This window comes from Cytobacillus sp. FSL R5-0569 (assembly GCF_038007265.1).
Classification (GTDB): domain Bacteria; phylum Bacillota; class Bacilli; order Bacillales; family Cytobacillaceae; genus Cytobacillus; species Cytobacillus kochii.
In genome coordinates this window covers 3,976,662-4,034,332 of record NZ_JBBOWW010000001.1, presented here as the reverse complement: position 1 = coordinate 4,034,332, position 57,671 = coordinate 3,976,662, and the positions used below count along the sequence as shown (strand labels likewise).

Below are 57,671 nucleotides of genomic sequence, written 5' to 3'. Positions count from 1 at the left end.
ATTTATTAGAAATTCGGGGACTCGGTATTATTAATGTCATGACTTTATTTGGTGCAGGTGCCATTCGCCGATTTAAAAAGATTTCTCTTGTGATGGACTTAGAAATATGGGATGCTCAAAAACAGTATGATCGTTTAGGTTTAGAAGAAGAAAAGATGAAAATTATTGATACGGAGTTAATTAAAATGACCATTCCTGTCCGCCCAGGTCGAAACTTAGCGGTCATTATCGAGGTAGCGGCAATGAATTTTAGATTAAAGCGTATGGGTGTAAATGCAGCAGAGCAATTTACAAATCGTTTAACGGATGTAATTGAAGATGGCGATCATGAAGATCGTTGAGATTTATTAATACATAATTAAAGGAGATATGACTATGTTGTTAACAGTGGCGCCAATTGATCCGGTTGCCTTTAGTTTAGGGCCATTGTCTGTTAGATGGTATGGCTTAATCATCGGTATCGGCATTGCACTCGGTCTTATTTTGGCGATGAGAGAGTCAGAGAAAAGGGGACTAGGTAAGGATTTATTTGCTGATTTATTGTTATGGGCTATTCCGATTTCGATTATTTGTGCAAGGATTTATTATGTAATCTTTGAATGGGACTACTATTCTCAGTATCCAGGTGAAATCATTAAAATTTGGAACGGAGGCATCGCCATTCACGGTGCATTAATCGGAGCAGTTGTCACTGCGATTATTTTTGCAAAGAAGCGTGGTGTATCCTTTTGGCAATTAGCGGATATTGCTGCACCTAGTATTATTCTCGGTCAAGCCATTGGACGTTGGGGGAATTTCGTCAACCAAGAGGCGCATGGTAGTGAAGTAAGTCGACAATTCTTAGAAAACATGCATCTACCAGAATTCATTATTAACGGGATGTATATTAATGGGGCTTATTATCATCCGACATTTTTATATGAGTCAGTTTGGAATTTCGCTGGATTTGCACTGCTACTACTACTAAGACGTGCTAATTTAAAAAGAGGGGAATTATTCCTTAGCTACGTGATTTGGTACTCTATCGGTAGATACTTTATCGAGGGAATGAGAACCGATAGCTTAATGGTGACTGAAATGTTAAGAGCAGCGCAAATGCTATCGATCATATTAATAGTTGGGGCTATCGTAATTATTATATATAGAAGAGTAAGTGGGAATGCAAAAGAGAGGTATTTAGATCCTCCACAGAAACAAGCAAAAGCAAAGTAAGGGTCAGCAGAGGGGGAGTACCAGGTGATACATTCTGTTAAAGCAGGATTAAAGGTTGGTTTTAAGACGACTTGGACATTGGGGAAAATTATCTTTCCTGTTACGTTAATTGTGGCGTTATTGCAACATACGCCAGTTTTACCATGGGTGATTGAATTAATCGCACCGATTATGGGAATATTTGGTCTATCGGGGGATGCGGCCATTCCTTTAGTTTTAGGAAACTTCTTGAATGTTTATGCTGGTATTGGTGCGATTCTCACGTTGGATTTAACCGTTAAAGAAGTATTTATATTAGCAGTCATGCTGTCGTTTTCTCATAACTTACTGATTGAAACAAGTGTAGCCATGAAAGTAGGCGTTAAACTATGGATTGTGCTCGCTGTTCGGCTCGGTTTAGCCTTTCTATCGGGGATTATTATTAATCTCGTTTGGAATGGCGGTTCAGAGATGGCAGAGTATGGTTTTGTTGGAGCAAGCGAAGAAACGATTGAAGGCATATGGCCAATTGTATGGAATGCAGTAGAAAAAGCAGGTCTTGGTATTTTTCAATTAGCGATCATTGTAATTCCATTAATGGTAATCGTACAGATTATGAAAGACCGTAAATGGCTTGCAGTATTTTCTAAATGGATGGCTCCATTAACAAGAAAGCTAGGGATGAGAGAAAATACATCGACAACTTTAGCATCAGGATTATTGTTTGGCTTAGCATTTGGAGCCGGTGTGATGATTCAAGCAGTAGAAGAGGATGGCGTTAGTCAAAAAGATGTCACTTTAGCGTTTATTTTCTTAGTAGCTTGTCATGCGGTTGTTGAGGATACTCTTATCTTTATACCTTTAGGAATACCTGTGTTACCCCTTCTTCTTATTCGCGTCGTAGTCGCTGTGATTTTAACAATGATTGTCGGGATGATTTGGAGGAAGCTTGAAGCAACACCGAGAAAGGAAGCGTATTATGGCTAAAATTGATACAATATTATTCGATTTAGATGGAACGTTAATAGATACGAATGAACTAATTATCTCTTCATTTTTGCATACATTAAATCATTATTATCCAGATAGCTATCAGCGTCAGGATGTACTACCTTTTATGGGTCCAACATTAGTCGAGACATTTACATCAATTGATAGTGACCGTGCGGATGAGATGGTTCATATGTATCGTACATTTAATAAAGAAAACCATGATGTATTAGTGAAAGAGTTTTCAGGCGTGTATGAGACGGTCCGCACACTAAAGGAATCGGGTTATAAATTGGGCATCGTAACAACAAAGATGCTAGACGTTGTTGAAAAGGGTTTACGCTTAACAAAGCTGGATGAATTTTTTGAAGTGATTGTTGCCCTTGATCATGTAGAAAAGCCGAAACCGGATGCTGAGCCTGTTTTAAAAGCATTATCACTATTGGACTCAGAACCACATGAAGCCATCATGATTGGTGATAATCATCATGATATTATAGGTGGCAGAAATGCAGGGACGGTGACAGCAGGTGTTGCTTGGTCAAGTAAAGGAAGGGATCATCTTCTTCAATTCGATCCTGACTATATGTTAGAGACAATGCCGGATTTATTAACAATCTTAGAGGAATTGAACAGATGAGGAGAACCGAACGCTATCCTGTTGAAGGAGCGAACTCCCTTTGGCATGTGTATAAAACGGTCCCTTTTTTGAAAGTAGTAAAGAACTTTGTTGTGATTCAGCTGGCACGCTATACCCCGTTCTTAGGGATGAAAAGCTGGCTTTATCGTACCTTTTTACGGATGAAAATCGGTGAACAGACGTCATTTGCGCTTATGGTAATGCTCGATGTCATGTTCCCAGAGAAAATCAGTGTGGGGCGCAATAGTGTGATTGGATACAATACTACTATTTTAGCCCATGAATATTTGATTAAAGAATATCGCCTGGGAACTGTAGAAATCGGTAACGAAGTCATGATTGGTGCCAACTGCACGATACTTCCAGGAATAGTAATCGGAGATGGTGCGATTGTTTCCGCTGGTACACTTGTACATAAAGACGTACCCGCTGGTGCTTTCGTCGGTGGTAACCCAATGCAAATCATATTTACAAAAGAAGAAATGGAACAACGGTCATAAGCATCTGCTAACTTCGCTTTCGAAAAGAAAGTGGGATAGCGGATGTTTTTTTGTTACGGATGATGGTAACAAGAAAAAAGACTACAGTACGTAAAAAGATTTTTACGGAGAGATTCAGCACCAAGGTGCCATGCTATCACATGACATGAAGATTCACCAGTTTCGTGAGGTCGATCGAAGCTAAGAGCAACGCAAAAGGGAAATTCCTACTGACCGTTTAAATTATCGTAAATAAGGATCTGATTCCCTCGTCCCCCTTTTTAGCAATGAAACGAGCTTTTGCACTCCTCCTGTTTTATTTTCTCATACCTGCCCCTCTAAAGATAAGGACGTCGAACAAAAGTAGAACCAGAACCCTCCATTATCGTAAACGCCCTGAAGTTGAGATATGCCAACAGGCGGAATCTTTACATCCCCCATTAGAATATTTTAGATTACACCCCTTTGTTGTGGATTTCTTTCATTTTTCTCAAAATTAAGTGTTTAGGGTTGACGTTTAAAGGTGAGAAGCGTACACTACTAAGTAACTTCAATTTATTAGCATGGTAGCGAACTAAAGTAAAAATGAGGTGAACGGGTTGAGTCGGTTATTTATGTTTGAAAAGCCTTTAGGCATGAGGGATACATTGCCTAATCTATATATGATGAAAGAAGAAGTACGGGTGACAATGGCCAATGAAATGAAACGCTGGGGCTATCAATTTATTGAAACTCCTACGTTGGAATATTACGAGACAGTTGGTACAGCTTCAGCTATTCTCGATACACAATTGTTTAAACTGCTGGATCATGAGGGACATACACTTGTACTAAGACCAGATATGACAGCCCCTATTGCTCGTGTGGCTGCGTCTAAGTTATTAAAGGAAAAGTTGCCACAGCGTTTAGCTTATTCAGCTAATGTGTTTCGGGCACAACAGCGAGAAGGTGGACGACCGGCAGAATTTGAGCAAATCGGTGTCGAATGTATTGGTGATCCAACAGTTAGTGCGGATGGAGAGTGCTTAGGATTAATATCCTCCGCTCTAATGAAAACAGGATTGGAGCAGTTCCAGATTTCCGTTGGTCATATTGCCTTTGTAAGGAGTTTTTTCCAAGAGATACTCGGTACAGATGAAAGAGTGGAGCAATTGATGCGATTCCTCTATGAGAAAAATTATGTTGGTTATCGTGTACATGTAGATCAGCTATCATTGTCATCTATTGATAAACAAAGGTTAAAACAGTTTCTAAAATTAAGAGGCGGACCAGAAGTCATTAAGGAAGCAGAAGACTTATTAGAGTGCAACGCAGGCGTTGAAGCGTTAAATGAATTGAAAACCTTATGGGGAATTATAGCTGACTATCAACAGGATGCCCTCATAAAATTAGACCTAACATTAGTCAGTCATATGAGTTATTACACAGGTATTGTTTATGAAGTGTATGCAGGTAATGTTGGTTTTCCAATTGGCAGCGGTGGGCGGTATGATTTATTACTAGAAAAGTTTGGGAAAGCCAAAAGTGCAACTGGCTTTGCCATTCGATTAGATCATTTACTTGAATCGTTAGACAAACCATTTGAACAACCACCTCTTGCCTGTATTGTGTTTAGTTTAGAAAGAAGAAAAGAAGCTTTTATGTTAGCTGAACAGCAACGACTTGAAGGGAAGAAAGTCGTTTTGCAAGATATTAATGGCGTAGAAGATATTGATGCCTGTTCAGCACTTTATGAAGATATCACTTATTTAGTTGGTAAACAGAAGGAGGGATCGCGATGAAGGATTGGTTAACAGTTGCGATGCCAAAAGGAAGAATTTTTACTGAGGCAGTGGAGATGTTGAGAATGGCTGGCTTCGAGTTGCCACCTGAATTCGATGATTCGCGGAAATTAATTATCGATGTACCTGAAGAGTGTTTCCGCTTTATTTTAGCTAAACCGATGGATGTGCCCACATATGTGGAATATGGTGTTGCCGATCTTGGAATAGCCGGGAAAGATGTCATGCTTGAAGAAGAACGTGATGTATATGAATTGCTTGATCTACAGATTAGTGCTTGCTATTTAGCAGTTGCTGGCTTGCCTCATACGCAAATGAATGATGTCGCACCGAAAATCGCTACGAAATACCCGAATGTAGCAGCAGCGTATTTCCGTGAACAAGGCGAGCAAGTCGAGATTATTAAATTGAACGGTTCGATTGAATTGGCACCGCTTATTGGTTTAGCTGATCGGATTGTTGACATTGTTTCTACAGGAAGAACCTTAAAAGAAAATGGATTAATAGAATATGAAGACATCGTCAATATTACATCAAGGCTCATCGTCAATCCGGTTAGTTACCGCATGAAAGACGCACGTATAAGTGATGTGGTTGAGAGACTGACAGAAGTGATCGAGCAGGAAAAGGTGGTTAAGTAAAGGTGGACATATTAAAAGTAACAAACGACCTTTCTATTAAGCGTTCCATAGACGGTGGTACAGAAGAACAAAGGCAAACAGTAAAGGAAATCATAGCAGCTGTACGTCAAGAAGGTGATCAAGCGGTCATTCGTTATACACAAAAATTTGATGGGATTCTATTAGATGATTATCAAGTGAAAGCAGCAGAAATAGACCAAGCTTATAAAGAATTATCTAAAGAAACCATTTCAATTATAAAAGAAGCAGCAGAAAATATAAGAAACTATCATATGAAGCAATTGCAAAATTCATGGATGACGACTGAAGTCGATGGCACCTTGCTCGGACAAAAAATAACGCCGCTTGATTCTGTTGGTGTATACGTGCCTGGTGGGAAAGCTGCTTATCCATCTTCTGTGTTAATGAATGTTTTGCCGGCAAAAGTAGCAGGAGTAGAAAGAATTGTGATGGTTTCTCCTGTAGAGCGCAAAACAGGAAAAATACCAGCTGCTGTCCTTGTTGCAGCGAATATTGCCGGGGTAACAGATATATATAAAGTAGGTGGAGCTCAAGCGGTAGCTGCACTTGCCTATGGTACAGAGACAATCGCACCAGTGGATAAAATAACAGGCCCAGGTAATATTTACGTCGCATTGGCGAAGAGAGAAGTGTATGGTGAGGTCGATATCGATATGATTGCTGGACCAAGTGAAATTGCTATTCTTGCTGATGACTCAGCAATTCCAACTGAAGTAGCAGCAGACTTATTATCACAAGCAGAACATGATGAAATGGCTTGTAGCATCCTTGTGACGAATAGCGAACAACTCGCTAACGAAGTTGCCATCGAGGTGGAAGAACAGTTAGCTACTCTACCAAAATACGATATTGCCAGCCAATCGATTCAACAATTTGGTCGTATTTATGTGACAGAGACGATAGAAGAATCGATAGCAGTGATTAATACAATTGCTCCTGAACATTTGGAGGTTTTAACAGTCAATCCATTATCACTTTTAGGAGCTATCCGCCATGCGGGTGCAATATTCTTAGGTAGATATAGCCCTGAGCCTGTTGGTGATTATTTTGCTGGTCCTAATCATGTCTTACCAACTAACGGCACAGCAAGATTTTCAAGCCCGTTGAATGTGGATGATTTTCGAAAAAAATCGAGCATTATTTACTACAGTGAAAGTAGATTTACAGCAAATGCGGAAAAAATCGCTTCATTTGCAAGACTAGAAGGTTTAGAAGCTCATGCAAGATCGATTGAAAAAAGACTCCAAAGTGAAAGGAAAGAAGGGAAATGACAAGAACGGCTGAGTTGCAAAGAAAGACTAATGAAACAGAAATTCAACTATCACTCAATATTGATGGAGAAGGAACAAGTGATTTGGAGACAGGTGTTCCTTTTATGACACATATGCTTGATTTATTTGCTAAGCATGGGCAATTCGATTTAACGATTGATGCAAAAGGCGATGTCGAAATTGATGATCACCACACGACAGAGGATATAGGGATTTGTCTCGGGCAGGCATTGCGAGAGAGTCTTGGTGAAAAAAGAGGAATTAAAAGGTACGGCAATGCCTTTGTTCCGATGGATGAAGCGCTAGCACAAGTGGTTGTCGACTTAAGTAATCGACCACATTTGGAAATGCGTGCTATCTTTCCTAATCAAAAGGTAGGTACATTTGATACCGAACTAGTGCATGAATTCTTATGGAAATTCGCACTTGAGGCGAGAATGAATCTTCATGTGATCGTTCACTATGGTCAGAATACCCATCATATGATTGAAGCAGTCTTTAAGGCACTAGGTCGAGCCTTAGATGAAGCAACAACGATTGATCCAAGAATAAAAGGCATTCCTTCCACGAAAGGGATGTTATAAATGATTGCGATCATTGATTATGGAATGGGAAATTTATTCAGTGTCAGTAAAGCACTGGAAAGGTTAGGCGAACCTTATCTTATTACAAATAAAAAGGATGAGATTCTTTTAGCCGATGGTGTGATTGTCCCTGGAGTTGGAGCAATTAGTGATGCCATGCGACTTTTAAATGAGACGGGTATAGCAGATGTCCTCAGAGACTATGCAGCTAGTGGTAAACCAATATTAGGCATTTGCCTAGGGATGCAATTACTGTTTGAAGCAAGTGAAGAAAACGGTGGATGCCGTGGATTGGGATTGCTTCCTGGAACGGTTGTGAAAATACCTGGTGTAACAAATCAAGGTGAAATGTATAAAGTCCCGCATATGGGCTGGAACTTATTACAGTTACGACGACAATCACCGATTTTAAAGGATGTCGAAGAGGGGTTTGCATATTTTGTTCATTCTTATTATGTAACAACAAAGACAGATGAAATTATTTTGGCCGATAGCTTATATGATGTTTGTGTCCCAGCAGTTGTAGGAAAAAATAATGTCTTTGGTACTCAATTTCATCCGGAAAAAAGCAGTATGACTGGCATGAAAATCTTAGAAAACTTTACAGTGCTTGTATCAGAAGGGGTGAGTTTAAAATGAGTCTGACCATCTATCCTGCGATTGATATGCGGGGCGGGAAATGTGTTCGTTTATTACGAGGCGACTATGATAAGGAAACGGTATACGGGGACTCTCCTTTTGATATGGCAAAAACCTTTGTAGAAGATGGGGCTAGCTGGGTGCATATGGTGGACCTCGACGGAGCAAAAGCCGGTAAACCGGAGAACGATCGTTATGTCATTCAAGCAGCAAAGCAGTTAAATGCAAATATCCAAATTGGTGGCGGTATTCGGACCGAGGAAGATATACATTTTTATCTAGATGCTGGGGTCTCAAGAGTAATTATCGGCAGTGTAGCCATTTCAAACCCTAAATTTGCTATTGAAATGATTAAGAAGTATAAAGAGCGTATTGTTATTGGTTTAGATGCTAAAGACGGTTTTGTTGCAACAAATGGCTGGTTGAATACATCACAAGCAACCGCAGTTGAGGTAGGCAAACAATTCGCTGACGTCGGTTGCGAAACGTTTATTTTTACAGATATTGCTACAGATGGTACGTTATCTGGGCCGAATATTATAGCAACTGTCCAATTAGCACAAGCGACAGGAAAAGAGGTCATCGCTTCTGGTGGAGTCAGTTCTCTTGCTGATTTAAAATTAATTAACCAAGCAGGTATTCCTGGAGCTATTGTAGGTAAAGCCATCTATGAGGGGCGTTTTACTGTGAAGGAAGCATTGGAAGGGGGGACTTTTCGTGCTTACTAAACGAATTATTCCTTGTCTCGATGTAAAAGAAGGAAGGGTCGTAAAGGGTATCCAATTTGTTCAATTAAGAGATGCAGGTGACCCGGTGGAATTAGCACGTTTTTATGACGAGCAAGGAGCAGATGAACTTGTATTTCTTGATATCTCTGCTTCACATGAGGGAAGAAAAACAATGGTTGATGTTGTTCAAGCAGTAGCGGCAGAACTAGCCATCCCTTTTACAGTTGGTGGTGGTATTCATACACTTGATGATATGAAGAAGATTCTTCGAGCGGGTGCAGATAAAGTCTCATTAAATACGGCAGCTGTCAATCGGCCAGAGTTAATTACAGAAGGTGCTGATTTTTTTGGGGCACAATGTATGGTTGTCGCTGTCGATGCTAAGTACGATCAAGATTGCGGTACATGGGTTGTTTATACACATGGTGGAAGAGTAAAAACAGAGTGGAAAGTGCTTGATTGGGTTAAAGAAGCTGTGCGAAGAGGTGCTGGTGAAATTCTTCTCACAAGCATGGACTGTGATGGTGAAAAGAAAGGCTTTGATATTGCCTTAACAAAAGCTGTAAGTACGGCAGTAACTGTTCCTGTCATTGCTTCAGGAGGTGCAGGGGGAGCTAGTCATTTTTCTGATATATTCCTTGAAGGTAAGGCAGATGCAGCCCTCGCTGCTTCTATTTTTCATTATAAAGAAACTTCCGTCGCAGAAGTGAAGGCATATATAAAAGATAAGGGAGTGTATGTAAGATGATTGATCAAGTGCAATTTAATGATCAAGGCCTTGTGCCAGCAATTATCCAAGATAGTGAAACGAAAGAAGTCTTAACGCTTGCGTACATGAATAAAGAATCTTTAGCAAAGACGATTGAAACAGGGGAAACTTGGTTTTTCAGCCGTTCACGTAAAGAACTTTGGCATAAAGGTGAAACCAGTGGTCACACGCAAAAGGTCGTAGAAATGAAGTGGGATTGTGATCAGGATGCCATTTTAGTACAGGTCTTACCAAATGGTGTTGCCTGCCATAAAGGAGAAGTTAGCTGCTTTCATGAAACGATTTATACGGGGGAAGAGCAAGCTGAAATTGCAGATTATCAAATTCTAAAACGGTTGGAAGAAGTTATTGCTGAGCGCGAGCAGGCACGTCCTGAAGGAGCTTATACGACCTATTTATTCGAGAGTGGTGTCGACAAAATATTGAAGAAAGTCGGTGAAGAATCTGCAGAAGTAATCATTGCAGCTAAAAATCGTGATCGTGAAGAACTTAAATGGGAATCTGCGGATTTACTTTACCATTTAATGGTGCTTTTACGTGAACAAGAACTGCCTTTTGCCGAAGTATTAAACGTCTTGAATAAAAGGCATGAAGAGAAGAAGCCAGTTTCATAAATGATAGAATGGGACGATTTCTGTGAATAGAAATCGTCTTTTTTGAGTGCGCCTGGTGTTGGGGGTTTTTAAGATGAGTTTAATCGGGCAAGAAGGACGGTCAAATACTATTTCTCCACTTTTAAATTAGCAAAATATACCTCAATTATATGCACATACAAAACTTATTCTGTCTCGTATTATCTTCTCGTTCAATTTATATGAATGCTAATTAAAGAGTGATGTTCGAGAAATCCGTGCGCTTTACTAGCATGTTACACTTTCTTAATAAAAAAATCATAAAATAGTCACATTTTTGAAAGTGTTGATTTTTTAAGCTGAGTTAGATAATCATGCTATCATTAGTTTTTTCCTTATCTTGTCACCCCCTTCTCGAGCGATTAGTCGTATGTTATACTCAATTAGTTAATATATTTTATGGAGGATTCCATGCGTAAAGACTCTAAAGCAAGAGACAATAAAGGAAAAATTTTATCATTTATCCCTACGGGTGAGTATTATTTTTCAAAAGGCATTAAAGCTTACCACCGCAGGGATTTTCATAGAGCGAAGAAGTACCTCCAACGTGCGATGCATTTAGAGCCAGGCGAACCGATGATTGTTTGTCAGTTGGCAGTGGTGCATGCCGAAATGGGAGAATATCAAGATTCTAATCAGCTACTCCGATTAATATTAGAGGAATTAGATGAAGAGATGATTGAATGCCACTATTTTTTAGCTAATAACTATGCACATTTAGGCTTTTTCAAAGACGCATACCATCATGCTACATTATATATAGAACTAGATCCAGAAGGCGAGTTTGTTGAAGATACAGAAGAGTTGTTGGAGCTCCTTACGTTAGAGGATGACGATCTAAACGAACATCTATATGAGCAGGACGACTTAATGGTCAAACAAGAACAAGCAAGGGAGTTACTTGAGACCGGTTATTTTCCAAAAGCTGTGGAACTGCTCAATGGTGTCATTGAAGAGTACCCAGAATATTGGTCGGCTTATAATAATCTAGCCCTAGCTTATTTTTATCTAGGCGAAACAGATAAAGCCTCGGATGTGTTGAAACAAGTATTTAAAGACAATCCGGGGAATTTGCATGCCCTTTGTAATAAGCTTGTTTTTGCTTTTTACGAAAACGACTTTAAAGAGGTGCGAGCGCTAAAGGATGCTTTATTAAAAGTACATCCAATCTCTGTTGAGCATCAATTTAAATTAGGGGCAACGTTAGCACTTATAGGGGAATATGATAAAGCATATGCATGGCTCGGTCGTCTCTATAAACTAGGGTTTAATGGGGACGCGTCTTTTTACTACTGGCTCGCATACGCTGCCTATCATACTGGTAAAGAGTCAGTGGCTCAAGTGGCGTGGAGAAGGGCTGTTGAATTAAATCCGGAAAAAGAAGGATTGGAGCCTTGGAGCGATACCTCAAAAAGTGCTCAAGGATTCGAGGATCATGTTTCTTCTATTCAACAAAGGCTAGAAAGTGACTATCCAGAAGAACGACTGTTTGCCTTGTTTTTAACAGCAGTTTCAGGTAAAAAAGAACAATTACTAGAATCTGACCGTTTAAAAGGAAATAGGAAGTTCTCTGCGTTAGAGAGGGATTATTTAGCTTATCTAAAATTTGGTGAGGCATCTCAAGATACCTCTACAGCGCATGATATAGCTGGATTGCTTTATGAAAATTACTCACCTGTTGGGGCAAAAGAAGCAAGTTTGTATTTAATGTGGTTTTCTGCGTATTTACAGTTAACCCAAGCTGGCGTGACGATTAAAAATCCTCATGCATATGCCGGTGCAATCACTTACTCTTGGCATAAGCTAAGAAATGAGACTGTATCACAAGCAACAATTGCAAAAAATTTCGGAATCTCTACCTCAACTTTAAGAAAATATTTGCGATTATTGAATGAATACCTTCGTTGAGCAAAAACTTGGACGTTTTCCTATAAATTTTATAGGATAAAACCAAGAAGGTCATAATAGAACAGAAGGCTTCAAGACAAAGGAGTGGGAATGATGGCTGAAGAAAAAATTTACGATGTCATTATTGCAGGAGCAGGTCCAGCAGGAATGACCGCGGCAGTATATACATCTCGTGCAAATTTATCAACATTAATGCTTGAACGCGGGGTACCAGGCGGACAAATGGCGAATACAGAAGAAGTGGAAAACTATCCAGGGTTTGATCATATTCTTGGACCTGAACTTTCTACAAAAATGTTCGATCATGCGAAAAAATTTGGTGCAGAATATGCATATGGAGATATTAAAGAAATCATCGATGGCAAGGAATATAAAACAATCATTGCTGGATCTAAAGAATACAAAGCACGTGCGGTTATTATTACAACAGGTGCAGAATATAAAAAACTAGGTATTCCTGGTGAAAAAGAGCTAGGCGGCCGCGGTGTTTCTTATTGTGCGGTTTGTGATGGTGCGTTCTTTAAAGAAAGAGAACTAGTAGTTATTGGTGGAGGCGACTCTGCTGTTGAAGAAGGTGTTTACTTAACACGATTTGCAAGTAAAGTAACCATCATTCACCGTCGTGATAAATTACGTGCACAACAAATCTTACAACAACGTGCCTTTGATAATGATAAAATTGATTTCATTTGGAACCATACAGTGAAAGAAGTCAACGATAAGGACGGAAAAGTAGGCAGTGTCACGATTGTATCTACAGAAACAGGTGAAGAAAAAGAATTCAAAGCGGATGGCGTGTTCGTTTACATTGGAATGAATCCACTATCGAAACCATTTGCAAGCCTTGGTATTACGAATGAAGAAGGCTATATCGTAACCAATGACCAAATGGAAACGAATGTCCCTGGTATCTTCGCTGCTGGAGATATTCGTGAAAAAACATTGCGTCAAATCGTTACCGCAACAGGCGATGGTAGCATTGCCGCTCAAGCTGCTCAGCATTATATTGAAGAGCTTGAAGAAAGTCTAAAAACAGCTACAAATTAATGAACAAGGGCATCATAATCCAACTTTATTCATCATTTACAAAAAGTCATTTCGTTTTAACTCTACTGTAACCTGGGTGAAACAAATTTCGGTTATGATAATAATAGAAATTGACCCCCTTTTAAAGATATATTCCTTTTACAGCACAGGTAGCTCCTGTGCTCTTTTTTTGGTTTTTGAGCAAATGAGGAAAAGGTTCATTCAGAATGAGAAAAAGAAGTGAGAGCGAAGCAAAGTGGGTTAGCGAGTCATTCATAATGAAAATCACGAATGAGAGCGAAGCAAAAGAGAATTGCGCATCACTCAGAATGAGAAAAAGAAGTGAGAGCGAAGCAAAGTGGGTTAGCGAGTCACTCAGAATGAAAATCACGAGTGAGAGCGAAGCAAAAGAGAATTGCGCGTCACTCAGAATGAGAAAAAGAAGTGAGAGCGAAGCAAAGTGGGTTAGCGAGTCACTCAGAATGGAAATCACGAATGAGAGCGAAGCAAAAGAGATTTGTGCGTCACTCAGAATGAAAATCACGAATGAGAGCGAAGCAAAAGAGATTTGCACATCACTCAGAATGAGAAAAAGAAGTGAGAGAGAAGCAAAGTGGGTTAGCGAGTCATTCAGAATGAAAATCACGAATGAGAGCGAAGCAAAAGTGAATTGCGAGTCCCTCAGAATGAAAATCACGAGTGAGAGCGAAGCAAAAGAGATTTGCGCATCACTCAACATAAGAAAAAGAAGTGAGAGAGAAGCAAAGTGGGTTAGCGAGTCACTCAGAATGAAAATCACGAATGAGAGCGAAGCAAAAGAAATTGCGCGTCACTCAGAATGAGAAAAAGAAGTGAGAGGGGAGCAAAGTGGGTTAGCGCTTCATTCAGAATGGAAATCACGAATGAGAGCGGAGTAAAAGAGAATTGCGCATCACTCAGAATGAGAAAAAGAAGTAAGAGCGAAGCAAAGTAGGTTAGCGAGTCACTCAGAATGAAAATCACGAATGAGGGCGAAGCAAAAGTGAATTGCGCATAACTCAGAATGAAAATCACGAATGAGAGCGGAGTAAAAGAGAATTGCGCATCATTCAGAATGAAAATCACGAATGAGAGCGAAGCAAAAGAGATTTGCACATCACTCAGAATAAGAAATAGAAGTGAGAGCAAAGCAAAAGAGGTTTGCGCGTCACTCAGAATGAGAAAAAGAAGTGAGAGCGAAGCAAAAGAGGTTTGCACGTCACTCAGAATGAGAAAAAGAGATGAGAGCGAAGCAAAATTCTTTTTTCCGCAGATCGAATGTAGCACACCGGTTGGATATTATAATAATGGATATACACTTACTATAAAGAAGGCTAGGCAATTTGCTTAGGGAGAAGTATCATGTTCAACCTGTATCGTTGTAGCGCTATGACAAAAATAGTATAATATAATGATAAATACTATGCTTTCATTCATTAGAGTATTTAGGTTAATCTGTTCTCTAATAATGAGTGGCACGAAGTAAGAGGTGAATAGGATGCAGCGGGTCACAAACTGCGTATTATTAAAAGATGATCAAGTATTGTTGCTACAAAAGCCACGCCGTGGATGGTGGGTTGCACCGGGCGGAAAGATGGAGCCAGGTGAATCGGTGCGTGACTCTTGTATCAGAGAATATAGAGAAGAAACGGGGATTTACTTAAGGAATCCAAACATAAAAGGGATTTTTACTTTCATTATGAAGGATGGAGATCAAGTACTTTCTGAATGGATGATGTTTACCTTTTTTGCTACAGATGCGGACGGATTAAATGTAGATGAGTCAGAAGAAGGAAAATTGCGATGGGTCGAAGTGGACAAAGTGAAGGATTTACCAATGGCTGCAGGAGATCATCATATTCTTGAATATATGATTAATGGCAATCGCATGATTTACGGTACATTTACTTATACACCTGACTTTGAATTAATTAGTTACCGCTTAGATCCAAGCTAAAAATGAATACAGGGGGAAGCGAGAAATGAGTTCGGTAGCAGCAAAAGAAACACAAATGGTCATTATTACAGGGATGTCTGGCGCAGGTAAAACAGTGGCGATTCAAAGCTTCGAAGATTTAGGCTTTTTTTGTGTAGATAATTTACCACCGACCTTATTACCGAAATTTCTTGAACTGATGAAGGATTCAGGGAATAAGATGAATAAGGTTGCGCTTGTGATGGATTTACGTGGCCGTGAGTTTTTTGAGCATCTTTTCAAGGCGTTAGATGATTTAGCAGATACGTCATGGGTCACACCAGAAATTCTTTTTCTTGATGCGGATGATGCAACCCTTGTAAGTAGATATAAAGAAACGCGTCGCTCTCATCCATTAGCGCCATCAGGTTTGCCAATGGAAGGCATCAAGTTGGAAAGAGAATTATTAGATGATCTAAAGGGTCGAGCGCAGATTATCTATAAGACATCTAATATGAAGCCGCGTGAATTAAGAGAAAAGATACTCCACGAGTTTTCTGTTAATAAACAATCCATTTTCACTGTAAATGTGATGTCATTTGGTTTTAAACATGGATTACCAATTGATGCCGATCTTGTATTTGATGTTCGCTTCTTGCCAAATCCGCATTATATTGAGCATATGCGTCCGAAAACAGGCTTGGATGAAGAAGTGTCTAACTATGTTTTGAAATGGAACGAAACAAATAAATTTTTAGAAAAGGTCACGGATTTACTAGCATTTATGCTCCCGCATTATAAGCGTGAAGGAAAATCACAACTTGTTATCGCGATTGGATGTACGGGTGGACAGCATCGATCAGTAGCACTAACCGAGTATATCGCTAACCATTTTAAGGAAGACTACAACACTCGCATCACTCACCGTGACATTGAGAGGAGAAGGCAAACAACATGAATAGAAAGCCGAGGGTCGTCATCATTGGCGGTGGAACAGGGTTGCCAGTTTTATTAAGAGGATTAAAAAAATATCCCCTTGATTTAACAGCCATTGTCACAGTTGCTGATGATGGTGGTAGCTCTGGTAGGTTGAGAGAAGAATTAAATATCCCACCTCCAGGAGATATTCGAAATGTTTTGGCAGCGTTATCAGATGTGGAACCCCTTGTAGAAGAAATGTTCCAGCATCGTTTTAAAACGTCCAATGAATTATCGGGTCATTCTTTAGGTAATCTGATTCTAGCAGCGATGACTTCTATTACTGGTGACTTTGTTCATGCGATTCAAGAGATGAGTAAAGTATTAAATGTTAATGGGAGAGTCTTACCTGCAGCTGAAAAGAGTGTTGTATTACATGCAGAAATGGAAGATGGCAGTATTGTATCAGGAGAATCCAAAATCCCTTACTCTGGCAAGAAGATTAAGAAAGTATTTTTGACTCCTGAGAAGGTAAGTCCGCTTTCGGAAACGATTGAAGCTATTCGAGAGGCTGATCTCATTATCATTGGTCCTGGTAGCCTGTACACAAGCATACTTCCTAATCTACTTGTACCGTCTGTAGGTAAGGAAGTGTGCCGTTCTCATGCAAAAAAACTGTATATCTGTAATTTAATGACGCAGGCAGGGGAAACTTTGGACTATCGTGCGAGTGACCACGTACAGGCAATATTTGATCATATGGCTGAGCCATGTTTAGATTTGATTCTTGTCAATCATGAAGAAATTCCAGAAGATATTCAAGAGCGTTATGAAGAGGAACGAGCGAAGCCTGTCTATTATGACCGTGATCGATTAGTCGAACAAGGCTTGGAAGTGCTACAGGGTGAGATTGTTAGCCTTGAAAAAGGGGCAATTCGTCATAACACGAATGAAGTCGCTAAAAAGATTTATCAATTAATTGTAAATGATATAATGAAAAACTAGTATTTGTCTGGTTAGGGGGGAGAAGGTATGTCTTTTGCTTCGGAAACAAAAAAAGAATTAACGAACTTGGAGACAAAGGATTGTTGCGGAAAGGCAGAATTATCCGCTTTGATTCGTATGAACGGATCTCTCTCTTTTTCAAATAAAATGTTAATTGTAGATATTCAAACGGAGAATGCAGCGATTGCCAGAAGAATCTATACGCTGATCAAAAGGAATTATGATGTGCAAGTTGAGCTGCTTGTTCGAAAGAAAATGAGACTTAAGAAAAATAACGTGTATATTGTTAGACTAATGGAGCAAGCACAAAAGATTCTTGATGATCTGCATATTATTAGTGCTGGCTTTCAATTTATCCATGATATCTCAATGGATTTAATTAAAAAGAAATGCTGCAAACGTGCATATCTAAGAGGGGCTTTTTTAGCAGGGGGATCTGTCAATAACCCTGAAACCTCTTCCTATCATTTAGAAATTGCTTCAATGTATAAGGAGCATAATGACGCCTTGTCGAAATTAATGAATACTTTTGGGTTGAATAGTAAAACATTGGAAAGAAAGAAAGGTTTTATTACCTACTTAAAAGAGGCGGAAAAAATTACAGAATTCCTTAATATTATTGGGGCTCATAGCGCGCTTTTACGATTTGAAGATATCCGCATTGTTAGAGATATGCGAAATTCAGTTAATCGCTTGGTCAATTGTGAAACAGCCAATTTAAATAAAACAATTGGTGCTGCCTTAAGACAAGTTGAAAACATAAGATATATTGAGAGTACCGTTGGACTAAAGGTGTTACCAGAGAAATTACGCGAAATTGCTGAATTGCGTGTTACGTATCAAGATGTGACTTTAAAGGAACTTGGAGAAATGGTCTCTGGTGGCACGATAAGCAAATCGGGTATCAATCATCGCCTAAGAAAAATTGATGAAATTGCAGAAAAAATTAAAACAGGGCAATGGAAGGAATCTTAAAGTTTTTTGGAGGTTAGGACATGGTAGAAAGACAAGTGGAAGTCAAAATTAAATCAGGCTTACAGGCGCGCCCTGCTGCAAAGTTAGTGCAGGAAGCCAATCGCTTCACAGCAGATCTCTTTATCGAAAAAGGCGGAAAAAAAGTAAATGCCAAAAGTATCATGGGATTAATGAGCCTATCTCTAAGTGCTGGTTCCACCGTAACCCTCCTCGCTGAAGGCAGCGATGAAACCGAAGCCTTAAATAAACTGACTGCACTCCTACAAGAGGACATTGTTTCATAATCTGTATAATACACGAATAACCTGCGCACCCCCATTGCTAGATGCTTCTACCAATGGGGGTGCGTTTCATTGTCCTCAACCAACTTGCATCGATATGATAGGGGCAAGTGGTTTGGTTGAGATGGAAAAACACAAAGAAGCCGGAGCAAAGAGGAATTGTGCAGCTAACTAGATAGAAAATCACAAAAGAAGACCGAACAGATCAATTTTTCCTCATATCGGTTACGATTGCCACTCAAAACTAATGCGAAATTGCCACTCTACAAATCACCCTATTTCTACTTTTTTTATCTCACCGTTTTTCGTTCACCTCCCAGTCGATCTAACAACTATTAATTCATAGCAAACAAAAAGCCATCAGCAAATGAAATGCTGATGGCTTTTGTTATTTGTGATGCTTATTTTTTCTCTTCTGGTGTATTGTTTGTAATGATTTTGTCGATAAGACCATATTCTAGTGCTCTTTCTGCAGTCATGAAGTTATCACGATCTGTGTCTTTAGAAATAACATCTAAAGGTTGACCAGTGCGTTCAGCTAGAATTTGGTTCAATTTTTCACGTAAGAATAGGATGCGTTTAGCAGCAATCTCGATTTCAGTTGCTTGCCCTTGAGCGCCACCTAGTGGTTGGTGAATCATGACTTCACTGTTTGGAAGCGCAAAACGTTTCCCTTTTTCACCAGCTGCTAGTAAGAATGCACCCATGGATGCAGCCATACCAGTACAGATTGTTGAAACATTTGGTTTGATGTATTGCATCGTATCATAGATAGCCATACCAGCAGTGATACTTCCACCTGGGCTATTAATATAAAGCGTGATGTCCTTTTCAGGATTATCTGCTTCTAAGAATAATAGCTGAGCCACGATTGAGTTTGCCACATTATCGTCAATCGCACTGCCTAACATGATAATGCGATCTTTTAATAGGCGAGAGTAAATGTCATAAGCGCGTTCCCCTCGGTTTGTTTGTTCGATTACTGTAGGGATTAAGTTCATTTCCAATTCCTCCTTTAAAGGTCAAAAAAGTTTTGGAAAGGTATTTTATACCTCGCCATTGGTAAATGTATGTAGTTTCATCATACATGGTTGGTCAATTAAGGTCAAACGAATCGCTTGATTATTTCAAGAGAATTATTCGACATTTTTTTCTAAGGTGATTTCCTCGTATCCATGATACCCACAAATTTTTGCTTTTAAACAACGAATGCTTGCATATAAAGGGTTTTTCCCATATAATTAATATTCGTAACACCAAGAAAAACGTGTTCCTACATAATAAAAAATGCCCTCGTGGTGCAACGGATAGCACGTAAGATTCCGGTTCTTAAAATGGGGGTTCGATTCCCTCCGAGGGCGCTACATGTTTAAAATATAAGAAATGATGGGAGATTTTTAATTTTAGTTCGACTTTTGTCCGACGAAGTTAAAAATCTCCTATTTTATTTACCCTAATCGGAAGTTCATAAATCGATTATCCCTTAATTATTCTTAATATTCCTACATATAGATTATCGCTAATGCTTAAAAGAAGGTTAGTTTTAATATTTGAGGTGAAAAAAAGATAATTGAAGGAAAGGAAAGTTTAAGAGTCATTACAATATGTTTTCTAGAAGTCACCAATCTCAGGAGCAATTCTCAAAGTTAAAGAATGAAGTTATACATAAGCTAACTACCAGAAAAAAGATGGTCAAAAGGGAAAGAGCCCCATGGCATGTTTATCTAAATAAAATACAATCATGTAATAACTAATTATTTAAGCTACGATGAAAAAGTGTGCAATAGCCTTATACTAAATCCTTAATTTTCCATTGGTTCTACCGGTTTTTCAATGTATTTTTGGAAGCCATAATTCAAAAGAGCAAGGAAATAGTAAAGGATAAGTATTCCAGTTCGTGTGAATTTTTTGAGTTTAAAGTGCCCAATCTTTTCGAAAAGAGGAGTTAAGAGATAGGCAAAAATAACATCCATAATTAAATTAATAGTAGCATATAAGGGGAATTTGCCATAAGTAAAGTGAAACACCCATAAATTTATCGTGAAGAATGGTCCTAAAATAAATGCTAATGCATCAAATAATATAAATTTATAACCACCTTTTACTTTCCACCAATTAAATATTGGACTTAACATTTCGACAATGAGTAAAAGAAGTGAGCAAAATAATGTCACTGGTAAAAATCTTTTAAACGAATTTTTAGGTAGAAAAATAATAACGATTGCCCATAATACAATTGCATTAAATATTCTAAAAAAATTAGCAAGCATTCACTTCACCTCTATTTTCCTTTAGATTATGTGGGTGTTAACTAATTTATACAGGTTTAGTGTTTTGAACGAAATTATCGAAAACAAATAAATAGAGCCTAAAAGGCCCTAATTATCTAAATCATATAAACCTGGTGCATGTTCATTTGGCATATCCGGCATTGTTGGCACGGGAAACCCTTTAGGTGGTTCAGTCACTGAAAGGTCCCCACCATTTCTACTAGGTGTTGTTCCAGTGAATACTTCCCCAATAAGTGTATCATCTAAACGGAAATTAAATTGAGCGTTGTGAAAGCCCATATCAACATATTTCTTACATTCAGGATATTTATTCAAGTCGTAGTTAGGAACAGGGAAGACTTTTCCCCAATCAACTCCTAATGTTTCTAATGCCTTTGCAAAAGCATTTTGATGCGCATTATCTCTAACCATAAGAAAAGCTACTGTTTCTCTTAGAGTTTTATTACTGCTCATCTCATAAATTCTTGATTTTTGAAGTACACCAGTTGATTCTAAAGAAACATTATTGATTAAATTTGCTACTAAGTTACCGTGGTCATAAACCCAGGAACCATTCCAAGGGTTACCTCCTGCATCAACTGGTAAGGATGCTTTAGCACCTATAATGAAATGATGGGGATTTGCGCCATCTTGAATAACATCATCTAACGGAGCATTATCAAATGCTTGGTTACCTGGGCTAGAACCACCAGCACCATTTAAAAGTTGATTTATTGTCGATTGTACTAATTCTATATGACTAAGCTCTTCTATAAATACCCCTCTTAATAGGTCTCGATATTTTTTTGCTTTTCCTCTGAAGTTGGCACTTTGAAATGAATATTGCATCATTGTACGTATTTCTCCAAATTGTCCACCTAGCGCTTCTTGAAGCACCTTGGCTGCATGTGGATCTGGTTTATCAGGAACAATCATATTAATTAAATCTTCTTTGTAAAAATACATGAATGTATTCCTCCGTTTTTGAGTTGTAAATTCTAATAATAAATCTATTTTGTGTTAAAAAAATCGTTTTATCCATTTATCCATTTAAAAAGCGCATCTGCGGAGAAATCTTTCTTTGTGAAATTAAGGATTTAGCCCACATTTTTTAAAAAACTAACCAAAAAAAACACAAAATGTGAACAAAAAAGAAGAGTCATGCATTGACTCTTCTTTAAATGAAATTCCGATGAAACTACTCTTATTATGCGATTTTATCATGCAGAAAGGATGAGTAAAGAAAAGAACAGCGAGCGTGAGGGATGCACTCTTTGAAGAGATCATTGGTTGGCAAACCAATGTAACCATTATATTTTATGTGCAATCATTTTAATGCTGGATTAAATAATGATGTTTCATCAAAAAGGTTAAAAAATTCATTTATAAATCTATAAGAACGCTGAAGAGAAACATTACAACAAAGATATTTATGTACATGGCTGCTATAACTATGCCATAATGAATTTTTTTAAAAAGGAATAATGAAGTTGGGGCTAGTAATCCCCCGAAAATGAGCATGCCGAATATTTCATTTGAATAGAAGAAAATAATCACCTACAGACAATTTTCTACTTAGTGTATTTAATTGATAAATTTTTATACGAAGGTTAACGAAATATGTTTAATTCAGTAAGCTTGGACAGTCTATAGGCTAGCTCGTATGAATTGCCTTCATAAAGGTGAAATGAGAGTGAATCATTGAGGTATTCCACTTTTTGTTGGAATTCCTCTAAACAGCCTATTTGTGCTGACCAATGGAGATCAGGAATAGAGACAATATATTTTTCTTCTGGAGTTTTAATTATGTATACATTTGAGTGTCTTTCTCCTAATAAATGCATTTTTTCTTGAAGATATTTCATCTATTCTACACCTCAACTTCTCCATTTATTAAAAGTATTATATAAATGAAATGGAGACAAAGAAAGCAATATCTATTAGAAACACTGAAAAGGAGACTAAAGGCTCTAGGGAAAAAGTCTACAATAATGGAAATCGTTAACTTCTTCAAATGAATAAATAAAAGAAGAGCCGATGGGCTCTATAAACCTTGATTAACTTCTCATTTGTATGGATCAATATACTGCCACTTTTGAAATAAGTAAATGAGTGAAGCACAAATAATACAAGTGATAAAAATGATGATATGGATAGAATCATCCATTTTATAAATCCCGAAATATTCATAAAGGTTCATGATACCAAAAGAAAAGACTGCATCGCTAATTGTATTAATTGTTATATAAATCCAAAAGTTACCAAATGTAAAGTATAGAAATATAGTAGGTAAGACTATGTATAAGCCGTAGACAAAAGGAGTTGTATTAGTTAATGGGAAAATGGTTTGCACAACTTCAACTAGATGATATCTTTGATATAGTTGAAATACTATTGTTAAAAGCAGGGCACTTACTAATCCACCGGGAATGAAGGACTTTACCCTTTTAGTATCTAAAAAAAGGAGAAAGAACCAAGGTAGAATCAACATAGTCCACAAGAAAATATGGGTAAACATTCAACTATACCTCCAATAAGTAGATAATTATACTCTTACCGATAACACCTTAGTCTATGCATAAAAAGTCGGGAATCGCGGGAACCCTTAAATGAGTTGAGATGAGAAAAATTCTCGAATAATTTGTTCTGCAAACAATAAAAATAGGTTTCTAAATTTTATAATTAAAATTTAAAAAGAGGTGATTGTATGAGAGAAAAATTATTAAGTATTCAACTTCCTGATAGATATGAAGAAAATTTGTTTGAATATATTCCTACACTAGATGGTGTTCCAGAGTTAATTGATTACTTAAACCTCGGATACTCCAAAAACCAATACAAAAAAATGACATCATTAGTCGCAATTGAAAGTATGAAATTCAATTTAATTGAAGCAAAAAAAGATAATGCTCTTTCAAAGGAGGAAGTGGAAAAAGGAAATAAATTGATTGTAGAAGCGATTGAAAGATATAACTCAATATAAAGCACAAAATAATCTTAATAAGATAAGTACTAGAAAACAAAAAACAATCATACAGCCATTTAGCGCCGGAAAGTTATAGTAAAGCTGAAACTGTTCCTTTTCAGCTGTCTTTAGCAATTCTCATGTATACATCTTCATAAAAACTAGAACTAGCATATCTCAAGTTAGATGTGTTTTTTTTTGTTGGGGTAATTCCGTCAAACATCTCACTAAAAAACGCAAGGAGCCGCAAAAAAATAACCGAAAATGGTCCGTTTGTTTTCTTTTTTCGACAAATTCTTCGCTTTTTTGTACCGAAGTACCTAAAAATATTACCCCAATTTACAAGTAATAACTTCACAACCTATCATTAAATTATAAAAATAATAAATTTTCAAAAAATAGGGGTGGAGTTATGAAGTTTAAAAAGCTAAAGCCGTTACTTACGTTGACGATGGCTGCTGGTATGATATTTTCGTTCAGTGTACCTAGTCATTCAATGGCAGCTGAGAATGATCAGTTCAATATGAAACAGATTCAATCTATGCTCAGTGGTTTATCCAAAGAAGAAAGAGCGACTTTGAATGAATTAAATGCGTCACCAACATTTACAATTTCTCCAGATATTAAGCAGGATAGTGCAGAATTAGTTTCTGTTATTGTTGAATTTAAAACACTTCCAGCAAAAGTGGCTGTTAAACAGCAACTTTTATTAGGTAAGCAAAAAGCGGTTACTAATGCAGAACAGCAAGTTGAGGCTTCTCATAAATCCTTTTCAACATTTATATCCTCAATGAAAAAGAAAAAATCTATTGATAAGTTTGATGCCAATAAGCTTGAGATCATTCATGAATACAAACACGCTTTTAATGGGGTATCAATGACTTTACCTGGTACGGCTGTTCAATCATTACTTGCCTCTGATGAAGTAAAAGAATATGGAGTAACAAAGAAATCAAATTAGATATACCTAGTGAAGATGAGAAGGTTAGTCCGAAAATGGCTGATAGTGTACCTCAAATTGGGGTTGATCAATTGCATGATGAAAAGATTAAGGGAGAAGGCATTAAAGTCGGTGTAATCGATACAGGAATTGATTATAACCATCCTGATTTAATGGATGCTTATAAAGGATATCGCTATACCGATGGCGAGAATCCTGCTGAGGTAGAGCCATCTTCAGTTAAAGGCTGGGATTTTGTTGATAATGATGCTGACCCAATGGAAACAACCTATGAAGATTGGGTTGAAAATGGAGAAGGGTATCCTGAAGAATACGGTGGAGCGACTTATTATACATCTCATGGCACTCACGTATCAGGAACGATAGCAGCAAACCCTAATAACACTGTAGATTATGCTGTAACTGGGGTAGCACCAGAAGTTGACTTATATAATTATAGAGTGCTAGGTCCATACGGATCTGGAAGTAACGAAGATGTTATGGCTGGTATTGATAAAGCAGTTGCAGATGAAATGGATGTAATGAATTTATCACTCGGAACTTCTGTCAATGACCCACTAGACCCGACCTCTATTGCGATAAACCAAGCGATGCTTTCTGGGGTTGTTGCGGTAGTGGCTGCAGGAAATGCAGGTCCAGATGAAAAAACACTCGGTTCACCTGGTACAGCTGCTTTAGGTATTACTGTAGGGGCAAGTGACTCCGATATGAGTATCCCGACTTTAGATGTAACCGTTAAAGGCCAAAAACTATCCTTAATGTTACTAGCGAAGAATTTTTCTGATAAGTTGGCATTATTAGAAGGTAAAGAGTTACCGATTGTTGAAGCTGGGATTGGCCAAGAGACGGATTTCCAAGGGTTAGATGTGAAAGGGAAAATTGCATTAATTGAAAGAGGCACTTTGACCTTTGATGAGAAAATTAAACATGCGAAAGATGCAGGAGCAATAGCTGTTATTATCTATAACAATGAAGAAGGGCAAATCCCATCCTACTTGGGAGAAGGAAGTGAATATCTCCCATCTTTCCGCCTGTCAAAAGAAGATGGAGAGAAATTGAAAGCGAGTGGAGTCAATAAAATCACTTTAACAAATCTTGATGAAACGACAACAGAGGGAGATCATTTAGCTGACTTTAGTTCAAGAGGTCCGGTGAATGGAAACTATGATATTAAACCAGACGTTGTGGCGCCAGGGGTAGCGATATTTTCGACGATTCCAGAGTATATCAATAGTCCTGTAGAAGGAGTCGCATATGACAATGCCTATGCTAGAATGCAAGGAACGTCGATGGCAACACCTCATGTAGCAGGTGTAGCAGCATTGATTCTTCAAGAAAATGAAGCTTATGACCCTTTCGAAGTGAAGGAAGTATTGATGAATAACTCAGTCGACCTGAATGGCGATTATTCAGTGAATGAAGTTGGAGCAGGAAGAATCAATGCCTATGCATCTGTACATGCTGAAACGACAATTAAAGTACTTGATGAAACGGAAATGATGGAGGGAGAAGGTACCGTTGTTATAGATGAAGAGACAGCTTCTATAGCATTTGGTAGGGATTATTTACGTGATGATGGTGAAGCGATTAACCACTCTAAAGATATTGTGATCAAAAATAGCGGTAAGAAAAAATCTTATGACCTTACAGTAGAGTTTAATCAATCGATTGATGGGGTTGAAAATGCAAAAGAAAATAAGGTCACTTTAAAAACGAAGAAGTCTGTTACAGTCGGTAAAGGGAAAGAAAAAACGCTAAACGCCACCATCAATGTACCAGCGAATGCGAAGCCGGGTGCATATGAAGGCTATATTCGTATAAATAATCAAGCGGATGCCCAAGAGAAATATCAAATTCCTTTTTCCATCTTTGTTACAGATAAAGGAATTGATTCTTTTGAAACGGATCGACCAACACTAGCGAATGATGTTGGGTTTTGGCAAAACTACTATCCAATTATTAACGGATTATTTACTTTGAAAAGTCCAATGGAAAGCATCGACGTGATCGTGAAAGATAGTCAGTCAGGTGAGGCACTCGGATATATTGGTTCGTTAAATGCTGAGAATATGATGCCAGATCGAGAATATTTCTTGCTGTATATGTTTACAGGAGCAATGTTGCCATTTACGAAAGACCCTAATCAGCCAATTGCTGAAGAATACGTAAAATTACCAGAGGGAGACTATGAAATAGTCATTCTAGCGAAGGATGAAAGTGGAAAAACGTATACAGTTGACGCACCAGCAATCATTGACAATACCGCACCTGAGATTGAGTGGGATCACGAGCCCGGTGTGTATGAACTGAATGACTCGATGTTTACAGTCGAGGATGGGGAAGAGGCATTTTATGTTCATGGTAAAGTAGAAGATGAAACAATCGGACTATTAAATGAAAAAGGTTTACCGTACGATCAATCATCTAATACGATGTATTTTGACACTTCTAAATACGCTTATTTTGCAAGGACATTCCCGATTGATGCAGAAGGAAATGTGAAATTTGGCATTGAAAAAAGTGATATTGAAAATCAAGAGTTATATTTACGGTTAGCCACTTCCGATTTAGCGACAGCTGTTAAGATGGAGAACTATATTTTTGTGAAGGAAGGAACTCCATATGTTTCCGCTAGTTATGATAAGGAAGCGATAAAGAAAAAAGACAATATTACAATGACTCTTTCGCTAAACAATGTTCAAGATATGATGTCAGGGGAATGGCAAGTGAGTTTCCAACATGACTTATATGATTTCAAAAAGGCAAATTTGACGAAAGAGATAGAGCAATACACAAAACAAAAGGGCATTAAAGTGGATTTAGCTAAACCGGTAGTAGAAAAAAGTGATATTTGGAATAGTACGGTTACATTAAGTAGTGCTCTATCTGGAAAAGCTTTTGATGGGCTAGATGGGGATATGCCATTAATTGATGTGACATTTAAGTTGAAAGATGATGCTTATTATGGTAAAACAAGTAGCTTTGAAGTAGTAAATGGAAAGTATACACCAAAAGACGAGCAACAAGTTGATATTCCTTATTATAGTGTCGATTCATTTGATGTGATTTCTAAACATACGACTGTTGCAGGCTCAGTGAACTTAGAAGCTTTTAATAGTGAGGAAGGATATTTTAACCGCGTTGGAGAAGCAAACGATTTAGGTATTAAAGTGTATGCTCAAACACGTTCAGGTAAGAATTATAAAGGTACGCTGGATGATCATGGACAATTCACTGTAAAAGGAATTCCAGCGAGCAGTCAGGATTATACGTTAGTTATTGAAGCACCAGGCCACCTAAAGAGCGCCACAACTTTTGTGCCTGGTAAGAAAATCGATGGCGAACTCTTTGGTCAACATCAAACCATCCGTCCAAAACTAGGATTAGCCGGTGATGTGAATGGCGATAAGGTCATTGATATAAAAGACATTCGAAAAATTGTTGATGCATATGGAGATGAAGATACCTCGAAGAAGAAAGAAGATATTAATCAAGACGGAATTGTCGATGAATTAGACATAAGAATAACAGAAAAGAATTTCTTAACGAAAGGTCCTGATGCTGAATCGAAACAACCAAAAGAAAAAATCGGTAACAAAGACCTTGAATATTTCCTTCGATTAATTGGTTTAACACCAATTGAATAGTTATAGCTTACGACAGATAGATACGAATCCTATCGATACGAACTAATTGAACTGCCCCCTGTTAAATAGTCAGTGGAAATAATAACAACAGTCTAAGCGGCTTTAGCTCTATATTCTTTAGGGCTAAGGCCGCTTAATCGTTTCTGTTTTGCCCCTTATTAGGTTATTTTTTTCGAAAAAAGTTTCATGGTTTACTCTACCGTATAAAACATGGTCCTCCTAGTTTGTCTATTACTTTTCCGTCATGTGTAAGACGGTTAAATAGGATTTCCTTGCCTTTCTCCATCATTTTTCTCTGCTATAATAGCCAAAAAGAGACATGATTAACTTTTCACTTATTGGGAGGTTCAAGGATGGAAGGAAAAATCATCAAATACTATCGAGAAGCAAAGAAGCTTACACAGAAGGAGATTGTACAAGGCATTTGCTCTATCACCCATTTAAGTAAAATTGAAAGAGAGTCTACTCAATACTCCAGTGAAATTATTTATATGCTTTGTGAACGGTTGGAAATTAACATGGAAGATGAAATTGAACGATTTCAGCAATTTAAGCGAAAGATGACTGACCTCCAAAAGCAAATTATTATTCAAGATGATGAGAGAATTGAGCAATTAAAGAAAGAGTTAACAGCAAACTCGTTAAGAAAAGTACCAGATTTTCAAGCGAGTTACTTTCTAACAATGGCGAGGTACTTCTTATATAAGATGAAAGTGACAGAAGCTTATTACTTTATCAACCAACTTCAAAAGGAAGTGATAGAGCTAACCTCTTTTGAAGAGAATTCATTAAAGCATCAATTAGGGATATATTATTTTTTAACGGGGAGAAATAAAGACTGTATTCGAGAATTAAGTTCTATTGACCATGATAGCTATCATCAAAATGAATATTATTACCATCTAGCACTCGCTTATTATGCTGCTAATCAGAACGTACAAGCCTATTATTATGGTAAAAAAGCTGCTGATTATTTTCATTCAACGATGAATGTTAATCGCATGATAGATTCGGAAACATTATTACTTGTGCAGTTAAATGCGAAAGGTGCTCATGATTTTAAAGAGACGAAAGATAGGTATGAGGCTCTTTTTCGTTTATGTGAAGAGTGTGGCGAAGTAGAGAGAAAAGCAAAGGTATATAACAACTTCGCTTATGACCTTCATAAAAGGAAAAAATACACTGAAGCACACTATTACTATTTGAAAGCATTAGAAATTGCTTGCGAAAACTCTCCATTATACGCCATGTTTTTAGAAAATTATATTCATAATGGTTTTATTAGTGGGTTAGTACATAAAAAGGAATTGTTACAAGAAGTAAGAAAAGGGATTGAATTAGCAAAGACTTACCAATGGAGTGGGCTTTTTACATTTGAGTTTTACTCCTTCTTAATTGAGGGCAGAGAAGAGGAAGCATACGCCATAATAGAAAATAAATTATTACCTTATTATCGTCAGTCGGGTGATACGCTTATGATAGAAAAATACGAACAACGTTTATTTGCTTATTATAGGAAGATTGGTGACGTTGAAAGCGCGTTTAAATTGGCAAAAAGTTTAATTGCTTCACCGACATTAGTTTAATTGTATATGGATGTAAAAAAACTGGGAATGTTTCCTTAAGGTTAAGGACACGCTATAGATAATCTTTCAATGGGAGGGTTAATATGGCGGAGAAAGATCAAAGGTTAACGGCATCTGAGTTAGCACAGCTATGGAATGCCTATATGAATAATAAAATGTATAAATGCGTCCTGCAATATTTTTATGAAAAAGCTGATAAAGGAGAGATTAAGGAATTTATTGAGACGGCTATCGAGATGTGTGATGAAATTATTTTTGATATTACGACGATCTATAATAAGAACAACCATCCATTGCCGAAAGCCTTTAGTGAAGAAGAAGATGTCAATGTAACTGCTCCAAAGCTTTACTCAGATGTGTTTATTCTTGCGTATATGCATGATATGACTCGTTATGGCATTATTGGTTATGGAACTGCATTAGCTATTGCAATTCATGAAGATGTGGATCAAGTTTTCACAAAAGCATTGGAAAAAGGTTCACAATTATATAGAAGGGCAATTAAATTGCAGCAAGAAAAGGGTGTTTTTCACCCCTCACCGTCTATTCCAATCCCAGAAAAAATTGAAATCGCTGAAAAAAATAGTTATTTAAACGGCTTTATAAGTGAACAGCGAGCATTATCAGTCGTTGAGATTATGAATGTGTACAACGATATGCAAAGAAATGCTTTAGGAAAGGCCCTGTTTTTAGGTCTTTGTCAAACTGTTACTTCCAATGATATCAAGAAATTTTTGCGGAAAGGTCTTGATTTGTTCGATGAAAATGTCCAAGAATTTGCTAATACTTTAATTAAGGATAGCATTTCTGTTTCACCGACTTGGGACTCAGAAGTGCTTAATTCTACCACACCACCTTTTTCAGAAAAGCTAATGCTATACCAAGTAGTAATATTTATTGCTACGTTATCCGGCTATTATGGGACAGCATTAGGTACGACTACAAGACGGGATTTAACGGTAATGTATGCAAAGATAATGACCGAAACATTAGACTTAGGCAATCAATCGGCAAGTTTATTAATTAAATACGGTTGGCTTGAACAAGCCCCTCAATCAGTAGACCATAGAAATATTTCTAAAAAGAAAAGGAAATAGGGATGTTCTGTGAGAAAAAATAACCCGATTGAGAAATTGTTTTGGTCGATTGCTTTTCCCGGTTTTGGTCAATATTTAAATGGTAAATTGTTTAAAGGTACTGTATTTTTAGTTTTAGAAATTTTATTTAATGTCATGGGTAATTTTAACGAAATTATTATGTTAAGCTTTCAAGGGAAAGTTCATCAAGCTGCTGAAGCAGCTAATTATGGATGGTTAATGTTCTATCCGTGTTTATACTTCTTCGCTATTTGGGATGCTTATAAGGATGCTGGGGGTGAAGGGAGTAAATATTCATTCTTACCATTTGTATTTTGTGCTTATTTTGTAACGGTTGGTCTTATGTATTCAACAGAGGTATCAATATTTGGCGTGTTTTTTGGGCCTGTATGGTTACCAATGATAGCTGTCATTCCTGGTGTCATAATTGGTTGGCTCATTCGATTTGTCATCATTAAATTTTCAACTTCATCATAAAAGCCAACCCTTCGCATGATTATATGGTTGGCTTTTAAATTTGGTATGTATACAATTAATCCTCATTTACTGTTGCTTTGCATACGGGACAAGTAATTTTTTCATTCGATCTAAATTGGATTTTCTTCAAATCTTTCCTCGTAAATGTAGCAAAAACATTATAGCGGAAACCGCATATACAAGAGTGTTTGTCTTTTACAATGTGGGTTAAATGGGTTTCATCGCTTTGAACGGTTGGATAGATCATAAGACACACCTTTCTTTTTTGTGGGAAATTTAGGCAAAATTAGAAAGGTTTTTATATAGGAGACCTTTAGAAAGTCCATAAGAGGTAAGGGTGATTCAAGCGGAAATAATCACCTCACACATCTGCAACCCGGCTGCCATGACAATATATGCTTTAGGCCCGTGGCTTTGCGTCTTTTACTTTCGTAAAATTTGCCCAATATGATAGATTCTATCACATATTCATAGAGTATGGTCGACAAACGTCCTTTTTGTAACTAAAGGGAAAAATAACTGAAAAATCTAATAATTGTTTAGTTTCCACAAATCTTCCTTTTTCTTTTTTGATGATATTTACTCTACAATCTGAATAGTTATGTAGTGAGCTACCAATTTATTTCTATACACTATTTCAGGTGATTATTGTAGAATGAGAATAAGGGGGGTTTTTAGAATGAACTTGAAAGCAGGGTTGTGGCAACAGCAAACATTAAAATTGACCATGACACAAGAGCTTACACAAGCGATTGCGCTGTTACAATATAATACACAAGAATTGTCTGCCTTTTTGGAAAGTAAGGCGTTAGAGAATCCCCTTATGCAAATTGAAGCGAGTCCTGCACAAGCAGCCGATTCGAGATTTGACCGAATGAAACCATCAAAACAAAAAGTAGATGACAATAAACAGGACTGGATTGAACAAATCGGTTCAAAAAACCATACAACATTACAAGAATACTTACATTCGCAGTTAGCGATCGCAGAATTAAATCATATGGAATATAAACTCATTTCCTATCTCATTGGATGTTTAGATGAAAACGGTTACTTACAGACAGACATACAAACTGTTGCGGAAAAATTCAACGTAAGTGAAGAGGATATGAATGAAGCGTTGATAGAGATTCAAAGTTTAGAACCTGCAGGAGTAGCGGCGAGAGACTTACAGGAGTGTCTATGGTTACAATTAGAGAGACTTCACCCTTATAATGAAATCGCTGAGAAAGTCATTAGTGATTATTTTCTTCTTTTTGCTGATAAGAAATGGAAAGAAATAGCGAAAAACCTGAAAGTAGAACTAAAAGAAATCCAAGAAGTTTTTGATCTTGTGCAAACACTAAATCCAAGACCAGCTGCATCCTTCCAAAATGAGTTAGCACCATATATTACACCAGAAGTCGTTATTCAGTGGGAAGATGGGACTTTTTCTGTAAGTATATATGATGATGTGCTACCAAAGATTCGCTTTAATGAGAGCTATTTTCGTAAGTTTCAAGCAGATGGAGATCAAGAAGTGAATCGTTTTTTGCAAGAGAAAAAAACGGACTTTCATTGGATTGCTAGAAGTATAGAACAAAGAAAAGAAACATTATTAAAAGTAGCATTAAAAATTGTTGAAAAACAGCCTGAATACTTCTGGAAGGGCCCAAATTATTTGCAACCGATGACAATGAAAGAGATAGCCGATGAATTAGAGATACATGAATCAACTGTCAGTCGTGCGGTCCGTGAAAAATATGCGCAAACGCCATTTGGAACGATTGAATTGCGATCCTTTTTTTCTAGTACGATTAAGACGACGTCGTTTGAGAATGCATCATCTGAGCAGGCGAAAAACGCAATAAGTGACATGGTCAAAAGTGAAGATAAGAAAAAACCTCTTTCAGATCAAGTGATAGTCAAGCGATTAGAAGAGGAAAAAGGTATTGTGATATCAAGAAGAACAGTTGCAAAATATCGTGATCAATTAAAAATTCCATCTTCTTCAAAAAGAAAAAGATACGAATAAAAGAGTGGGGTGGATGATTATTGCAGATTGTTAAACTGTATACAAGAAAAAGATGCCCTTTATGTGAGCAAGCTGAGCTTGTCATTGAGATGGTCCAAGAAGAAAGTCTATTTCAATATGAAGCCATTGATATTGAAACAAGTGATGATCTAACAGAACGCTTTGGTTTAATGATTCCAGTTATTGAGGTAGACGGTGAGATCCTTCAATATGGACAAGTAGATTATGTCACTCTTTCTGAGAAGTTAAGTTGGGAAAGTGATAAATGATTGAAAAATAAAAATAACCCTGCTAATATAAAGTTGTAGGGTTATTTTTAAAGATTGATGATTAAATTATTGTAAAAAGGGTATAAGAATAAAGAAGAAAAAAATGAAGTTTTGACTTCATTATATATTTTTATTCTCGTGGGACACAAAATGTCTTGCGTGGACATATAATGTCCATATAAAGGAGTAAAAAATTGAATAAGTGGATGAATGTTACTCAAAAAGTAATTCCAGACTTGATGGAAATAATGAAAAGACGATATGAAATTTTGCAACAAACCTCTTTAATGGAGCCTGTAGGAAGAAGGAGTTTAGCGACAAAAGTAGGGATGACCGAAAGAGTATTACGCGGAGAACTCGATTTTTTAAGAGAACAAGGCTTAATTATTGTAGATGCACAAGGAACGAAACTATCGGAGGCTGGAAAGCATCTCCTTGTAGATCTCCACGAGGTAATTAAAGAATGGTCGGGATTAAATGATAAAGAAATAAACTTGACAAAAATGCTTCAAATAGAAAAGGTGCTACTTACTTATGGGGATACTGATAAGGATGAAACAGTAAAGTCAGAGTTAGGAAAAGAAGTAGCCCGCCTTGTTCAGGCGATAGCTAATGGAGGGATGACCATTGCAGTGACGGGTGGATCCACAATTTCAACTGTAGCTGAAGCGCTAAGGAAACAGCAACATATGGTGGATGTCTTATTTGTTCCAGCCCGTGGAGGCGTCGGCACAGATATGAGATTCCAAGCCAATACATTAGCGGCGCGAATGGCAGAAGAATCGGGCGGCACATACCAAACATTGTATGTCCCAGATGTCGTCGGTGAAGAAATGTATCAATCCATCATCAAGGAACCAGAAATAAAGCAAGTGTTGAAAGTGATAAAAAAGGCGAATATCGTTATTCACGGTATTGGCAATGCACTTGAGATGGCAGAAAGACGTGGTACCCATAAGGGAAATATAAAGGAATTATCAGAATCAGGTGCGATTGCTGAAGCATTCGGGTATTACTTTAATGAAGAGGGTAAAGTGGTCCATCGTTTGCAAACAGTAGGACTACAACTAGAAGATTTGCAACATGCAGAATATGTGATTGCCGTTGCAGGTGGATCAACAAAGGCTAAAGCGATTGCTGCCTACATGAAACAAGCACCAAGACAAACAATACTTGTCACAGATGAGATTGTGGCAGAGGAATTACTAAAAACAATTAATTAACGGAGGTTTCATGATATGACAATTAAAGTGGGAATAAACGGATTTGGAAGAATTGGCAGAAACGTATTTCGTGCGAGCTTTGAAAAGGAAAATGTAGAAATCGTTGCGATAAATGACTTAACAGATGCGAATATGCTAGCTCATTTATTAAAATACGACTCCATTCATGGAGCATTTCCGCACGAGGTAAAGGTAGACGGCGATAACTTAATCGTAGGTGGCAAAAAGGTTAAAGTGTTAGCAGAAAGAAATCCAGCTGATATTGGTTGGGGTGATTTAGGTGTTGAGTTAGTTGTTGAATCTACAGGCCGCTTTACAAAACGAGCAGATGCAGCGAAGCACTTAGAAGCAGGTGCGAAGAAAGTGGTTATATCTGCTCCGGCAACCGATGAAGATTTAACGATTGTAATGGGTGTGAATCATGAGTCATATGATCCTGACAACCATCATATCGTATCAAATGCTTCTTGTACGACGAATTGCTTAGCACCGTTGGCGAAAGTTTTACATGATTCATTTACAATTAAACGAGGAATGATGACAACTGTCCACTCCTATACAAATGACCAGCAAATTCTTGATTTGCCTCATAAAGATTATCGTCGAGCAAGAGCAGCTGCAGAAAATATTATTCCAACAACAACTGGAGCAGCAAAAGCCGTTTCTCTTGTTCTACCAGAATTAAAAGGGAAATTAAATGGTGGTGCCATTCGTGTTCCAACACCGAATGTTTCTCTAGTTGATTTAGTTGCCGAGCTTGATAAAGATGTCACAGTCGATGAAGTGAATGAAGCATTGAAATCTGCCGCAAATGGAGAGTTAAAGGATATTCTTAGCTTTAGTGAGGAACCATTAGTTTCAGGTGATTACAATGGAAATCCTGCATCATCAACCGTTGATGGATTATCTACAATGGTTATGGAAGGCAATATGGTCAAAGTCATATCATGGTATGACAATGAAAGTGGTTATTCTCACAGAGTGATTGATTTAATGGAATATATGGCTGAAAAAGGATTATAAATGTAGGTTTGGTAAACATTAAAAATAAAATTTTGCTTACAAACTCACATCTTTATGGATATTAGATGAATGAACGTCTATAATGATAAATGGTGAAGGGAGAAAGGGACCATACCTCTCCCTTTTATTTTGACTTTTTCTATACGTTTTCGCGCTTTTCTTGCGCGAGTAAGAAAGAAAACGGTGATTTTTATACATATAAATGAATGAACATTCGCCTTTCTTGTAGTACAAGCAGCTAACTAGAAAATAGTCTATTATTATGTTTAGGAGGGCCTTTTACTATGAACAAAAAGAGCGTAAAAGATGTAGAACTAAAAGGAAAACGCGTATTTTGTCGTGTAGACTTTAATGTGCCAATGAAAGAGGGACAAATCACGGATGAAACACGTATCCGCGCAGCAATTCCGACAATTAACTATCTAATTGACCAAGGAGCGAAAGTGATTTTAGCTTCTCATTTAGGGCGTCCAAAAGGACAAGTAGTAGAAGAGTTAAGGTTAACTCCTGTTGCAGAAAGATTATCTGCCTTGCTAGGAAAAAATGTTGCCTATGCAGATGAGGCGTACGGAGAAAAAGTAGAACAGGCAGTAGATGGTTTAGAAGAGGGCGATGTTCTATTACTAGAGAATGTTCGCTTTTACCCAGGTGAAGAGAAGAATGATCCTGAACTTGCTAAAGCTTTTGCCCAATTAGCAGATGTTTATGTAAATGATGCTTTTGGTGCAGCACATCGTGCACATGCATCGACAGAAGGAATTGCCCACCATATCCCAGCGGTTTCTGGTTTACTAATGGAAAAAGAATTAGAAGTGTTAGGCAAGGCATTGTCAAACCCTGACAGACCTTTTACAGCTATCATTGGTGGTGCAAAGGTAAAAGATAAAATCGATGTCATTGATAATCTATTAGATAAAGTAGATAATTTAATTATCGGTGGCGGTCTAGCCTTTACTTTTGTAAAAGCACAAGGCCATGATATTGGCAATTCTCTATTAGAAGAAGATAAATTAGAATTAGCGAAAACGTTTATGAAAAAAGCGGAAGAAAAAGGCGTGAAATTTCTAATGCCAATTGATGCTGTCGTTGCCGATCGTTTTGCTGAAGACGCAGATAGTAAAATAGTGGCTATTAACGAGATTCCAGGAGATTGGATGGCATTAGATATTGGTCCTGAAACGGCTAATTTATATAGTGAAGTAATTGCAGATAGTAAGCTAGTCATTTGGAATGGACCGATGGGTGTATTTGAAATGGATCAGTTTGCTGGTGGAACAAAAGCAGTAGCAGAAGCATTAGCGGAAGCAAATGACACATACTCTGTTATCGGTGGTGGTGATTCTGCAGCAGCAGTCGAGAAATTCCATTTTGCTGATCGTATGAGTCATATTTCAACAGGTGGCGGTGCATCATTAGAATTTATGGAAGGAAAAGCCCTTCCAGGTGTTGTCGCTTTAAATGATAAATAAGTAATAAAAAGGAAAGGACGAGATAGTATGCGTAAGCCGATTATTGCAGGTAACTGGAAAATGCATAAAACAATGAATGAGGCGAAGTCCTTTATTGAAGAGATTAATGGTCTTGTTCCAGATGAAATGGATATGGATACAATCGTGTGTGCTCCAGCCCTATTTTTAGAGCGTCTTGTAGATGGTGTGGAAGGTTCACCTGTTGCCATTGGTGCACAAAACATGCATTTTGAAGATAATGGCGCATTTACTGGCGAAATCAGCCCTGTTGCACTTCAAGACTTAGGTGTATCATATGTCATCATTGGTCATTCAGAACGTCGCGAAATGTTCAATGAAACTGATGAGACTGTGAATAAAAAAGCGAAGTCAGCATTTGCACATAACCTCACTCCCATCATTTGCGTAGGTGAAACACTTGAACAAAGAGAAAACAATGAAACAATGAGTTTTGTTGGACATCAAGTTGAAGCAGCGTTGTCGGGATTATCTGATGGGCAATTAAAACAGGCTGTCATCGCTTATGAACCGATATGGGCTATTGGTACAGGAAAGTCATCTTCAGCAGAAGATGCAAACGAAGTATGTGCCCATATTCGTTCTGTCGTTAGTAAACAGTTTTCTGAGGAAATCGCCGAAGCTCTTCGCATTCAATATGGTGGTAGTGTGAAACCGGCAAACATTAAAGAATATATGAGTCAAGCGGATATTGACGGTGCACTTGTCGGTGGCGCAAGTCTTGAGCCCTCTTCCTTCCTGCAATTATTGGAGGCGGGTAAGTATGAGTAAATCACCTGTTGCTTTGATTATTCTTGATGGCTTTGCCCATAGAGAAGAAGTCAAAGGCAATGCTGTTGCTCAAGCGAAAAAACCGAATTTTGATCGGTTATGGAATGAGTATCCACACGCTTATTTAACAGCAAGTGGAGAAGCGGTTGGTTTACCACAAGGACAAATGGGGAACTCCGAAGTCGGTCATATGAATATCGGGGCCGGACGCATTGTTTATCAAAGCTTAACAAGAGTAAATGTGGCTATTCGTGAGGGTCACTTTGAGCAGAATGAAACATTCCTTGCAGCGATTAATCATGCGAAGAAAAACAATACAAGCCTTCATCTGATGGGATTATTGTCAGACGGTGGTGTGCATAGTCACATTAACCACTTGTATGCCCTCCTTCAGCTAGCTAGTGATGAAGGATTAAAAAAGGTCTATGTCCATGGTTTTCTTGATGGACGTGATGTTGGTCCGCAGACAGCTAGAGGATATATTCAAGCGGCAGAAGCGAAAATGAAAGAAATTGGTGTAGGTGAATTCGCCTCTATTTCAGGTCGTTATTACTCAATGGATCGTGACAATCGTTGGGAACGTGTGGAGAAATCTTATCGTTCGATGGTGTATGGCGAAGGTCCTGCTTATCATAGTGCCCATGAATTAGTCGAAGATAGTTATGCGAACGGTATTTATGACGAATTTGTTATTCCTTCTGTTATTGTGAAGGAAGATGGATTACCTGTTGGAAAAGTTAGTAATAATGATGCTATGATTTTTTACAACTTTAGACCTGACCGCGCGATTCAGATTTCAAATACGTTTACAAACAAAGACTTCCGTTCATTTGATCGTGGTATAGGCCATCCAAAGACTTTATTCTTTGTTTGTTTAACCCATTTTAGTGAAACAGTTGACGGGTATGTTGCATTTAAACCGACAAACCTAGATAATACTCTTGGAGAAGTACTTTCACAAAATCACTTAACGCAACTGAGAATTGCAGAAACAGAGAAGTATCCTCATGTTACATTCTTTATGAGTGGAGGAAGAGAAGCAAAATTTCCTGGTGAAGAACGGATTTTGATTAACTCACCTAAAGTTGCTACTTATGATTTAAAGCCTGAAATGAGCGCCTACGAAGTAACAGATGCTTTGCTTGATGAAATTAGTCAAGATAAGCATGATGCCATTATATTAAATTTTGCTAACCCTGATATGGTGGGGCACTCAGGAATGCTAGAACCAACAATTAAAGCTGTTGAAACGGTTGATGAATGTCTTGGAAAAGTGATTGACGCCATTATTGCTAAAGGTGGAAAAGCGATTATCACCGCTGACCACGGCAATGCGGATGAGGTCATTACTCTTGATGATCATCCAATGACAGCTCATACAACTAATCCAGTACCTGTTATTGTAACGGAAAAAGGTCTAATATTACGTGAAGATGGTATATTAGGAGATTTAGCTCCAACTATACTTGATTTATTAAAAGTGTCTCAACCTGAAGAAATGACTGGTTCTACATTAATTAAATAAGTGCCGGTGTTCACTTTTTTGTGAACATCCGTGCCTTACATATAAATGAAGTTTGACAAGATGACAGCCAATGAAAAAGGAGAGATTATCATGCCATTTATCCAACATGTATATGCTCGTGAAGTATTAGATTCACGTGGAAATCCAACAGTAGAAGTAGAAGTATTAACCGAGTCTGGCTTCTTCGGCCGTGCGATTGTACCATCTGGTGCATCAACTGGTGAATATGAAGCCGTTGAACTTCGTGACGAAGACAAGGATCGTTACTTAGGTAAAGGTGTTCAAAAAGCAGTAGATAATGTGAATAACTTAATTTCTGAAGCAATTATTGGTTTTGACGTAACTGATCAAGTAGGTATTGACCGTACAATGATCGCACTAGATGGCACAGAAAATAAAGGTAAATTAGGTGCAAATGCGATTCTTGGTGTTTCTATGGCTTGTGCGCATGCAGCAGCAGAGTCTGTTGGTTTACCATTATACCGCTATCTTGGTGGTTTCAATGCGAAACAATTACCAACACCAATGATGAATATCATTAATGGTGGTTCTCATGCGGATAACAATGTTGATTTCCAAGAATTCATGATTATGCCTGTTGGCGCTCCTACATTCAAAGAAGCGATCCGTATGGGTGCTGAAGTTTTCCATTCATTGAAAAAAGTTCTTTCATCTAAAAGCTTAAACACGGCAGTAGGTGACGAGGGTGGCTTCGCACCAAACCTTGGGTCAAACCGTGAAGCGCTAGAAGTCATCATTGAAGCGATTAGCAATGCAGGTTACGAAGCAGGTAAAGATATTTACCTTGCAATGGACGTTGCTTCATCTGAATTCTTTAACAAAGAAACCGGCAAATATGATTTAACTGGAGAAGGTCGTCTTGGATTATCTTCAGAAGAAATGGTTTCTTTCTACGAGGAGCTTGTTTCTGAATTCCCAATCATCTCGATTGAAGATGGATTAGATGAAAACGACTGGGAAGGCCACAAATTATTAACTGAACGCATCGGTGGTAAAGTTCAATTAGTAGGGGACGACCTATTCGTTACAAACACGAAAAAGCTAGCACAAGGAATTGAACAAGGTGTAGGAAACTCAATCCTTATTAAAGTAAACCAAATCGGTACATTAACTGAAACATTTGAAGCGATCGAAATGGCGAAACGTGCTGGTTACACAGCAGTCGTTTCTCACCGTTCTGGCGAATCAGAAGACGCAACAATCGCTGATATCGCTGTAGCTACGAATGCTGGTCAAATCAAAACAGGTTCAATGAGCCGTACAGATCGTATTGCAAAATACAACCAACTACTTCGCATCGAAGACGAGCTTGGTGATTTAGCTGTGTATGACGGATTGAAATCTTTTTATAACTTGAGTAAATAATGTCTTAAAAAAACAAACATCATTTTGTAAATGGTGTTTGTTTTTTTGGCTATTTTAGGTTTTAAGGGATGCCGATCTCCGTAGTGGAAAATACGCGTAAATACATGGCGAGATAAATAAAGAAATGTCAAAACCAAAAGCCCTGACTCGTTTATCATAGAAACGCGTCAAATTTTTGGATTCACTACGGATTTTGACTCATTAATCAAGGAACCGCGTCAAATTTTTGAATCCACTACGGAATCTGACTCGTTAATCATGGAACTGCGTCAAATTTTTGGATTCACTACGGATTTTGACTCATTAATCAAGGAACCGCGTCAAATTTTCGTATCCACTACGGATTTTGACTCGTTAATCAAGGAACCGCATCAAATTTTCGTACCCACTACGGATGCTGACTCATTTATCAAGGAACCGCATCAAATTTTCGTACCCACTACGAATGTTGACTCATTTATCAAGGAATCACGTCAAATTTCTAAAACCACTTCTTTGTATACTACTTTGAAAAGAAAAATCAAAAATACAGAAATATATATAATAGAGTCTTTCCTAAAAAGCGGCTAATCACATCGTACAATAATGAGATTACCATTTTTGTTAATAATTTGTAGATGCGCAAATAGGCATGCGGGCATGAACTTGACATTTCATGATAGATTAACTTGTCTGTACATAGTAAATATGCTAAAATTTGAGTATTATTATTGTACGTAAATGGTTGATATGGAGGTGCCCACATGCATACACTTTTAATTACATTGCTAGTCATTGTGTCTATCGGTTTAATTGCCGTTGTTTTACTTCAATCAGGAAAAAGTGCAGGTCTTTCAGGTGCGATTTCTGGTGGAGCGGAGCAGCTTTTTGGTAAACAAAAAGCACGCGGCTTAGATTTGATTTTACATCGTTTGACGATTGTTTTAGCTGTTTTATTCTTTATTTTAACAATCGCAGTTTCTTATTTTGCTCTATAAATAGAGACGAACAATGCAATGCCTGGCCTCAACGAAAGGTCGGGTTTTTATTTTGCCTATTACAGGGAAAACTAATCATGTTAAACAAACGTTTGATTGAAAGGAAGTTTACATAATGAAAGTAGTTCAACCAAAACCATTCACATTTGGAGATGGTAAACGAGCAGTATTATTATTACATGGGTTTACTGGTAATACAGCAGATGTTCGCATGATGGCAAGATTCCTAGAAGGGAAAGGTTATACTTGTCATGCGCCATTATATAAAGGCCATGGCGTCCCGCCGGAAGAACTTGTCCATACGGGACCAGAAGATTGGTGGCAAGACGTCATGAATGGTTATCAACACCTAAAGGAAATGGGGCATGAAGAAATCGCGATTGCCGGCTTATCTCTTGGTGGGGTATTTTCCTTGAAATTAGGTTACACTGTACCTGTAAAGGGTATTATAACCATGTGTGCACCTATGCATATTAAATCTGAAGAAGTGATGTACGATAATGTCGTTGATTATGCCCGACAATATAAGAAGCTAGAAGGAAAATCACCCGAACAAATCGAAGAAGAAGTAGCTAAGTTTAAAGAAACACCAATGAACACATTAAAGGCATTACAAGCATTAATTGCAGATGTTCGTCATAATGTGGATATGATTTATTCTCCGACTTTTGTTGTGCAATCAAGAGAAGATCATATGATTAATACTGAAAGCGCGAATATTATATACAATGAAGTAGAAAATGATCAAAAACAGATTAAATGGTATGAAGAATCCGGTCATGTCATTACACTTGATAAGGAAAGAGATCAGCTGCATGAAGATGTGTATCAATTCTTAGAGCAGCTTGATTGGCAAGTGTAAGTTGGATCGAAGTTTGAGGAGTGTTGTCAATCGTGGATAACCACAAAAAAGAGCTGGTCGATAAACTATTAAATTATATGAAGGACGAGGCGTACAAGCCTCTAACAGTACAAGAAATGGAGGAGGCCTTTGGGATAGAAGACTCCACCCAATTTAAGGATTTTGTAAAGACTTTAGTCATTATGGAGGAACAAGGCTTAGTTGTGCGTACAAGGAGTAATCGCTATGGATTACCTGAAAAAATGAATCTTGTGCGCGGGAAATTATCTGGTCATGCCAAAGGATTTGCCTTTGTTATTCCAGATGAACCAGGACTCGATGATTTATTTATCCCACCAAATGAAACAAATAATGCCATGCACGGTGATATTGTCTTAGCCCGTGTAGCAGCAGAAAGCGCTGGTCAAAGAAAAGAAGGAACCATCGTCCGCATTTTGGAACGTGGTGTGCAACAAATCGTTGGTGCATACACTGAGAGTAAGCATTTTGGCTTTGTTATTCCAGATGATAAAAAGTTTGCCAGTGATATCTTTATCCCAAAAGCTGCTTCTAAAGGGGCAGTAGAAGGACATAAAGTCGTTGTTCAGCTCACAACTTATCCTGAAGGAAGAAAGAGTGCGGAAGGTGAAGTAATGGAAATTCTGGGTCATAAAAACGATCCAGGTGTTGATATTCTTTCCATTATTCATAAACATGGTTTACCAATGGAATTCCCTGATGATGTGTTAAAGCAGGCAGAAGAAACGCCTGATGAGATCGATGAAAAAGAAATTGAAAACCGTCGTGACTTAAGAGGCGAAACGATTGTTACGATTGATGGTGCAGATGCGAAAGATTTAGATGATGCTGTTACTGTGACGCAGCTTGATAATGGTCATTATAAATTAGGTGTGCATATTGCTGATGTATCTTATTACGTAACTGAAGGATCACCAATTGATGTGGAAGCAGAGGAACGAGCAACAAGTGTGTACTTAGTCGATCGTGTAATACCGATGATTCCCCATCGCCTATCGAATGGGATTTGTTCATTGAATCCAAAAGTAGATCGTCTCACACTTTCATGTGAGATGGAAATTACGCCTGATGGTGAAGTCGTCAATCATGAGATTTTCCAAAGCGTCATTAAAACAACCGAAAGAATGACTTATTCGGATGTGAATAAAATTTTGGAAGACAATGATGAACAATTAATTGAGCGCTATGAGCCACTCGTACCAATGTTTAAGCGTATGGAGGAATTAGCTGCGATTCTCCGTAAGAAGCGTATGCATCGTGGTGCCATTGATTTTGACTTTAAAGAAGCGAAAGTGTTAGTGAATGAAGAGGGTGACCCAAAAGATGTCGTCATTCGCGAACGCTCAGTAGCAGAAAGACTCATTGAGGAATTTATGTTAGCTGCGAATGAAACGGTTGCCGAGCATTTTCATTGGATGGAAGTACCGTTCATCTACCGTATTCACGAAGATCCGAAAGAAGATAAGCTCAGAAGATTCTTTGAGTTTATTACAAACTTTGGATATATTGTGAAAGGAACAGCCAACGCTGTTCATCCGCGTGCATTACAGGATATTATAGAAGAAGTACAGGGGACACCAGAGGAAATGGTGATCTCCACAATGATGCTTCGTTCCATGCAACAAGCGAAGTACGATCCAGAAAGCTTGGGTCACTTCGGACTATCAACAGAGTTTTATACACACTTCACCTCGCCAATTCGTCGATATCCAGATACGATTGTTCACCGTCTCATTCGTACGTATTTGATCGAAGGTAAGATAGACGATCGCACCCAAGAAAAATGGAATGCGATGTTACCTGAAATCGCGGATCATGCTTCTGAAATGGAGCGCAGAGCAGTCGATGCCGAACGTGAAACCGATGAATTGAAAAAAGCAGAATACATGCTTGATAAAATTGGTGAAGAATATGATGGTATGATTAGCTCTGTTACGAATTTTGGGATGTTTGTCGAACTACCAAACACGATAGAAGGTTTAATCCATGTCAGCTATATGACCGATGATTATTATCGCTATGAAGAACGACAAATGGCAATGATCGGCGAACGTACAGGGAATGTATTCCGCATTGGGGATGAAATTACCGTTCGTGTCATTAATGTCAATAAAGATGAACGTGCGATCGACTTTGAGATTGTCGGAATGAAAGGCACGCCTAGAAGAGAACGCCGACAAGAAACAAAAGTGTTTAAAACAGGTAGTTCAGAAAGAAAGCCAAGGAAATCTGCTGCGCCAGAACGAGGTGAAAAATCTGGTAAGCCAGATGGTAAGAAGAAGAAAAAACGCAAATTCTATGAGAATGCACCGAAAGCAAAACGAAAAAAGAAACGTAAATAGTCTAATGGAGGAAGCCTTTTTTGTAAGGCTTTCTTCCTTCTTTCCTTTGTTTTTGCTAAAATAAATAAAACTGCTGTGATTTAAGGGAGATGAGAAAGAGATGCCAAAAGGTGCAGGGAAAACAATCGCCCAAAATAAAAAAGCCTATCATGATTATACTGTCGAAGAAACATATGAAGCGGGTATTGTTTTACAAGGAACTGAGATTAAATCCATTCGTAACGGACGTGTGAACCTAAAAGATGCCTATGCACGAATTGTTAATAATGAATTATTCATTATTGGTATGCATATTAGTCCTTACGAGCAAGGGAATATTCATAACCACGACCCATTAAGAACGAGAAAACTTTTACTACACCGGAAAGAAATTAACAAACTAATAGGTGAGTCAAAAGAAAGCGGCTATGCCCTTGTTCCATTAAAACTATATTTAAAAAATGGCTTCGCAAAGGTTTTAGTTGGATTAGCGAAGGGTAAAAAGAAATATGATAAGCGTGAAGACTTAAAACGAAAAGAAGCGAAACGAGAAGTTGAGCGTGCCTTCCGCGAAAGACAAAAAATGTAATATACCAAAAGCTTACAATTGATATTTCGTTTGTTTGTGCTATAATAGTAATTGTCACTTCAAATAGAAGTGCACAATCTTTGCTCAAAGTTTATCGAGCATTCCGTATGCTGCAACGACTCAGTTGCGCACCTAATACAGTTAGCAGCTTTAAAAAACTGCTACTATCCAATGGGGACGCTACGGATTCGACAGGGATAGTTTGAGCTTAGGTTGCGAGTCGAGGGGATCGTCCTCGTTAAAACGTCAAAGCCTATAACTGGCAAACAACAAAACAACTTCGCTTTAGCTGCCTAATAGGCCTTTAGCGGTTCCTCCCTCCATCGCCCATGTGGTAGGGTAAGGGACTCAAATTTAGTGGGCTACGCCGGATTCCACCGTCTGAGGATGAAGGAAGAGAACAACCAGACTAGCTGCCCGGACGCCCGTCGATAGGCATAAGGAGCAGCGAAACACGAATATATCGACTACACTCGTAGAAGCTTAAGTGCCAATATCTTTGGACGAGGGTTCGACTCCCTCCGTCTCCACCAAATACATATTTGGTGGTTTTTTATTTGGTTAAAACCAATAACATATAAAACCAAGCTATTCACAAAAATTAATAATCCTCGAATAGGTTAACATCAAACGTCTCTTTATTGCCATTCCATTCTATTTCGAATGTATGCATTTTATTTGGCGTAAACATGAATGTCCCATCCTCTCTTTTACTAAGCTGGTTATTATCATCAAGCGTTTCCCCACCGCCGCCGGTGCCAAATAGTGAAGAATGAAAATACCAATGGTCAACTAATACATTTTTGTCATCACCAGTATATTCTATTTTTATCTCATGCCTATAGTTATCCTGATGAATAGATGTATATTTAGAGGTAACAACCCAGTTTTGTCCTTCACCCCTAAAAGAATAAACTTCACTAGCAAATCTATAATTGTTTATATAGTTATAAATCAAAAAAGTAATGACACCTAGCAGAATTAATAAGGCAAATATTTTATAGTATCTTTTTTTCATTAGGGTTTACCCCTCCTTTTTCTCCTACTACACATCATATTATAATTGAAAATTAGGAATATTATGTACATAATAAGCAGGATTTGAGAGGCACTAAGAAGTACAGTATTGTTGTTAAGCAAACATATTAATACTAAAGGTAGTTATATTTCACTTTATGCTCCATGTGGAGGATTATAGTAAGTTAAAAACAAGGCACTGATTAGTATATATGTTTTTTAAATTACTTGTTATTTTAGGAAATGAAAGAAATATCCCTTAAATATCTACACAGCATCCCTCACTCTGAACTTCACTATCCGCCTTCGTATAAAAAAACTCCCACTCATTCCCATCTGGATCGGTGATCCAAAACTTGTCTTGCAGAGCGTAGCAGCAAGTGGTATCCCGTTCTTCACGTGCGAAGAATCCTTCTTGTTCTAATCGTTGTTTATGGTGATCGATTTCTTCTTGTGTTTCTACTTGGAAACCAAAGTGATTCACTTGATTACCGTTTACTTCGTCTTTAACATTAAGGGTAAAGTTGAGTCCAGGTTGTTCTAGTAAAAACTTACTGTAAGTGGGTTCGACCTTGATTGGAGAAACACCAAATACTTTTGAATAAAAGGCGATAGATGCTTCTAAATTGGTTACGTTAATGCCGATATGCACATATTTCATTTGAAATGCCTCCTTTTAATTGCAACAAGAATTACTTGATTTTCTAAAGATACAACAAAGTTCTTCTGATAAGAGATGGTTAACGGATTGCTCATTTAATTCATAGTAATTCCATTTTCCTTTTGTCTCTTTTGTAATTAAACCAGCATCGAGCAAAATCTTTAAATGATAGGATAATTTCGATTGCGGAAGAGAGAAAATCTCGGATAAATCACAAACGCATGTCTGTCCCCGTTGGCATAGCTCATACATAATTTCTAGTCTCTTTTGGTCGGCTAATGCTTTAAATTGTTTTTCATATTCAATGAATGGTTTCATGGTTTGCACTTCCTATCAAATTTTTTTGATGTGTTATCAGTATACTTTAACTATAATTGGAAAATCAAGAAATAAATCAAAAAAATTTGATGCGTTTTTTTCTAACAGGGATTGCTTAACTATAGATTTATCTATAAAATAGCATAAGGATATAAGCATTTACTTATACGATGAAGGAGTACCTTAATGAAAAGTACAATTGAGGAAGTTGCGCTTGTGTTAAAGCTGTTAGGCGATAAAACAAGGCTAAAGATGGTGAAGATTCTTGAATCAAGGGAATGCTGTGTTTGTGAGCTTGTTCATTTATTTGATATGAGCCAGCCAGCTATTAGTCAGCATTTACGTAAGTTACGTGATGTTGGTTTGATCTTTGAATCAAGAAGGGGTCAATGGGTTTATTACGGTTTAAATAGACAATATGAGAACTTTCCCTTCGTTTGTACTTTATTAAATCAGCTTCCAAGTCAACAGGGGCTACTTGAAAGTCTTGAAAAACAAGGTTTGCGCGTATTGTGTGATTAAGGAGGAATGGGTATGACAACGTCAGTGGTTTTGGCATCAGTGATTTTTTTAATCACACTTATTTTAGTCATCTGGCAACCTAAAGAGTTGTCTATTGGTTGGTCTGCCTGTGGTGGAGCGATATTGGCTTTACTAGTTGGTGTGGTAGATTTCCAAGATGTTTTGGATGTAACGTCGATTGTATGGAATGCAACGTTAACATTTATCGCTATTATTATTATTTCTTTAATTTTAGATGAGATCGGTTTCTTTGAATGGTCTGCCTTGCATATGGCGAGAGCGGCAAAAGGGCATGGTGTAAAAATGTTTGTCTACGTGATTTTGCTTGGAGCGATTGTATCTGCTCTGTTTGCGAATGATGGGGCTGCCTTGATTTTGACGCCGATTGTTCTTTCGATGGTAAGGAACTTGAATTTTAATGAGAAAATGGTCTTTCCGTTCATTATTGCAAGTGGTTTTATCGCTGATACAGCGTCATTACCCCTTGTGGTTAGTAATCTTGTTAATATTGTATCGGCCGATTTCTTTGGCATCGGATTTGTGGAATTTTTCACTGTCATGATTGTACCGAATTTATTTTCTGTTGCGGCAAGTATTTTGGTTCTCTATTTGTTTTTTAGAAAAAGCATACCCGGTCGTTATGATGGTACACAATTGCGGGAGCCACGTGTAGCGATAAAGGATCCACGATTATTCAAGTACTCATGGTGGATTTTGGCGATATTACTAGTTGGTTATTTTGCAAGTGAGTTTGTTGGTGTGCCTGTATCGATTATTGCTAGTATCATTGCTTTTATTTTTCTTATGATCTCTAGAAGAAGTGATGCAGTTGATGTGAAAACCGTTATGAAGGGGGCTCCGTGGAATATTGTTTTCTTCTCAGTCGGTATGTATGTTGTTGTGTATGGTTTGCGGAATGTTGGGCTAACGAGCTTGTTAACAGATGTTCTTCAATTGACCGTTGATCAAGGATTGTTTGCCGCAACAATGGGCATGGGCTTTATTGCCGCCATTTTGTCTTCGGTCATGAATAACATGCCGACAGTGATGATTGATGCGTTAGCCATTGCAGATACGAATGCAACAGGTATGATGAAAGATGCTTTGATTTATGCCAATGTCATCGGTTCTGACCTTGGACCAAAAATCACGCCAATTGGTTCACTTGCTACTTTATTATGGTTACATGTGTTATCGCGTAAAGGGGTGAAGATTTCTTGGGGTACCTACTTTAAAACAGGTATCATTCTAACGATTCCCACCTTATTTATCACCTTATTAGGTCTTTATATATGGTTATTAATTATTCATTAAAGGAGTGTTCATATGACGAAAAAAATCATTTATTTTCTTTGCACAGGGAATTCTTGCAGAAGTCAAATGGCTGAAGGTTGGGCAAAGCATTATTTAAACGAAGATTGGCAAGTCTATAGTGCAGGCATTGAAGCACATGGACTCAATCCAAAAGCTGTAGAAGCGATGAAAGAAGCAGGGATAGATATCTCACAGCAAACTTCGGATGTGATAAATACCGACATCTTAAATCAAGCGGATTTGGTTGTCACCTTATGTGGCGATGCTGCTGATAAATGTCCTATAACACCGAAAGAAGTGAAACGAGAACATTGGGGATTTGATGATCCTGCCAAAGCAATTGGCACGGAAGAGGAAAAGTGGCAAACGTTTACTCGTGTAAGAGATGAGATAGGCGAGCGGTTGAAGCGGTTTGCTGATGCTGGTGAAAAGTAGTCATACACCGTCATGGAAGTACCTCCATGGCGGGTATTTTTATTCTGAATAGTTAAAATATATAGTTAATTAAACTTTTGTTATGCTACACTTGTAATAAATAACGACCAACATTGTCTAAGTCACTCAATGAAATAAGGGTAGGAGGGAATAGACGGTTTATGACTAAAAAAGTTGTTCGTAGGAATGGGAAGCGTAATGAAGGCAAAGCTAGACAATTGACAAATGAAATTGATAATTTTTTAATTCTATGTATTTATGAACAGCAAAAAGAAGCAATTGCCAAACAAGAGTCGATTGAAAAAGAGAAGGCACCTATTTATTATATCTCAGGTGTCAAATCTTTTATGATTTGGGAAAAGGCATATCAAGAAAATCCGGCTGTTTTTAATTCGTTAAGACAAATCGCAAGAGATCGCTTTATTCATCAATTGGCAGATCATATCGTGCATTTTCTTATCGAGAAAAACAAAAATTATTCCTCCCTATTTACAATGGTTTTTTTAGATCATCAACTAAGGGGACTTGCCATTTCAGCAATTGAAAATAGGCTAAGGGCGGATACCTTTTTAAATGAGGAAGCTGCTTGGGAAGAGTTTTGTCAGTGGTTTCAGCGGGGAATCGCAGAGTGGGTATTAGATGTAATGGCTGACGAACTTGGGATGGAGCACCTCAGTCAACTAAAGAAAGCTGAATTAAATCAGCTCTTCTATCAATACCTGTCTAATTTTTTGCTGAACAGTAAAGAATTTCTTTCTATGTTCACGATAATCGTAAATGATTATGCTGATAAATGGATCAATCAACTTTTTAAATATAGTAAATGCACTGTACAGGAATTAGAAAAGGCTATCGCTCATGGAGTAGATTGGAGAAATTCATCTCTAGTCCCTTCTCAGAGAGAGAATATTTGTGTAATGAATAATGCCCCTTATCAAGCGGTACGAGAGGCGCTATATCAAGTTTTTCATTGGGATCAAGAGAAAGAAAGGTATTGTAGAAGAATCCAGAAAGGTCATGTGCAAGGCTTATTGATGATTAACGAGATAGTAGAAGATCAAAATGTAGATCGCTTTACGTTAACAGATTTGGATGTTGATGTACTCGATATGTTATGTGCCAACTTTCTTGCTATCGCCAAGCATCATGAAGATGTTATTACGATAGAGGTGGATGAACTGCTTCGGATGAGGGGCTTGTTACCTAAACGCGGTGGAGAAGGGAGACGCGGAGGGTATGAGCGGAGTCAACGTCTAAGAATTATGAAATCGCTTACAATCATAAAAAATCTTTGGATCGATATAGAGACTGTGGTATATCAAAAAGGAAAACCAGTCGAGAAAAGGTTAATGGGTAATGCTTTTGACGTGTATGACCAAAATGAATCACAGCAAGTGTTGAAATATAAAATGGGTCCTATATTTTCCCCATTTCTATATGGATCCGGTAGGCAGGTTATACATCTACCACTTAAAATATTGCAGTATGATCCTTACAGAAGGTCTTGGGAGAAGAGGTTAGGGAGATATATGCATTGGCGTTGGAGAGTCCAGGCAAAGAAGGGCGATTATTTAAAACCACATTATATTTCAACATTACTCGCAGCGATAGGTGAATCATTAAATATAAGATTGCCTTCAAGGACAAGAGAACGATTTGAGAGCGCGCTTGATACGCTACAAGAGGATGGTTTACTCTCTGCATGGTATTACGAAGCATGGGAAGAATCCATTGTGGATAGTAAAGGCTGGGGGAATACTTGGAAGCAAGCAAAGATTATTATTCAGCCACCTGAGGAAGTTGTTGAAAGGTATGCTCAATTGAAGAAAACGACTTTTGAAGTGAAAGTGAAAGACCATCAATCGTTAACAGATCACGTCCTTTTAGGTAAACGTGTAAGAGAAGTAAGAGTGACAAATGGCTTGTCGTTATCACAATTAGCGCAAGAAGTTGAGGTGTCACAAGCTTATATCAGTACGATAGAACGAGGAATTAAAGTCCCATCTAAACGGGTGGAAGGTAAGTTATTACGCTGGATAGAGATAATGGAAAAGAGGCAATGAGCACAAGTTGTGTGATCATTGTCTTTTTTTCGTGGTAATCCCTTGCCATTGTCGAGGTGATCTTGTGTCATAGTCGAGATGATATAGTACGTAAAAAAATAATTGTGAAAGTTTCTGCCTACGGTAAGTAAAGGTTTAGTTGATATTTACTTTTTTTTACTACCTAATAATTAAATGTTTAATGTTTTCTTTACGCCTGATCCATTAGCGTTCATTTTGTAAGCTATCGATAGAAAGAAATTGATTTTTATTTAGTGAGGTGAATGTAATGATAAATGAAAACGTTTCCGCAAAGGATGAGCTACATTCTTTTTTTTATCCGCAATCAGTAGCCGTGTTAGGTGCATCTGAAAACCCGAAGAAGCTTGGCAATATCCAGGTGAAGGCATTATTAGATGGGGGCTTTCAAGGAGATATTTTTCCTATTCATCCTACTTCAAATGCAATTCATGGAGTGAAGTGCTACTCATCCTTACAAGCGGTTTCACATGCAGTTGATTTAGTCATCTTTTGTTTAAGTGCTCACCAGATTCAGCAAGGGCTAGAGCAATGTGTAGAAAAGAAAGTGAAGGCAGCGATTATTTTTGCTTCAGGATTTTCTGAAACTGGAGAGTCGGGAGAAAAACAACAAAAACAAATAGCGGATTATGCAAAAAAGCATGGTCTCCGTTTACTTGGTCCAAATTGTGTCGGCCTTGTTAATACGCTGAATGGTCTGGTCGGTACATTTTCTCCTGCTGTTATGAGCTATCCTCTTAGTGAACAACGCGCAGTTGGGTATGTATCGCAAAGCGGCGCCTTTGGTGTGCTTACGTATATGGCTGCTGCCCAACATGGATTAACGTTCAATTATTTTGTGAGTGTTGGAAATGAAATGGATACCAGTTTTGAAGATGTAGTTGAGTATATGGTTCATGAAAAGCAAACGAAAGTGATCAGCGGTTATTTGGAAGGTGCGAAAAAACCTAAAAAATTAAGGGGATTGGCATACGAGGCGCTTGAAAAAGGGAAACCGATTATCGTTATGAAGGCAGGGCGAGGAACTGCAGGAAAAAGAGCAGCCGCTTCTCATACGGGTTCATTAGCCGGCTCGAACGATATTTATGACGCATTTTTTAAACAAACTGGCATGATTAGAGCCAATGATTATGATGAAATTATTTCATTCTCGAAATTATTCTTATCTGGCAAACTGCCAACAGGGAGAAATACCGTAATTATTACAAGCTCGGGTGGCAGAGGGATTAACGAAGCCGATCGTTGTGAAGCTAATGGCTTGTTGATTCCAAAATTAAATGAGGAAACTCAACGGAAAATCAAACAAGTGATTCCTTCCTTTGCTAGTGCAGCCAACCCAATTGATCTAACTGCAGCGGCTTCTGTATCGGCACCAGAGCTATTTACTGCGCCATTAAAAGCCTTAATGGAGGATCCGGATGTAGACAATATCATTCTTACAGAGTTCCCCTTATTTTGGGATGAAGAGACGAAGGAATTACAAGAATTTGTTGAGATGTGTAAAAACACGAATAAATTTGTGTTTGTAAGTACATTTCCGTTAGAAGGAATGAGTATACCTAAAGGGCAACAATATATGGTCGACCATGGTGTTCCAGTGATACCGGGTAACTTACAAGCGATATCTGCGCTCGCAAAGTTAGTCGAATATAGCGAAAAATATCGTGCGTATCAAAAAGAGAGTGTTCGAGAACGGGCATCTATTCAGAAGAAAGAGAACGTAGCGTATTTACTGCAAGAGAATCAAATTTTAAGCGAATGGGATGCAAGCAAAGTGCTACAGGCTTACGAAATTCCCACTACAAAAAAGAGCTTAGCAACTACCGTGGATGAAGCGGTTCAGCAAGCGAACAGTATTGGTTATCCTGTTGTATTAAAAATTGATTCAAAAGACATTTTGCATAAAACAGAAGCAGGTGGTATACGTCTTTCCTTGCAAAATGCAGAGCAAGTAAAGCAAGCATTCGATGACATTCTTCTGTCCGCTCACAAATATCATCCTGATGCCCACATTAATGGGGTGATGGTGCAGGAAATGGTGGCAAAGGGGACGGAAGTTATCGTTGGTGTGACGAGAGATGCCAGCTTTGGACCGGTGATTATGTTTGGTTTAGGCGGCATTTTTGTTGAAGTGTTCAAAGATATTGCTTTCCGGGTTGCACCGATCACAAGACAAGATGCGCTTGAAATGATAAATGAGATTAAAGGAAAAGCCATTTTCGACGGTGTACGAGGTGAAGAAGCGCTTGATGTAGAGGGCATTGTCGACATCTTACTGCGTGTATCCTCACTTGTACAAGATTATGACATTGAAGAGCTAGATTTAAATCCAATCATTGTGACTGAAAAGTGCGCAAAAGCGGTAGATGCACTAATTGTAACAAGCGCTGCACAAACAGAAAATATGCTCGCTAGGAGGTAGTGGTATCGATGCTCGATCAGACAATTATCGGTAAGACTGGGTCAACGTTCATGTTTGAAGTGGATAAAAGACATGTTAAACAATTTGCTCAAGCTATAGGTGATGACAATCCATTATATACGGAACCAACTTATGCTAATCAGAGTCCCTATAATGGGCTGATTGCGCCACCTACTTTTCCGGTGGTAGCAGGGGTAGAGGGTGAAGGAATAGAGCTAGATTTAGATAAAAAGAGAATGCTTCATGGTGAGCAGTCCTTTATTTATCATCGCCCACTAAAAGTAGGCGAGTCTCTTACTTGCCAAATAAAAGTAGCAGACCTTTATGAAAAAGAAGGAAAAAAAGGAAAGATGCAATTTATTATTCTGGATACCGAAATGAGAGACACAGAGGGGGATTTAGTGGTTACAAGTCGCATGAATATCATCTATACCCAGCCTCCAGTCCAGGCAGTATAACGATACGAGGAGGAATGACAATGCTAAGATTTGCCGATTTGGTAGACGGTCAAGAGTTAAAACCATTAGTGAAGCCTGCGGTATCGAAGGTTCAACTCGTCAAATACGCGGGAGCATCAGGAGATTACAACTTATTGCATACCGACGATGCTTTTGCTAGAAGTATGGGATTACCAGGAGCCATCGCACATGGCATGTTAGTCATGGGATTCTTAGGAGAATATATCCAACAATTAGCTGGTGTGACTGCGAGAGTAGCGAAGTTTAACATGCGTTTTGGAGCGATGACTAAACCGGGGGATGAGATTACTTGCGCAGCTACTGTAAAACGCGTATACGAGGACGAAGGAAAGGAATATGTGGAATTTGAGTTGCAAGCGGCTAAATCAATAAAAGAAATCGTTGGATCAGGTTCTGCATTGTTGGAATTCTTTGAATAAGGAGGAGTTGACGATGGAAAACATTAAAAACAAATATGCAATCGTCGGAGTTGGAGAAAGCGAACGTTCAAAAAAGTCGGGTACAACCCCGTTACATTTGGCGTTAGATGCAGCGCGAGCAGCTATTGCTGATGCTGGACTTGAGACAAAAGAGATTGATGGATTTATGAGTTACAGTGAAAACGATTCATGTACGGCACATCAATTATCTACCTATTTAGGCGTGAGACCGAAATATGTAAAAGATATTATGGGTGGCGGAAGCAGTACAGAAATGTTAATTGCTGACGCGATTGGTCTGATTGAAACAGGTCAAGTAAATACCGTCCTTATTTATCGATCTATGAATGGCAGATCAGGCGTAAGAATGGGCGGTGGTGGCTGGGATGTGAACATGCTGCAAAATGCGATGGATGGCGGTAGCTTTCTCATCCCATATGGAGCAGGTAGTCCTGGGCAATGGTTTGGCTTATTTGCCACACGTCATATGCATGAAACAGGGTTAACGAAGGAGCATCTAGGTCATGTTTGTGTGAGTTTTTATGAGCATGCACAAAGAAATCCGAAAGCCTTCTTTTATGGAAAGCCATTAACAATGGAAGCTTATCATGATACGCCTGATTTAAGCTTCCCATTTAATAAGCATGATTTCTGCTTAGAGTCAGACGAAGCAAATGCAATCATTGTTACATCCGCCAAACGAGCTGAACAATTACCGAAGCAGCCCGCTTATATTATGGGAATCGCCGCTAGACAATGTGTTTCACACGCACATTATTGGAACAATGTAGATGAAGTCGCTTCAGACTATGTTGCTAAGGATGTATACAAGAAGGCAGGGGTTACCGCAAAGGACCTCGATGTCGCATCTATTTATGACTGCTATAGTTGGGTTGTGTTGCGGCAGTTAGAGGCATATGAGATAGCGAAAAGAGGCGAAGTGGGAGACTTTGTTGCCGATGGACATCTCAAGATGGGTGGGAAGCTGCCGAGTAATACAGCTGGTGGCATGCTTTCAGAAGGATACACACATGGAATGAATAATGTGATTGAAATTGTGCGACAGATTCGTCACGACTATGAGGGATCAGACCGACAAGTGAAGGATTGTGAAGTTGGTTTATGTACGGGCTGGGCAGGTCCAGATATTGCTGGTGCGATGATATTAAGGAATTAGGAGGAATACGAATGAGCTATGAGAAACCGATACCGTTAAAAAATGAAGATAATGCCCCCTTTTGGGATGCGGCTGACCGCCATGAACTTTTTTTGCAAAAATGTCATACATGCCAACAGTTCGCCCATCCACCTGGACCGGCATGTGCAAAGTGTAGCAGCAGTGATCTGACATGGGAGAACTTAGGCACAAATATTAAAGGGCGTGTGTATTCTTACGTCATTTCCCACCGCCCTTTCTTGCCAGGATTTCACAATGATACGCCACTTGTCATTGCCGTTATTGAATTGGCTGCCTATCCAGAAGTGAAAATGATCGGTAACATTTTGGATCATGCGATAGAAGACATCCATATCGGGATGGAAGTAGAAATGACGTGGCAGAAGATCAATGATGAGCGTGCCCTACCACAATGGGAATAGGATGGGAGGAGAGAAAAGATGGACTTTTCATTTTCAAAAAAAGAAGAAAAGTTTAGACATGAATTACGTACATGGCTCGAGGAAAACTTGCCAGAAGGGTGGTTGCATGGAGACAGAAAATTACCAGAAGATATGAATGAGTATTCTCGCTTCTTAAGAGATTGGCAGCGCAAGCTTTATGAAGGTAGCTGGGGGGCAATTGCTTGGCCAAAAGCGTACGGAGGAAGAGAAGCTAGTTTAATTGAAGAAATCATCTATCAACAAGAAATGGTTCGCGTTAGTGCACCGCCTCTAGTAAATTATGTCGGCATCCATATGGTTGCCCCTTTGCTTATGCAAATGGGAAGTGACGAACAGAAATCAGCTTATATTACTAAAATCATTTCTGGAGAAGAGGTTTGGTGCCAAGGATATTCTGAACCAAATGCGGGCTCAGACTTAACAGCTATTCAGACAACTGCAGTAAAAAAAGGTGATCGTTGGGTGATTAATGGGCAGAAGGTTTGGACGAGTTTTGGTCATTT

Annotated in this window: 57 protein-coding genes, 1 tRNA gene, 1 other RNA gene and 1 riboswitch (2 of these 60 cut by a window edge); of the genes, 51 read left to right on the top strand and 8 right to left on the bottom strand. The window is 38.2% G+C overall.

Features of this window, described 5'->3' with window-relative positions; all coding sequences use genetic code 11:
- The 21 genes from hprK to MKX78_RS20515 all read left to right on the top strand — a co-directional run.
- Positions 1-341: the 3' portion of an HPr(Ser) kinase/phosphatase gene (gene hprK / locus MKX78_RS20615; RefSeq protein WP_095371874.1), read on the top strand. It extends 595 nt beyond the left edge of the window; 341 of the gene's 936 nt are visible here — the last part of the coding sequence; its start codon lies beyond the left edge, outside the window; its stop codon occupies positions 339-341.
- Between the two features lie 34 nt (positions 342-375).
- Positions 376-1,212: a prolipoprotein diacylglyceryl transferase gene (gene lgt, locus MKX78_RS20610; RefSeq protein ID WP_095371875.1), complete on the top strand. Its 837-nt coding sequence runs from the start codon at positions 376-378 to the stop codon at positions 1,210-1,212.
- Positions 1,213-1,239: 27 nt separating this feature from the next.
- Entirely contained in the window at positions 1,240-2,178 is a 939-nt protein-coding gene (locus MKX78_RS20605) for a nucleoside recognition domain-containing protein (RefSeq protein WP_095373601.1), read from the top strand.
- The gene (gene ppaX / locus MKX78_RS20600) at positions 2,171-2,821 is read left to right on the top strand and encodes a pyrophosphatase PpaX (RefSeq protein ID WP_307318858.1); all 651 of its coding nucleotides are present in this window, start codon (positions 2,171-2,173) and stop codon (positions 2,819-2,821) included. The genes MKX78_RS20605 and ppaX overlap by 8 nt, the downstream gene beginning before the upstream one ends.
- On the top strand, positions 2,818-3,321 hold the full coding sequence (locus tag MKX78_RS20595) for an acyltransferase (protein ID WP_095371877.1): 504 nt from the start codon (positions 2,818-2,820) through the stop codon (positions 3,319-3,321). The genes ppaX and MKX78_RS20595 overlap by 4 nt, the downstream gene beginning before the upstream one ends.
- A gap of 578 nt (positions 3,322-3,899) precedes the next feature.
- Entirely contained in the window at positions 3,900-5,081 is a 1,182-nt protein-coding gene (locus tag MKX78_RS20590; protein WP_307318855.1) for an ATP phosphoribosyltransferase regulatory subunit, read from the top strand.
- Positions 5,078-5,722 (top strand): ATP phosphoribosyltransferase, encoded by a 645-nt coding sequence (gene hisG / locus MKX78_RS20585; protein WP_095371879.1) that lies wholly within the window; start codon positions 5,078-5,080, stop codon positions 5,720-5,722. Before MKX78_RS20590 ends, hisG begins: the two co-directional genes overlap by 4 nt.
- Before the next feature lie 2 nt (positions 5,723-5,724).
- Positions 5,725-7,014 carry a histidinol dehydrogenase gene (hisD, locus tag MKX78_RS20580; RefSeq protein WP_307318851.1) on the top strand — a complete coding sequence of 430 codons (1,290 nt, stop codon included), beginning with the start codon at positions 5,725-5,727 and terminating at the stop codon, positions 7,012-7,014.
- The gene (gene hisB / locus MKX78_RS20575) at positions 7,011-7,598 is read left to right on the top strand and encodes an imidazoleglycerol-phosphate dehydratase HisB (RefSeq protein ID WP_095371881.1); all 588 of its coding nucleotides are present in this window, start codon (positions 7,011-7,013) and stop codon (positions 7,596-7,598) included. Before hisD ends, hisB begins: the two co-directional genes overlap by 4 nt.
- Complete coding sequence (gene hisH / locus MKX78_RS20570; RefSeq protein WP_095371882.1) at positions 7,599-8,237, top strand: imidazole glycerol phosphate synthase subunit HisH; 639 nt, start codon at positions 7,599-7,601, stop codon at positions 8,235-8,237.
- Complete coding sequence (gene hisA / locus MKX78_RS20565) at positions 8,234-8,965, top strand: 1-(5-phosphoribosyl)-5-[(5-phosphoribosylamino)methylideneamino]imidazole-4-carboxamide isomerase (protein ID WP_341052168.1); 732 nt, start codon at positions 8,234-8,236, stop codon at positions 8,963-8,965. Before hisH ends, hisA begins: the two co-directional genes overlap by 4 nt.
- Positions 8,955-9,713, top strand: coding sequence for an imidazole glycerol phosphate synthase subunit HisF (gene hisF, locus MKX78_RS20560; RefSeq protein ID WP_095371884.1), 759 nt, complete (start codon positions 8,955-8,957; stop codon positions 9,711-9,713). The genes hisA and hisF overlap by 11 nt, the downstream gene beginning before the upstream one ends.
- The gene (hisIE, locus tag MKX78_RS20555) at positions 9,710-10,348 is read left to right on the top strand and encodes a bifunctional phosphoribosyl-AMP cyclohydrolase/phosphoribosyl-ATP diphosphatase HisIE (protein WP_095371885.1); all 639 of its coding nucleotides are present in this window, start codon (positions 9,710-9,712) and stop codon (positions 10,346-10,348) included. Before hisF ends, hisIE begins: the two co-directional genes overlap by 4 nt.
- Positions 10,349-10,777: 429 nt before the next feature.
- Entirely contained in the window at positions 10,778-12,274 is a 1,497-nt protein-coding gene (locus MKX78_RS20550; protein WP_095371886.1) for a tetratricopeptide repeat protein, read from the top strand.
- A 93-nt stretch (positions 12,275-12,367) separates the two neighbouring features.
- Positions 12,368-13,321, top strand: coding sequence for a thioredoxin-disulfide reductase (gene trxB / locus MKX78_RS20545; protein WP_095371887.1), 954 nt, complete (start codon positions 12,368-12,370; stop codon positions 13,319-13,321).
- 206 nt (positions 13,322-13,527) lie between these two features.
- Positions 13,528-14,142 (top strand): hypothetical protein, encoded by a 615-nt coding sequence (locus MKX78_RS20540; RefSeq protein WP_341052165.1) that lies wholly within the window; start codon positions 13,528-13,530, stop codon positions 14,140-14,142.
- A 674-nt stretch (positions 14,143-14,816) separates the two neighbouring features.
- Complete coding sequence (locus MKX78_RS20535; protein ID WP_095371889.1) at positions 14,817-15,275, top strand: NUDIX hydrolase; 459 nt, start codon at positions 14,817-14,819, stop codon at positions 15,273-15,275.
- 25 nt (positions 15,276-15,300) lie between these two features.
- Positions 15,301-16,191, top strand: a complete 891-nt coding sequence (rapZ, locus tag MKX78_RS20530; protein ID WP_095371890.1) for an RNase adapter RapZ — start codon at positions 15,301-15,303, stop codon at positions 16,189-16,191.
- Positions 16,188-17,156, top strand: a complete 969-nt coding sequence (locus MKX78_RS20525) for a gluconeogenesis factor YvcK family protein (protein WP_095371891.1) — start codon at positions 16,188-16,190, stop codon at positions 17,154-17,156. Before rapZ ends, MKX78_RS20525 begins: the two co-directional genes overlap by 4 nt.
- A gap of 27 nt (positions 17,157-17,183) precedes the next feature.
- Positions 17,184-18,131 carry a DNA-binding protein WhiA gene (gene whiA, locus MKX78_RS20520; protein WP_095371892.1) on the top strand — a complete coding sequence of 316 codons (948 nt, stop codon included), beginning with the start codon at positions 17,184-17,186 and terminating at the stop codon, positions 18,129-18,131.
- A 20-nt stretch (positions 18,132-18,151) separates the two neighbouring features.
- Entirely contained in the window at positions 18,152-18,415 is a 264-nt protein-coding gene (locus MKX78_RS20515) for an HPr family phosphocarrier protein (protein WP_095371893.1), read from the top strand.
- Between the two features lie 398 nt (positions 18,416-18,813).
- On the opposite strand, the gene clpP is transcribed toward MKX78_RS20515, so the two are convergent.
- Positions 18,814-19,413 (bottom strand): ATP-dependent Clp endopeptidase proteolytic subunit ClpP, encoded by a 600-nt coding sequence (clpP, locus tag MKX78_RS20510; protein WP_095371895.1) that lies wholly within the window; start codon positions 19,411-19,413, stop codon positions 18,814-18,816.
- A 288-nt stretch (positions 19,414-19,701) separates the two neighbouring features.
- Here clpP and MKX78_RS20505 point away from each other — a divergent pair.
- A tRNA-Arg gene (locus tag MKX78_RS20505) sits at positions 19,702-19,773 on the top strand.
- Between the two features lie 441 nt (positions 19,774-20,214).
- Here MKX78_RS20505 and MKX78_RS20500 read toward each other — a convergent pair.
- The 4 genes from MKX78_RS20500 to MKX78_RS20485 form a co-directional block, all read right to left on the bottom strand.
- Positions 20,215-20,682 carry a hypothetical protein gene (locus tag MKX78_RS20500; RefSeq protein ID WP_341052162.1) on the bottom strand — a complete coding sequence of 156 codons (468 nt, stop codon included), beginning with the start codon at positions 20,680-20,682 and terminating at the stop codon, positions 20,215-20,217.
- Between the two features lie 108 nt (positions 20,683-20,790).
- The gene (locus tag MKX78_RS20495) at positions 20,791-21,648 is read right to left on the bottom strand and encodes a manganese catalase family protein (protein ID WP_307317816.1); all 858 of its coding nucleotides are present in this window, start codon (positions 21,646-21,648) and stop codon (positions 20,791-20,793) included.
- Positions 21,649-22,292: 644 nt separating this feature from the next.
- Positions 22,293-22,547: a YueH family protein gene (locus MKX78_RS20490; protein WP_095371897.1), complete on the bottom strand. Its 255-nt coding sequence runs from the start codon at positions 22,545-22,547 to the stop codon at positions 22,293-22,295.
- A 200-nt stretch (positions 22,548-22,747) separates the two neighbouring features.
- Positions 22,748-23,200 carry a hypothetical protein gene (locus MKX78_RS20485; RefSeq protein ID WP_095371898.1) on the bottom strand — a complete coding sequence of 151 codons (453 nt, stop codon included), beginning with the start codon at positions 23,198-23,200 and terminating at the stop codon, positions 22,748-22,750.
- 189 nt (positions 23,201-23,389) lie between these two features.
- Between MKX78_RS20485 and MKX78_RS20480 the strand changes: the two genes are divergently transcribed.
- The 19 genes from MKX78_RS20480 to ssrA all read left to right on the top strand — a co-directional run bounded on the left by MKX78_RS20480 (position 23,390) and on the right by ssrA (position 46,413).
- Entirely contained in the window at positions 23,390-23,665 is a 276-nt protein-coding gene (locus MKX78_RS20480; protein WP_095371899.1) for a hypothetical protein, read from the top strand.
- Between the two features lie 394 nt (positions 23,666-24,059).
- Entirely contained in the window at positions 24,060-24,608 is a 549-nt protein-coding gene (locus tag MKX78_RS20475) for a protease inhibitor I9 family protein (protein WP_341052159.1), read from the top strand.
- A 35-nt stretch (positions 24,609-24,643) separates the two neighbouring features.
- Positions 24,644-28,255, top strand: a complete 3,612-nt coding sequence (locus tag MKX78_RS20470) for a S8 family serine peptidase (RefSeq protein WP_341052157.1) — start codon at positions 24,644-24,646, stop codon at positions 28,253-28,255.
- 353 nt (positions 28,256-28,608) lie between these two features.
- Entirely contained in the window at positions 28,609-29,841 is a 1,233-nt protein-coding gene (locus MKX78_RS20465; RefSeq protein ID WP_322910450.1) for a helix-turn-helix domain-containing protein, read from the top strand.
- 83 nt (positions 29,842-29,924) lie between these two features.
- The gene (locus MKX78_RS20460; protein WP_307317808.1) at positions 29,925-30,938 is read left to right on the top strand and encodes a DUF3231 family protein; all 1,014 of its coding nucleotides are present in this window, start codon (positions 29,925-29,927) and stop codon (positions 30,936-30,938) included.
- Between the two features lie 9 nt (positions 30,939-30,947).
- Positions 30,948-31,415, top strand: coding sequence for a hypothetical protein (locus MKX78_RS20455; RefSeq protein WP_095371903.1), 468 nt, complete (start codon positions 30,948-30,950; stop codon positions 31,413-31,415).
- Positions 31,416-31,782: 367 nt separating this feature from the next.
- A riboswitch (cyclic di-GMP riboswitch) is annotated at positions 31,783-31,868 on the bottom strand.
- A 226-nt stretch (positions 31,869-32,094) separates the two neighbouring features.
- Positions 32,095-33,429: an RNA polymerase factor sigma-54 gene (gene rpoN / locus MKX78_RS20450; RefSeq protein WP_307317805.1), complete on the top strand. Its 1,335-nt coding sequence runs from the start codon at positions 32,095-32,097 to the stop codon at positions 33,427-33,429.
- 20 nt (positions 33,430-33,449) lie between these two features.
- Complete coding sequence (locus tag MKX78_RS20445) at positions 33,450-33,698, top strand: glutaredoxin family protein (RefSeq protein ID WP_322910452.1); 249 nt, start codon at positions 33,450-33,452, stop codon at positions 33,696-33,698.
- A 194-nt stretch (positions 33,699-33,892) separates the two neighbouring features.
- Positions 33,893-34,921, top strand: a complete 1,029-nt coding sequence (locus MKX78_RS20440; protein ID WP_307317801.1) for a sugar-binding transcriptional regulator — start codon at positions 33,893-33,895, stop codon at positions 34,919-34,921.
- Between the two features lie 15 nt (positions 34,922-34,936).
- The gene (gene gap / locus MKX78_RS20435) at positions 34,937-35,944 is read left to right on the top strand and encodes a type I glyceraldehyde-3-phosphate dehydrogenase (protein WP_224937085.1); all 1,008 of its coding nucleotides are present in this window, start codon (positions 34,937-34,939) and stop codon (positions 35,942-35,944) included.
- 284 nt (positions 35,945-36,228) lie between these two features.
- Positions 36,229-37,413 carry a phosphoglycerate kinase gene (locus MKX78_RS20430; RefSeq protein ID WP_307317798.1) on the top strand — a complete coding sequence of 395 codons (1,185 nt, stop codon included), beginning with the start codon at positions 36,229-36,231 and terminating at the stop codon, positions 37,411-37,413.
- Positions 37,414-37,440: 27 nt separating this feature from the next.
- Complete coding sequence (tpiA, locus tag MKX78_RS20425) at positions 37,441-38,202, top strand: triose-phosphate isomerase (protein WP_341052152.1); 762 nt, start codon at positions 37,441-37,443, stop codon at positions 38,200-38,202.
- Complete coding sequence (gene gpmI, locus MKX78_RS20420) at positions 38,195-39,727, top strand: 2,3-bisphosphoglycerate-independent phosphoglycerate mutase (RefSeq protein WP_341052150.1); 1,533 nt, start codon at positions 38,195-38,197, stop codon at positions 39,725-39,727. The genes tpiA and gpmI overlap by 8 nt, the downstream gene beginning before the upstream one ends.
- Before the next feature lie 90 nt (positions 39,728-39,817).
- Entirely contained in the window at positions 39,818-41,113 is a 1,296-nt protein-coding gene (gene eno / locus MKX78_RS20415; protein WP_307317794.1) for a phosphopyruvate hydratase, read from the top strand.
- Positions 41,114-41,856: 743 nt separating this feature from the next.
- Positions 41,857-42,090, top strand: a complete 234-nt coding sequence (gene secG / locus MKX78_RS20410) for a preprotein translocase subunit SecG (protein WP_095371911.1) — start codon at positions 41,857-41,859, stop codon at positions 42,088-42,090.
- A 115-nt stretch (positions 42,091-42,205) separates the two neighbouring features.
- Complete coding sequence (locus tag MKX78_RS20405; RefSeq protein WP_095371912.1) at positions 42,206-42,952, top strand: alpha/beta hydrolase; 747 nt, start codon at positions 42,206-42,208, stop codon at positions 42,950-42,952.
- 77 nt (positions 42,953-43,029) lie between these two features.
- Positions 43,030-45,312 carry a ribonuclease R gene (gene rnr, locus MKX78_RS20400; RefSeq protein WP_445662675.1) on the top strand — a complete coding sequence of 761 codons (2,283 nt, stop codon included), beginning with the start codon at positions 43,030-43,032 and terminating at the stop codon, positions 45,310-45,312.
- A gap of 100 nt (positions 45,313-45,412) precedes the next feature.
- A complete protein-coding gene (gene smpB / locus MKX78_RS20395) occupies positions 45,413-45,880 on the top strand; it encodes an SsrA-binding protein SmpB (protein WP_095371914.1) in 468 nt (155 codons plus the stop codon).
- 173 nt (positions 45,881-46,053) lie between these two features.
- Positions 46,054-46,413, top strand: a transfer-messenger RNA (tmRNA) gene (ssrA, locus tag MKX78_RS20390).
- A 68-nt stretch (positions 46,414-46,481) separates the two neighbouring features.
- Here ssrA and MKX78_RS20385 read toward each other — a convergent pair.
- The 3 genes from MKX78_RS20385 to MKX78_RS20375 form a co-directional block, all read right to left on the bottom strand.
- The gene (locus MKX78_RS20385) at positions 46,482-46,898 is read right to left on the bottom strand and encodes a hypothetical protein (protein ID WP_341052141.1); all 417 of its coding nucleotides are present in this window, start codon (positions 46,896-46,898) and stop codon (positions 46,482-46,484) included.
- Between the two features lie 258 nt (positions 46,899-47,156).
- The gene (locus tag MKX78_RS20380) at positions 47,157-47,558 is read right to left on the bottom strand and encodes an ArsI/CadI family heavy metal resistance metalloenzyme (RefSeq protein WP_095371916.1); all 402 of its coding nucleotides are present in this window, start codon (positions 47,556-47,558) and stop codon (positions 47,157-47,159) included.
- Positions 47,559-47,573: 15 nt separating this feature from the next.
- Positions 47,574-47,876, bottom strand: coding sequence for an ArsR/SmtB family transcription factor (locus MKX78_RS20375; protein ID WP_095371917.1), 303 nt, complete (start codon positions 47,874-47,876; stop codon positions 47,574-47,576).
- A 186-nt stretch (positions 47,877-48,062) separates the two neighbouring features.
- Between MKX78_RS20375 and MKX78_RS20370 the strand changes: the two genes are divergently transcribed.
- The 10 genes from MKX78_RS20370 to MKX78_RS20325 all read left to right on the top strand — a co-directional run.
- A complete protein-coding gene (locus tag MKX78_RS20370) occupies positions 48,063-48,398 on the top strand; it encodes an ArsR/SmtB family transcription factor (protein ID WP_307317773.1) in 336 nt (111 codons plus the stop codon).
- Between the two features lie 12 nt (positions 48,399-48,410).
- On the top strand, positions 48,411-49,712 hold the full coding sequence (locus MKX78_RS20365) for an arsenic transporter (RefSeq protein WP_307317772.1): 1,302 nt from the start codon (positions 48,411-48,413) through the stop codon (positions 49,710-49,712).
- Positions 49,713-49,724: 12 nt separating this feature from the next.
- Positions 49,725-50,147, top strand: a complete 423-nt coding sequence (gene arsC / locus MKX78_RS20360) for an arsenate reductase (thioredoxin) (protein ID WP_307317771.1) — start codon at positions 49,725-49,727, stop codon at positions 50,145-50,147.
- Between the two features lie 161 nt (positions 50,148-50,308).
- Positions 50,309-52,210 carry a helix-turn-helix domain-containing protein gene (locus tag MKX78_RS20355; RefSeq protein WP_322910459.1) on the top strand — a complete coding sequence of 634 codons (1,902 nt, stop codon included), beginning with the start codon at positions 50,309-50,311 and terminating at the stop codon, positions 52,208-52,210.
- Between the two features lie 268 nt (positions 52,211-52,478).
- Positions 52,479-54,650, top strand: coding sequence for an acetate--CoA ligase family protein (locus tag MKX78_RS20350; RefSeq protein ID WP_095371923.1), 2,172 nt, complete (start codon positions 52,479-52,481; stop codon positions 54,648-54,650).
- An 8-nt stretch (positions 54,651-54,658) separates the two neighbouring features.
- The gene (locus tag MKX78_RS20345; protein WP_095371924.1) at positions 54,659-55,108 is read left to right on the top strand and encodes a MaoC family dehydratase N-terminal domain-containing protein; all 450 of its coding nucleotides are present in this window, start codon (positions 54,659-54,661) and stop codon (positions 55,106-55,108) included.
- Positions 55,109-55,128: 20 nt separating this feature from the next.
- Positions 55,129-55,548, top strand: a complete 420-nt coding sequence (locus tag MKX78_RS20340) for a MaoC/PaaZ C-terminal domain-containing protein (RefSeq protein WP_341052136.1) — start codon at positions 55,129-55,131, stop codon at positions 55,546-55,548.
- 13 nt (positions 55,549-55,561) lie between these two features.
- Positions 55,562-56,725, top strand: coding sequence for a thiolase C-terminal domain-containing protein (locus MKX78_RS20335; protein ID WP_341052134.1), 1,164 nt, complete (start codon positions 55,562-55,564; stop codon positions 56,723-56,725).
- 11 nt (positions 56,726-56,736) lie between these two features.
- Positions 56,737-57,147: a Zn-ribbon domain-containing OB-fold protein gene (locus tag MKX78_RS20330; protein ID WP_095371927.1), complete on the top strand. Its 411-nt coding sequence runs from the start codon at positions 56,737-56,739 to the stop codon at positions 57,145-57,147.
- Positions 57,148-57,165: 18 nt separating this feature from the next.
- On the top strand, positions 57,166-57,671 hold the beginning of the coding sequence (locus tag MKX78_RS20325; RefSeq protein WP_095371928.1) for an acyl-CoA dehydrogenase family protein. 691 nt of this gene lie beyond the right edge of the window; only the first 506 of its 1,197 coding nucleotides appear in the window; its start codon is at positions 57,166-57,168; its stop codon lies off the right edge, out of view.

Excerpts from the sequence above, each read along its gene's own strand:
- arsC (WP_307317771.1), top strand. The coding sequence starts at position 49,725 with ATGACGAAAAAAATCATTTATTTTCTTTGCACAGGGAATTCTTGCAGA.
- whiA (WP_095371892.1), top strand. The coding sequence starts at position 17,184 with ATGTCTTTTGCTTCGGAAACAAAAAAAGAATTAACGAACTTGGAGACA.
- MKX78_RS20460 (WP_307317808.1), top strand. The coding sequence starts at position 29,925 with ATGGCGGAGAAAGATCAAAGGTTAACGGCATCTGAGTTAGCACAGCTA.
- MKX78_RS20430 (WP_307317798.1), top strand. The coding sequence starts at position 36,229 with ATGAACAAAAAGAGCGTAAAAGATGTAGAACTAAAAGGAAAACGCGTA.
- MKX78_RS20340 (WP_341052136.1), top strand. The coding sequence starts at position 55,129 with ATGCTAAGATTTGCCGATTTGGTAGACGGTCAAGAGTTAAAACCATTA.
- hisH (WP_095371882.1), top strand. The coding sequence starts at position 7,599 with ATGATTGCGATCATTGATTATGGAATGGGAAATTTATTCAGTGTCAGT.
- MKX78_RS20495 (WP_307317816.1), bottom strand. The coding sequence starts at position 21,648 with ATGTATTTTTACAAAGAAGATTTAATTAATATGATTGTTCCTGATAAA.
- trxB (WP_095371887.1), top strand. The coding sequence starts at position 12,368 with ATGGCTGAAGAAAAAATTTACGATGTCATTATTGCAGGAGCAGGTCCA.
- rpoN (WP_307317805.1), top strand. The coding sequence starts at position 32,095 with ATGAACTTGAAAGCAGGGTTGTGGCAACAGCAAACATTAAAATTGACC.
- MKX78_RS20405 (WP_095371912.1), top strand. The coding sequence starts at position 42,206 with ATGAAAGTAGTTCAACCAAAACCATTCACATTTGGAGATGGTAAACGA.
- MKX78_RS20490 (WP_095371897.1), bottom strand. The coding sequence starts at position 22,547 with ATGAAATATCTTCAAGAAAAAATGCATTTATTAGGAGAAAGACACTCA.
- lgt (WP_095371875.1), top strand. The coding sequence starts at position 376 with ATGTTGTTAACAGTGGCGCCAATTGATCCGGTTGCCTTTAGTTTAGGG.
- MKX78_RS20480 (WP_095371899.1), top strand. The coding sequence starts at position 23,390 with ATGAGAGAAAAATTATTAAGTATTCAACTTCCTGATAGATATGAAGAA.
- smpB (WP_095371914.1), top strand. The coding sequence starts at position 45,413 with ATGCCAAAAGGTGCAGGGAAAACAATCGCCCAAAATAAAAAAGCCTAT.
- gpmI (WP_341052150.1), top strand. The coding sequence starts at position 38,195 with ATGAGTAAATCACCTGTTGCTTTGATTATTCTTGATGGCTTTGCCCAT.
- MKX78_RS20365 (WP_307317772.1), top strand. The coding sequence starts at position 48,411 with ATGACAACGTCAGTGGTTTTGGCATCAGTGATTTTTTTAATCACACTT.
- MKX78_RS20370 (WP_307317773.1), top strand. The coding sequence starts at position 48,063 with ATGAAAAGTACAATTGAGGAAGTTGCGCTTGTGTTAAAGCTGTTAGGC.
- hisG (WP_095371879.1), top strand. The coding sequence starts at position 5,078 with ATGAAGGATTGGTTAACAGTTGCGATGCCAAAAGGAAGAATTTTTACT.
- MKX78_RS20535 (WP_095371889.1), top strand. The coding sequence starts at position 14,817 with ATGCAGCGGGTCACAAACTGCGTATTATTAAAAGATGATCAAGTATTG.
- rnr (WP_445662675.1), top strand. The coding sequence starts at position 43,030 with ATGAAGGACGAGGCGTACAAGCCTCTAACAGTACAAGAAATGGAGGAG.
- MKX78_RS20550 (WP_095371886.1), top strand. The coding sequence starts at position 10,778 with ATGCGTAAAGACTCTAAAGCAAGAGACAATAAAGGAAAAATTTTATCA.
- tpiA (WP_341052152.1), top strand. The coding sequence starts at position 37,441 with ATGCGTAAGCCGATTATTGCAGGTAACTGGAAAATGCATAAAACAATG.
- gap (WP_224937085.1), top strand. The coding sequence starts at position 34,937 with ATGACAATTAAAGTGGGAATAAACGGATTTGGAAGAATTGGCAGAAAC.
- MKX78_RS20475 (WP_341052159.1), top strand. The coding sequence starts at position 24,060 with ATGAAGTTTAAAAAGCTAAAGCCGTTACTTACGTTGACGATGGCTGCT.
- eno (WP_307317794.1), top strand. The coding sequence starts at position 39,818 with ATGCCATTTATCCAACATGTATATGCTCGTGAAGTATTAGATTCACGT.
- MKX78_RS20335 (WP_341052134.1), top strand. The coding sequence starts at position 55,562 with ATGGAAAACATTAAAAACAAATATGCAATCGTCGGAGTTGGAGAAAGC.
- MKX78_RS20350 (WP_095371923.1), top strand. The coding sequence starts at position 52,479 with ATGATAAATGAAAACGTTTCCGCAAAGGATGAGCTACATTCTTTTTTT.
- MKX78_RS20465 (WP_322910450.1), top strand. The coding sequence starts at position 28,609 with ATGGAAGGAAAAATCATCAAATACTATCGAGAAGCAAAGAAGCTTACA.
- MKX78_RS20375 (WP_095371917.1), bottom strand. The coding sequence starts at position 47,876 with ATGAAACCATTCATTGAATATGAAAAACAATTTAAAGCATTAGCCGAC.
- MKX78_RS20355 (WP_322910459.1), top strand. The coding sequence starts at position 50,309 with ATGACTAAAAAAGTTGTTCGTAGGAATGGGAAGCGTAATGAAGGCAAA.
- MKX78_RS20595 (WP_095371877.1), top strand. The coding sequence starts at position 2,818 with ATGAGGAGAACCGAACGCTATCCTGTTGAAGGAGCGAACTCCCTTTGG.
- MKX78_RS20345 (WP_095371924.1), top strand. The coding sequence starts at position 54,659 with ATGCTCGATCAGACAATTATCGGTAAGACTGGGTCAACGTTCATGTTT.
- secG (WP_095371911.1), top strand. The coding sequence starts at position 41,857 with ATGCATACACTTTTAATTACATTGCTAGTCATTGTGTCTATCGGTTTA.
- MKX78_RS20540 (WP_341052165.1), top strand. The coding sequence starts at position 13,528 with ATGAGAAAAAGAAGTGAGAGCGAAGCAAAGTGGGTTAGCGAGTCATTC.
- MKX78_RS20330 (WP_095371927.1), top strand. The coding sequence starts at position 56,737 with ATGAGCTATGAGAAACCGATACCGTTAAAAAATGAAGATAATGCCCCC.
- MKX78_RS20500 (WP_341052162.1), bottom strand. The coding sequence starts at position 20,682 with ATGCTTGCTAATTTTTTTAGAATATTTAATGCAATTGTATTATGGGCA.
- hisB (WP_095371881.1), top strand. The coding sequence starts at position 7,011 with ATGACAAGAACGGCTGAGTTGCAAAGAAAGACTAATGAAACAGAAATT.
- MKX78_RS20385 (WP_341052141.1), bottom strand. The coding sequence starts at position 46,898 with ATGAAAAAAAGATACTATAAAATATTTGCCTTATTAATTCTGCTAGGT.
- ppaX (WP_307318858.1), top strand. The coding sequence starts at position 2,171 with ATGGCTAAAATTGATACAATATTATTCGATTTAGATGGAACGTTAATA.
- MKX78_RS20485 (WP_095371898.1), bottom strand. The coding sequence starts at position 23,200 with ATGTTTACCCATATTTTCTTGTGGACTATGTTGATTCTACCTTGGTTC.
- MKX78_RS20515 (WP_095371893.1), top strand. The coding sequence starts at position 18,152 with ATGGTAGAAAGACAAGTGGAAGTCAAAATTAAATCAGGCTTACAGGCG.
- clpP (WP_095371895.1), bottom strand. The coding sequence starts at position 19,413 with ATGAACTTAATCCCTACAGTAATCGAACAAACAAACCGAGGGGAACGC.
- hisIE (WP_095371885.1), top strand. The coding sequence starts at position 9,710 with ATGATTGATCAAGTGCAATTTAATGATCAAGGCCTTGTGCCAGCAATT.
- MKX78_RS20470 (WP_341052157.1), top strand. The coding sequence starts at position 24,644 with ATGGCTGATAGTGTACCTCAAATTGGGGTTGATCAATTGCATGATGAA.
- MKX78_RS20525 (WP_095371891.1), top strand. The coding sequence starts at position 16,188 with ATGAATAGAAAGCCGAGGGTCGTCATCATTGGCGGTGGAACAGGGTTG.
- rapZ (WP_095371890.1), top strand. The coding sequence starts at position 15,301 with ATGAGTTCGGTAGCAGCAAAAGAAACACAAATGGTCATTATTACAGGG.
- hisA (WP_341052168.1), top strand. The coding sequence starts at position 8,234 with ATGAGTCTGACCATCTATCCTGCGATTGATATGCGGGGCGGGAAATGT.
- MKX78_RS20380 (WP_095371916.1), bottom strand. The coding sequence starts at position 47,558 with ATGAAATATGTGCATATCGGCATTAACGTAACCAATTTAGAAGCATCT.